Origin of the sequence: Cognatundibacterium squillarum, assembly GCF_014652435.1 — a bacterium.
Lineage (GTDB): Bacteria > Pseudomonadota > Gammaproteobacteria > Burkholderiales > Burkholderiaceae_D > Undibacterium > Undibacterium squillarum.
This window is the reverse complement of record NZ_BMYU01000002.1, coordinates 230,687-288,357: the sequence shown is the minus strand read 5'-3', so window position 1 is coordinate 288,357 and position 57,671 is coordinate 230,687. Positions and strand designations below refer to the sequence as shown.

Below are 57,671 nucleotides of genomic sequence, written 5' to 3'. Positions count from 1 at the left end.
GCCATTGATCTGCATCTGATTCTGATAAAACAAATGGCACAGATCGCGGGTAATCACCGATTCCGGTAAAGGTTTGCCGTTTTCATCTTTGAGTGTGAACGGCGCATTCGGCAAGCCTGTGATTTTGTCTTCGCCAATCGAGTATTGCTTGCCACCGATATTCTGACTGCGCGGCACCATGCCGCCCCAGATTTTCGGCAATTGCGGTAAAACGCTGCCGTCTCTGTCTTTTTGCAGATACGCGTCAGCACTCAATCCTGACAACGGTTTTTCCAGACCCGGGAAATTCGCGAACAGATTATTAAAGCTGCGGTTTTCCAGATAAATGATGACGACGTTCTGAATATGTTGCTTCAGTTTCGCATCCAGCGTGGTGGCTTTGGCAGGCTGATCGGCTGCTGTACTGGCGGCGGTACTTGCCAGTAATCCGCCGGAAAGGCTGGCGAGGGCTGCGCCTTTCAGTAACTGGCGGCGCTGCGGGGCTTCTAATTCAGAGCGGGTGTCGGCAGAACCTGCCGGAAGATTTTTTTGCATAACAGACCTTTTGGAAAGCGCCATATGACGGGTGCTGACGAGAAAGCAGTGTGGCGCATTGTACGGCGGGTTTGTCAGACCGTACAGGCGGCTATAAGTTCTGCGGATCTGTGTAACGAAATACACAAAGCCGGCATTCAGCCGGCTTTGTAATGTGGTGATATCGGGGAGAATTAAACGGTGCCGCGGCCGGACGGATACATTTCGTCCTGCAGAGAGCGGAATTCGGCTTGTGGCGCTGCGCTGATTTGCTGTTTTTGCTGTTGTAACTGACGCAGCTGATTTTCCTGGCGCTGAATCTGCAGACGTACGCGCAGAAATTCAGAGACATACAAACGGCTGGTGTCCGATAAATTCTGATGGGTACTTTCGCAAAATTCGCGATAGGTGGTTTGCCCTTGTGCTTTTGCTTCTTCGGAGAAGCTTTTCCATTGCTGGGTCAGCTGGCGGTTGCGGTCGATCAGAACGCTTTGAGAGCGAGCCTGTTCGTGCAGAGCATCGATCTCTTCCTTCAGCTGCGCGATCTGGTGATCAAGCCAGCGCAGATACAGCCATGACGACTGCAGCGGGCGAAGCACCTGTTTTCTGAGACTGGAAGGCATAGTAGGGATGCGGGATTTGTCAAAGTCTTATTAGATTTCCGGAATTATATATGAAGCATGACATTTCACGAGAGAAATGTTTAATAGAATGCAATTTTGTTCATTAATGTTAAAAACTGTGTCGAATACAGCACAAATTCTGTGCATCCGTTTGCCGAATTTTTGTGCAAACGTTTGCGTTCCGGTTACACCCTGATGCAACTCTGACGACCGGATACAAAGTGCATCATCAGCACAACGCTACTCTGAAAAATTTCCCGATTTGTAAGACAAATTGTCAGCTTTTATGCTGACCGAATGTATCCTGAGCGCGGGCGAAAACAAACATAAGGTTCACGGCAAGCATCGTGAGCACGCCCTTAACCAGTGCAGTCCCGTACGGCAGGTCGTCTTCACGAGAGCACGGCATGCCGCATTTTGAATGTTCAAATATGGAGAAGCGGTCTATGCATCAATTAAAAAAAGCAGCATTGATTGTCGCTGCCGGTCTGGCGTTCAGCCAGTCAGCATTTGCAGCAGAAAAAACCGTCTGGATTACCCTCGGAGACACAGCCTACCGCCAGTTACAGCAAGCAATGCCTGCTGTGCGCTCGGTACAAAACAGTCAGCAGTCCGTGGCAGGATTCAAAGCAGCCACCCATCACAATGAAGCGGTACACGTGGTGCAACTGAGCGAGACGCAGTTGCTGAAACTGTCCGGCATCGTGCATCAGAAGCTGAACCGTTGCGGTGGCTTCATTCAGCACAGCACGAAGGAAGAAGCCGTCACCGCGCTGTATGCGCAGCCAAAAACACTGGCAGCGCTGGCGCGTCCTTCGTACACCATTGATAATCAAACGATTGTAAGCCCTATGGTTGCGCAAATGCAGGCGACGAATATCGCGCAAACCATTATCGATTTGTCGAACTTCACAAACCGCTATTACAAAACCACGGCGGGTACCAATGCATCGAACTGGCTGCTGAACAAATGGAAAACCATGAGCAGCGCGCGCAGCGATATTCTGGTGGAACAGTTTACACACAGCGGCTATCCGCAAAAATCCGTGATTCTGACCATTAACGGCACCGATAACGCAGCCGAAACCGTGGTGCTGGGTGCGCATCTGGATTCGATTAACCTGAATGGCACCACCGAAACCACCCGTGCACCGGGTGCGGACGATGATGCATCCGGCATTGCGAGTCTGACCGAAATTCTGCGTACCATGCTGGCGAATAATTACAAGCCACGCCGTACGATTAAGCTGATTGGCTATGCGGCGGAAGAAGTCGGCTTGCTTGGCTCGAAAGATATCGCTGCCAGCTTTAAAGCGAAAAATGCGAACGTGGTCGGCGTGATGCAGCTGGATATGACGAATTACAAAGGTTCGCCGCTGGATATTTATCTGTACACCGATTACACCGACAGCGCACAGAATCAGTTTGTCGCAAACCTGATCACCACCTATCAGCCAACCCTGAAAATCGGTTACGACAAATGCGGTTACGGCTGTTCTGATCACGCTTCCTGGTACAACCAGGGTTATCCGGCATCGATGCCGTTTGAAACCGCGTTTAATCAGGATAATCCGAATATTCACACTGCCAACGATACTTTCCAGAATGCGGGCGGCAATGCGGATCACTCGCTGAAATTTGCGCGCCTCGGCTTGTCATTTGCGGTAGAGCTGGCCAGCGATGGTCCTGCTGCCGGTGACAAAGTCGAAAACTTCAGCGGCAGCCTGACCAAAGGCCAGAGCAAGAGTTTCGGCCCGTTCAAGCTGAAAGCCGGCGGTACGCTGACCGCCAGCACGACTGGTACCGGTGATATGGATTTGTACGTGCGTAAGGTGTCGGTGCCAACCACCACGACTTACGATTGCAAATCGGATGGCTCCAGTTCGACCGAAAACTGTACCGCTAACAGCACCACCAATACGGATGTCTACGTTCTGGTGAGTGGCTACGCCGCCGGTAACTATGCGCTGAAAGTCAGCTATCCGGCGCAATAAACTTTCGCCTGTAAAGGTGGAAGCAAAAGAAAAAGCCGCGCTCGTGCGGCTTTTTCTGTTTGTACGATCAGCATCGCCGCCGGGTGCTTCAGCGTGTCCGGGCGGACTCGCCCTGAAAAACATCTGTAAACTGCCTTTTTCGCGTCAAAAACACTTCAAATGCGGTGTTCAGCACAGCGATCCGGCGCTCGCCGGCAGAAAGTCAGGCTCTCCGAAAAATGAAAATGACGATATTTGCACAGACAGCGTCCGGTGACTGCGGGTTTTCCCTGCCTGTTCCGGCTTTTTGGTGGTGCGAAGACGGCGCTGTATCGGCAAATTTGTAAACACCGCGCTTCAGACTTTGTGCGGTGCAGGAGATGCTTTTTGAATACGGTTGCTGTATTGCGCAGTGAGAAATGCCCGGGGAAAACAGCCAGCGCGTTCGATTCAAATATATGTGCTGTGAAGATATTCTTAGCTTTACAGTATAAAAATTTGAAAAACAGCAATTAACCAAGTTTAGATATTGAATGAAATTAAAACACTGTATTTCTAACAGAAAGTAACAAGTAAACAATATTCATTAATATATCGTTGCGACTTTTGAAGCAGAATGGTGCGCTGCAGCGACGCTGACGGATAGTCATTGCGGAATGCGGGCGACCCTTTCTAAGAAAGGCGAACGATGAAATTAATGCAAGAAAAATCCTGCGTACGCGCAGTCCGTATCGCTTGTGCATTGCTGGCAGGGCTGAGCCTGCTGCCTGCACAGGCTGAAGAAGCTGAAAAAGTGCAGCGGGTGGTGATCACCGGATCGAATATTTCGCGGATTGATCTGGAAGGCCCGACACCGGTGGAAGTGATACGCCGCGACGCCATCGAGAAGAGCGGTGCGGCTACTGTCAGCGAATTACTGAGTAAATTGCCGTCGATGTACATTCCGCTGGATGGCAGCGATGCCGGCAGCTTTGCGGCGGGCGCATCTTCGGTGCAGCTGCGCGGTATGGACGCGAAATACGTGCTGATTCTGCTGAATGGCCGCCGGCTGGCGAATTATGGTTTTGCCGATGGCGCATCGAACTCGTTTGTGGATCTGAACAGTTTGCCGCTGGCAGCGATTGAATCGGTTGAAATTCTGCGCGACGGCGCTTCGGCAATTTACGGTTCGGATGCGGTTGCCGGTGTGATTAACTTCAAAACCCGTAAAAATTATCGCGGCACCGAGGCCAGCGTTAATGCCGGAAACAATCAGAAAGGCGACGGTGCCAACTATAACGTCAGCGTGACGACGGGTTTTGGCGATATCGATAATGACGGCCGTAATGTCTTGCTGACGGCTGAACTGGCAAAACGCACACCGCTGTGGAGCGATAAGCATGGGTATTATGCGAACTCTGACTACCGCCGGTTTGGCGGTACCGATAAACGTAGTGCAACGCGTTACCTGGGCAGCCTGCGGAATGTCGAAACTTTCGAGGGATATGCGATTCCCGGTTGCCGTGGCACGATCGAAACCAATGCATTGGGTGATCAGCTCTGCCTGACCAGTTCCCCCTATCAGCTGACACCGCACAGCAGCAAGATGGCATTCTCCGGGATTTTCACGCAGCAACTGGCCGGTGGTGAATTGTTTGCCGAAGCGGCATTTACGAACAATAAAACCACACAGCAATCCGGTATGCCTGTGTTTGACAGCAGCTTTGTTGCTGAAACGCAGGGCTCGCTGAATCCTGGTTTGCAACAGTTACCGGCAGGATTTTTGCCGGGAGACCGTCTGCAAGTGTTCCGTCAGCTGTACGAAGCCGGTATGGCAGAGCAAGCGGTGGATAGTGATACCCTGCGTCTGGTGGCTGGCTGGCGTGGTTCTGTCAGAAACTGGGACAGCGAAGCAGCCTTCAGCTTTAATCAGAACAAACTATGGTCTGCTAACAGCAAACAAGTGCTGAAAGACGCGGCGAATGCAGCGCTGCAAGCCGGTGTACTGGGCCAGGCGGGTGGCTATGACCCGTTTGTTTACTGGAATCCGGCATCGGTGACAGATCCCTTGCTGACCACAACACTGCGCCGTGCAACTTCGCGCCTGAGTACCGCAGAATGGAAGATGAGCAATCCTGAATTGTTCAGTCTTGGTGGTGCGCCAGTCGGTTTCGCATGGGGTGCGCAAATCAGCCATGAAAGTCTGCGCGATACACCGGATGCCCGTGCGGAAGCAGGCCAGATCGCCGAACTGGGAGCGACCCGTGCCAAGGCCAGCCGTACTGTGATCTCTGCCTATGGTGAATTGAATCTGCCTGTACATACTCAGGTGGAAGTACAGGCCGCGCTGCGTGCGGATCATTACAGCGATTTCGGTAATTCGCTGAATCCTAAACTGGCGGCAGCATGGCGTCCGGCCAGCGGTGTACTGGTGCGCGCCGCCGCGACCACATCTTTTAAAGCCCCGACCTTGCCACAGCTGGGTTCCAGCACCCGCGGGTATGTCACCGTGGCGGACTGGGCGCGCTGCAAACCGATGAATCTGCAAGGGGCAGACTGTGCTTACACGCCAACCGCTGATATGCGCGGCAATGCGGCGCTGAATCCGGAAAAAGCACTGAATTTGTCAGCGGGGATCGTACTGCAGCCGGTGAAAGACCTGTCGCTGGCGCTGGACTGGTTTGCATTGAATCAGCGTGACACCATTCAGTTGCTGGATGCGCAGTACCTGATCGATAACGAAGACCGTATTCCGGGCTTTGCTGCAATGGTGTTGCGCGATCCGCGTAATCCTGTGCTGGAAGCGAAATTTCCGGGGCTGAATAAAGGTCGCCTGAAAGGCATTATTCAGCCTTTCCAGAATGTCGGTAAGACCGAAATTCAGGGTGTGGATCTGGACCTCAGCTATACGCTGAATCTGGGCGAGCGCGGCAAACTGAAATTCCGTGACGCACATAGCCAGTTCCTCAGCTACAAACAAAGCGTGGCACCGGGGGCGGAGCCGGTTTCACGTCTGGGTGGTACCTTCCTCCCGAAATGGAATAACACCTTCCGTCTGGCATATGAATATAAAAAATATGAAGGCGCACTGACTGCCCGCACCGTCGCCAGCACACTGAATATTGTCGATCCGTCTTATGAACAGGATCCGGCGATTACCCGTCGCCGTATTCCTTCGTTCACAGCATGGGATGCGAATGTCAGCGTACGTGTGCGTGATGGCTGGATGCTGAATGCCGGCGTGAACAATCTGTTCGATAAAGCGCCGGTATATGCGAATTCGCCGACACTGGATAGCATCGTGCAATACCGTAACGATGTGGTTGGCCGCTATTTCTATCTGAATATGCGCTACAGCTTCAACTAAGCGCAGCGCGCCTGATGTACCGGCAATGGTGGCAGCAGGCGCAAAGGCTTCCTCAGCATTCTCAGAACAGCCTGCGCCGCCGCGTCAGGCTGTTTTTTTGCCAAAAACACCCGAAATGCGGTGTTCAGCACAGTGATCCGGCGCTCGCCGGCGGAAAGTCCGGGTGTGCATATCTGCTACATGACGAATATCGCATATGGTCTGAGCAGCGCCGTGCGTCAGCGGTGTCAGTGGCAGCTTTATGATGGATCAGCGCCGGTCGCCGGGTTCAGCGATACCCGAAAGCAGACAGCATCACGCTGATGTCGCCGGTTTTCTGCAGAATCAGAAGATCTTTTTCGAGCGCACTGACCATCTTTTGCAACATCTTTGCTTCTTTTTTCAACTGATTGACCTGCACGCTGATTTTGTCGTGATTGCCAATGCCGAACCGTTGCCGGAATGTATTGGTCTCAAACTGAATTTCAGCGCGCAAGTCTTTTTCCTGTTCTGCCAGCACTTGCAGGTAGTGCTGTAATTTTTCTTTGCTCAGACTGGCAAGATGCTGTGGGTCTATCTGCTCCAGTCTGCGCTGCATTTCCAGCAGACTGAGCAAGTCCCGTGCTTCATACGCGGCATTCACTTCCTGCATCAGGGTATTTTTTTCACTGCGTTTTTGTTCATCCTGTTCGCGGTCCGGATGCAGCATGCTGGCCAGCTTACGATAGACTTCGCGTATCGATAAGCTGACGGCTTTTTCCTGTTGCGCGATCCGCGCTTGCTTTGCCGCTTGCCGGCGGCGCGCATGTTCCTGTCTGGCGTATTCTGCGGCAGTGGCAGCGTCGTCTGCGCTTTCCTCAGTATTTCCTTCGGCGAAATGCGATTGTCCGCGCTGGCCGGTATCCGCAATGTCCGGTGAACCGTTGTCTGTTGCTGCTGTCGGGTTGTCCTGCAAACTTTGTTCTGCGCGGGCTTTTTCCTCCGCGTGTTCCTGATCCAGATCGATATCGCACCAGTACAAAAATATCGCTTTCAGCGCCGGTTCACTGTCCGCATCCAGCATTTCCCTGCCGAGGTCAAAAATCAGTCTGCCGATAACTTTCTCAAGGCGTTTATTCAGTTTTGTCTGTCCAGCTGCCTGATCAATCTGCTTAATCAGCTGCGCTTTTAACGCATCGATGGCTTGTACCTGCGGGTAGTATTCATGGGCGAACACGATTTCAAATGCCGTGATGTCGGTTTTCAGCGCTGCCAGTGTCTGCTTATATTGTTCAATTTTCCCGATCAGGCTGTTGAAGCGCCTTTGTTCCTTGCTCAGTGCGTTTTCCTGCGCAGCGGCGCTGATGTTCAGTTGGGTGGAAGAAGACATAGTCATGGCATTCGTGGCGGCTAAGCGGCAGCAACATGCGCCCGCAGGCATACAGATCGCGCACCGAAGCTTCGCCCCGATATGGCTGTTCAGTTCGGGCGCGTATTGTATCGTGAAGCCTTTCCGGCGCGGGCTTGTTACGCAATTTGCCATGAAGCTGCGGCCGCTGACGTTGCTGAAAAAGCCGCGAAAATGCTGGGAAAAAGCCGGGAAAGCCCGAAAAGCGCCCGAAATGCGGTGTTCAGCACAGCCATCCGGCGCTCGCCGGCAGAAAGTCTGGCCGTCCGCAAACCTCAGATGACGAGGTTTGCATAGTCCGGTGATTTCAGGGTGTGGCTTATTGTGCTTGTACGGCAGGCAGGATGAAGTCGCTGATCAGTTTATCGCTGATCTGATGCGGGTTGCGCGCGCCGAAGTTGGTGGTGGTGACAAGCAGTACCAGATCCAGTGCTGGAAACACCACGACCTTATTGCCGCCGCTGCCCGCCATCTGATAGGCAGGATGCTGCATCTCTTTGCTGCTGTACGGATACATCCACAACAAATATCCGTACTGACGCTGTTCATCCACCTGTGCCTGCGCCGAGACGGTGGTGCGTATCCACGGCGCAGAAATGATCTGCTGACCTTGCCAGCTGCCGCCATTCGCCAGTAACTGGCCGATTTTCAGCAGATCGCGGCTGCGCAGGCTGAGTCCGCCGCCGCCTTGTGCCAGCCCCAGCGGCGAATACTGCCACTGTGTTTGCCTGATCCCGAGCGGGCTGAACAGGGCTTTCTGCGCGAAGGCTGGTAAGGGCATCTTGCTGGCTTTTTGTACGACGGCACCCAGCGTGGTCGTGCCCGCTGTGCAATAGCTGAAGGCACGGCCGAACGGCGAATTTTCCGGTTTTGGCACCCATGCCGGATAGCCTTTTACCGGCAGATTCAGATAAAACCCGACCCAGTCTTCAATCAGATACATTCGTTCTTCGTTTCCGCGCGAGAAAGGGTTCTGATCGTCGCATTCCAGTTGCGAACTCATGGTCAGCAAATCTTCGACGGTGATTTTCTGTTTGCGCGGGTCCGGATTGTCGATTTTTCCTTTGTATTGCAGCAGGCCCAGTACCGGTGTTCTGACGGAGGCAATCATGCCCCTGTCGATGGCGGCACCGGCCAGCAGGCCGGTAATGGTTTTGGTGGCAGAGCGTGTATTGCGCAAACCTTCCGCACCGGCGCTGTCGAAATAGCTTTCATGAATCAGCTTGCCGTGGCGGGCGATTAAGACACTGGTTATTTGCTGATACGTGCCTTTGCGAATGGCTTCGTCCATTTCCTGTAATTTACCTGCATCCAGTTGCTGCTCTGCGGGCGTGCTCAGTGGCCACGCATGCTGGCTGCTTTCTGCTGTAAGGCTGTGTGCAGAGGCGGACAGTGCAGAGGAGGCGAAGAATGCGGATGCGCAAACGCTGAGCGTAAAAGCAAGCGGGGAAAGGGTTTTCATGCGGTAACTCCGGCGATCAGGTGGAAAAGTCCACCCAGCATACGCATCAGAAGGGGTGCGGTCTTGGATATTTGTAACCTGCAGCGTCGCTGCCGGCAGCGCGGAACGCGGCTGGTGTCATGCGTAAATGCTGCCATAAGGCGCGGTTCAGATGGCTCTGATCGCAATAGCCGCAGGCTGCAGCGATATCACTCAGTGCGGTGTCGGTGGTCATCAGAAAATGCATGGCGCGCTGCAAACGGCGCAAGCGCAGATCGCTGCCCGGCGAACGTCCCAGATGACGCTGATACTGCCGTGCCAGATACACGCGGTGTACGCCCACTGCAGCGGCGATATCGGCAATCGACAATTCCTGATCCGACATATCAGCAATCATTTCCTGCGCCTGCTTCAGCCACGCAGGCACGCTGGCGGATGCCGGTGCCGGAACAGAAAATTGCTGCAGCAAAGCGATACTGAGGACTTCCATATCCAGCTGCGTCGCATCGGACCAGCGGGCAGTATTCAGTAAATGAAAAGCAGTTTGCAGCGCCGCCGGCTGATGGCTGCGCAGGGCGATCTGCGGCAACAGCAAGGCGTTTTCCTGTCCGCAGAAATGGTCTGCATCGAAACTCATGGCAAAAAACCAGCCGTCATCACCCGCAAACCGGTCACGGTGTACAACGCCGGGCGGGTTGTAAATCAGGACTGGGCCTTCGCGCTGCTCACCGGCAGCAGAGCTGATGTAACGGCCACGTGTGCTCAGCACCACATGCGCATCCGCATGGCTGTGTTCTCTGACCTCATGCTCCGGCACGGTAGCGCGCAAATGACTGAGCCTGAGCCCACCGGCTTCGCGCTCCATCGTCTGGGTACCGTAAAAACTGCCGCGTGAAAACTGACTGGCCATCGATTTAACTCATTGGATAAAAGGCGGACGACAGCAGGTGCCGGCGCAGAAATCAGGTTGGTACATAAGGCAGTTCGCCGTCGCCGATTGTAGAGCATCACCGGCAGCCCGCCACAGCGAGGCGTAGTATTTCTGCAATTTCCGGCGTGCAAATGCCACACATGGCGTTTTGATGCCCGAAATCCGGTGAAATGCGGTGTTCAGCACAGCCATCCGGCGCTCGCCGGCAGAAAGTCCGGCTGTCCGTAATCATCCGATGCAGACTTCTGCACAGAGTGCGGGCGGCAGACTCAGTTCCGAAGCTGCCACCATGCACGGAAGCCTACCGTTTCTGTGAAGTGCGCCGGTACCGGTGCAGGTTGATTATGTGTGCGGAGGCGATGATCCGCCGGGTATAAAAGAAACGTCCGGCACAAATCATGCCGGACGCGGTGGACTGTTGCAGATTCAGCGACTGAACATCAGCGGCCGTACATCCGCTTTTCTTTTTCTTCGATCAGGTTTTGCACAATCACGCAAACCGCATGCGCCTGTTCCGGTGTCAGATCGATGTTTTCAATCACTGAACGTTTGAAGCGTATGCCGTTGATCAGGCCGCTGGTTTCCACGAAACCCAGTGTCAGCTGGCGGTTCAGAAAATAATAAATGGCGGCGATGATGAAACCGATGCCTGTGATCAGAAAGAAATCGGCGGCGCCGGAACTGCCTTCACGGACATGACTGTTCAGCACCGAGAATGCAAAGAACAGGAAAAACCCGAAAATACCGGCCGCGGATTTCCACGGCTTGTGATAACCGTAATAGCTGGAGCAAATGTTTTGCAGCGGAATAATGCGTGCATCGTTCCCTTCGATGGAGCCGGATGCAAATTCCAGCCGCTCTGCGCTGACGCGGATCGTAGTGGTCGGATCAATTTTGACCAGTGATAACAGCCACGCCACCAGGCCGCCTTTACGGCCGGTAATGCTGACGTAATTGTTGGCGCTGTCGACCGGTTTCTGATCAGCTTTCCATTCTTTAATAACGAGTGCGCTCATGTTCTTCCTGATGATTTTTATGGGAATCTGGCGGATTGGCCAGGAATCGGATCATAGAGGAATTGTTTTTAAACTTACATGTAAAAGATGAAATCTGCATAAAAATACAACATTGCTGTCAGCGCAACAGAAGAAAGCGTTTCTGCGCGGGATTTTTAAAAACTTGGACAATTGTCCAAAACAGTGCAGAATACCCGAATTACCACAGCAAAACAGGCAGAGGCAGACCGTGAACCAGCGCGCAGCAACCGCAGTACAACAGGCAGCGATGCAAGCCATACTGGCGACGCAGAAAATTGCGTTCGGAAAAGACATGTGCCCGCCGTGGGCAGTGCGGCGCGACCGTTTGCAGCGTTTGCGCAAGCTGGTGAAACAGCATCAGTTTGAGATTGCAGACGCGATCAGTGCGGATTTCAGCTATCGCCCGCAGGAAGAAACCCGCTTGCTGGAAGTGTTTCCATCGCTGGCAGGCATCAGCCATGCCTTATCGCATGGCCGTGGCTGGATGCAGCCGCGCCGCCGCTGTACCGGCTTCTGGTTTTTACCGGCGCGCTCCCGCTTGCTGCCGCAACCTCTGGGTGTGGCGGGCATCATGGTGCCGTGGAACTATCCCTTATTTCTGGCGATCGGTCCGCTGACTGCCGCGCTGGCAGCAGGCAACCGCGCCCTGATCAAAATGCCGGAACTGACACCGGCATTTTCTGCGCTGTTTGAAAGACTGATTGCGCAGTATTTTGCGCCGGATGAAGTGGCGGTGATCAATGGCGATGCGCAAGTCGCGCAGGCATTCAGCCTGCTGCCGTTTGATCATTTGCTGTTCACCGGTTCCACCAAAGTCGGGCACGACGTGATGCGCGCCGCCAGTACCCATCTGACGCCGGTGACGCTGGAACTGGGGGGTAAATCACCGGCCCTGATTTGTCCCGGCGATGGCAGCGAAGCCGCCTTGCGCAAAGCCGCCGAAGCAATACTGCGCGGTAAATGTGTGAATGCCGGTCAGACCTGCATCGCACCCGATTACGTCTTGTTGCCGGAAGCACAGCGCGAGGCTTTTATCCGCATCGCTGCAGAAGTCTTCAATCGTTTGTATCCGGCAGAACGTGCCGGAAAAGATTACGCCGCCGTGGTATCCGAGCGCCATTTCCAGCGCCTGCAGCATCTGATGCAGGATGCGGTCGAGCAGGGTGCGCAGGCTCATCAGCTGGGGCAGGGGGCAATGCAATACAGCCCGCGTCAGATGCCGCCGGTATTGCTGACCGGCGTGCAGGATCAGATGACGGTCATGCAGGAAGAAATTTTCGGGCCGGTGCTGCCGGTGGAAACCTACTGCACACTGCCGGAAGCAATCGCCCGCATCAACCAGCGTCCGCGCCCACTGGCGCTGTATGCATTTGGACGTGATGCATCGGAAATCAACACCGTGCTGAACAACACCATTTCCGGCGGTGTGACAGTGAATGACACGCTGTTGCATATCGCGCAGGATGATTTGCCATTCGGCGGCGTCGGCCCCAGCGGCATGGGCGCTTATCATGCGCGTGAGGGTTTCGATACTTTCTCAAAACTGAAACCGGTGCTGTACCAGTCGCGCCTGAACCTGACATGGCTGGCGCAGGCACCGTATACTGCGCGTTTTGAATGGCTGTTGAAATGGATGTTGCGATGAAGAGCGCAGAAAAAGCAGCAGAAAAACCTGCAGAAAAACCAGCGACACAGCGCGCCAGAGCACCGAAAAAAAGCGTGCTGAAAAAACAGGAACTGCTGCAACATGCGCTGTTGCTGCTGGCAGAAAAAGGTTTCGCCGCGCTGAATCTGCGCGATCTGGCCAGCCGCGCCGGTATGTCGCTGGGATTAATCCATTACTATTTCAGCGATAAGCAAGCGCTTCTGACCGAAGCGCTGCAACTGTATAAATCCGGCTTCATCGCCCAACTGCATACCGCCTTACTGCAAGCCGACGATGCAGATCAGCTGATCACCACCGCCGTACAGATGTTTACCGCCATCGCCACCGAACCGCAATCCCTGCATCGCCTGTGGTACGACCTCAAAGCCCAGGCCATGTTCGATAACGCTTTCCGCGAGGTGCTGCATCAGACCGAACAACAACTGATCGACCTGTGCGCCGCATTCCTGAGCAAACTCAATCACCTGCGCGGCAGCACCAGCCCCTTATCCGCACTGGATTTATACCTTTTGCTGGACAGCCATTTGCAATACGCGATGCTGCATCAGGGCGAAGAAAAAGCCAGCGGGGAATGGCTGGCCGGTGCGCTGCGAGAGAGAATCAGTTCGGGCTAAACACTTAAGATGAGGTTTGCTTTTGCTGAAAAGCACTCTTGACCCATGCCGCCAGTACTTCTGTATTGATATCCGCCAGCGATTTGATATACACGCACCCGACACCCGCCTTGTGTTTTCCCAGCTGCTGCTTCAACGCTTCATGCTCAGGTGCGGCATTTAATCCGTAAATCGCAATTTCGTTCTTGCGTGCAGCAAATCCAACCACGCACATATCACCCTCACGCCCGCTGTCGTAGCGGTAGTGGTAATTGCCGAAGCCAACGATAGCTGTTCCCCACATCACCGGCGGCTGGCCGGTGGCTTCGCCCATCAGTTCCGCCAGCGCTTCACAATCTTTGCGGCGGACTTCATTGCTGATATTCGCCAGATACGCGCTGACGCTGGTATCGGTTGGCACGGTTTTATTACTGCTCATGGTCTGCCTCCTGTGTTTTCGGATGGTAGGGCTGAAGCGTCAGCATAGTCCGCGTGCGGGTGTTTGTGGTGTGTTGATGATCACGATCGTTCAGATTTGTAAAAAAATGCATGAAACCACTCCAAATACGGTGTTCTGTACTGTGCTCCTACGGGGGGATTTTCCTGACCAAACTCAGTCACCTGAGCGGCACCTCCAGCCCAATATTGCGATTGGATTTATGTCTTTTGCTGAGCAGTAATTTTCAATATGCAATGCGTAATCAGGGGGGGAAGAAAAAAGTCATTTGACAGTGGATAAAAAATTCTTGAATTTGTTTAAATTGTTTTAGAAGAAAATCTAAATAATTAATGGGTTTTTAGGGATGTTTTTGTTAAAGCTAGAGTCTACTTCCAATGGAGCGCAGTAGGTGCGCGCAAGTTTATCAGATAAATCAATATCTTTTGGAATAAGGTGTCCATATATTAGCTGCAATGAAGATTCCATGTGGCATTGTATATTTGTATATTTATACTCAAAAGATTCAATATCTTCAGTGATTTGAGGTGGATTTTCTAGGTATTTTTGAAATATTTCTATCAGTTCTTCTTGGGATGAGTATAACTTAATCCATGCTAAATCTATTCTATGGTTTTTTTTAAACTTTGAAATAATTGGGTATGTGTTTTTTCTGATGAGTGCCGTCAAAATTCTTTCGTCGCAAATTGGCGTGCCATTTATAGGAAATCCTGCATGCATTCCATTGCTGTTTAATACAAGTGAAATTACCTTGTAATTAAATTTAGGATTGTAATCCCATCCTAAATTTTTAAATATTTCAATGATGTTTTCCTGAAAAAATTGTTTTTTTCTGTTTATTTGGGATGCAGCTTTCCTCAGAATTTGTTGGGCACGATAAAAACTTTGCGGTGAGTTGGTTGATATGATGCACTTTGCTTCGCCAATAATTATTAGGCTGCCTATTCTAAATATCAAGTCAATCTCTTCCTCTAATTTATTTTTTATTTTTATCCTCTTTGATATGGCATGATCGTAGTCTGATAAAAATTCATTTTCATTAAGAAAGTAATTTATTGAATTTATTATGTTCCCCTCATATATGTATCCTTTTTCAGCTAAATTTGTATCTAGTTTAACTAACCAATGTTCAATTACTCGATTGGGATTTGGAGCCTGAAAGGCGCTTGTTAGTATGCAAAATTTTTCCTTTTCTAAAAATATGATCGGATGGCACCATATGTCTTGATTGGAGTTTTTGTAAGTCAAGAAATCTATTATCTTTTTTACCTTGTTTAATTTGATTTTGGATGCTTTTTCTATTGCTTTGCTAATTTTGACTAGGCTAATGACGATCGCGAATTCGCTAAGTTTTTTTGATGTATGAATTTCATCATTCTCAGGGAATTTATTTTGTATTTCGACTGAAAAAATAACAAAGTAGCAAAAAATGTCAATTATTTCTCTCAATCGAATTTTTTCATCAAAAAATTCCTTTTCCATGAAAGATGCGGGGAAGTTTTCTAATGCTTTGCGAAATGCATTCCTTGTTGAAAAATCATGTGAAGATATGTTTTCTGAAGAAATTTGGAAATCTTTTATTATATATTCTCTGTTTTTGCCTGAAGAAGTTGTTGTAATGTATTTTCTTGGGTAATTTTTTGCAAATGGAAATTCTATTTTTGCAACGGAAGATTCAAATCGAGCACGGCGAATTTGACTAGCCTCGAATGCAATTTCAGAAGAAGACTTTGACTGAATAATTTTCGCAATTTTTTTTGATTTGTCTATCCAGCTAAATTTATATTCTCCCCAAACCAATGCCTTCCAAATTTGCTCATAACAAGAATATATTTGAGATAGATGTGATTCTATGAGTATAAATTCAATTATTTCTAATGGTTCATTTCCCGGTTTTGGTGATGGATCAATCTCTAAATTATTTATTGTTGATAGTATTGCTTTTTGAAATGCGTCGACTGATGCATTTGATGCTTCCATTAGTGTCAATTTATTTTCAAGTGGATTGTTTGAGATTGTTTGGCTAAATATGTTGTTTGTATCTAAATTTTGACTATGGAATTCTTTATTTACTACTGCCCTTTCTCTGTTGGATATTGCGCAATAAAGCTGCAGTAACTTTTTGCGTGATATGTTTGGGAAATTATTTTTGTATAAATTAGATAGGGTTTTTCTTATTTGAGATAGTTCATCGTATATTGCAGTTCCTGCTTCATGCAACATTTCACAGTCAGATGTTCTTAATGAGTATGAAAAATTCTCATTCCATTTTTCTTTTGAGAAATTAGATTGAATTGGTGATTTAAAATCTCCATTAATTAAGGATGATCTTAGTGTTTTCATTTTAATATTTGCATAATTTTTTTGTTGGCGGGGTACATATAGGGTGATCTCTTATACAGTAAATAGAAAACGCTAATATGGGCTGGCACGGATTTGTTGCTGCTCATGGATGATCTTTTGCAGTGCAGATGGTGTGACTGATTCAGAAGCATATTCTGCATGCTCGTGGTTGTGGTGTTTTTGTTATGAATAATCGTTGAGATTTCTCCAAAATCGCCCAAAAACACCCCAAATGCGGCATTCAGCACAGCACCACGGCGGTCGTCGGCAGAAAGTCCGGGCTTTCGGAAATGGCAGATGACGATAGTTGCATCATCTGATGACCGGCGTGCTGATCTTCAGCGGGTATCCGGTCAGTCAGATCAGCGTGATACAGCGTGGTAGGTCCACTTGCGGGTTTTGCTGGCGCGGATGGTGGCGGCGTCGGGGTGCAGCGGGTTGATCAGGATGTTGAGTTCTTCCGGCACGATGACGGACGGTACCAGCAGCAGGGCGGAGCGCATGCTGGCGGCCCACTGACTGCCGTAATCGAGACTGACTTTGCCTGCGGGTATCGCGTCCCAGCCGATATGATGGTTTGCGTCAAAGTGTTCTGCCGCTTGCCACACGGCGGGCGGAATTTGTATGGATACCAGATAGCGGTTCAGCGGCAACAGGCCTGCGTTCAGGTGCACAAGCGTTTCCAGACAAGCCAGCGAGATATTGCTGGCGCAATACACCAGCGGCGTGCCTTCGCGGTTCCAGCGTCCGCCGGTGAGTTTGGCGCCGGTGCCCTGCATATCGTCGGCGGTGTAGCCGGGGGTGTCAGTGGCGATGCGCCACGCGGTGATCACAGATAAGCTCCGCTTTGCATGGTGCGCAACACATTGGCCACCATCTGAAAGCCGCTGCTGGTGCCTAAAAATTCCACCGGACGGCGTCCGCCCAGCGCAGGCAGCGGCTGTTCTATCCAGCTGGCAACCCATTGCGCGGCATTGAAGTGCGTGTCTGCGCCCGCCACCATGACACTGACCTGACCAATCAGCGATGCCATGTTCAGTACGCGTTCGCTTTCATCAATCGACAAAATTTCATCGCGTTTGACTTTGCGGTTAATCGTGCTGACCGAGATACGCAGCGCGCGCGACAATTCTTCCTGTGCCAGTCCCATGTCTTCAACCAGTTTTTTGAAGTCGCTGGCTTTCACACCGTGTTCCACCAGTTCGATTTTTTCCATGGCAGGCATGGTGAATGCTTTGTCGAAGCTGTCAAACGAATAGCTGCGGGCAGCATGTGGCTGAGGCAGGGCAGAACTGAGAATGGCGTGCATGTTTGCTCCTTTGCGCAATAAAAACTGTGCAGATGAGCAGATTATAGCAGATTTCGCCGGTTTGCTTAAAATTTCAGCAGAAGCGTGGATTGATTCGGGCAGAACGGAAGACGCGGCATCCGGCATACAGCAGCATGGGGTAAAAAGCGGATTTTTGTGATAAAAAATTAATATATGTGCGAATCATCGTACAATCATCCGGTCTTGTGTATAAGGAGCGAAAACGATGTGTGATAAGGATACAGCGTCCGGTCAGAACAGTCCGGCATTTGACCCGAAGGCCGTTGCAGCGCAATGGCAGACAGCGGGCTTGCCAGCATTACGTCGTGAAGAAGTATTGATTGATACGCCGGATGGCAAGGCCGATGCGTATCTGGTCAGTCCGGCAGAAGGGCGCTGGCCTGCCGTGCTGATGTGGCCGGATATCGCCGGTTTGCGTACTGCAAAACGTATGATGGCGGATCGTCTGGCAGCACAGGGTTATACGGTGTTGCTGGTGAATATCTATTACCGCGAAGGCGTTGCACCGCTGTATCAGCAATTCACCGACTGGATGAATAATAAAGATTCAGCATGGCCGATGGTGGCAAGGCTCAAACCGGAAGGTGTTGCTTCAGATACGGTGGCGTATGTGGATTTTCTGGATCAGCATGCAGCAACCGACACCACAAAACCGGTGTCCACATTCGGATACTGCCTCGGTGCATCGTATGCGGTACGCGCAGCGGCAGCCCGCGCAGACCGTATTGCAGCGGCGGTCAGCTATCACGGCGCATTTCTGGTTACGCCGCAATCCACCAGCCCGGATAAGCTGATGGCGCAAAGCAAGGCCGCCTTCCAGTTCGCCATCGGTGAAGATGACGACCAGCAAAATCCGGAAGAAAAAAATACTCTGAAACAGCGTGCGCAGGAAGCCGGTGTCGAAGCCGATGTACAGGTTTATCCGGCAAAGCATGGCTGGTGCGTGATCGACATGCCATTTTATGACGATGCGCAGTCTGAACTGGCGTGGAACAAGATGCTGACGCTGTTTCAGCGCGTATCGGTTTCCGGATAAGTATGTTCAGGCCCCCGGACTGCCTCCCGGCACCTCGCGTTCGCACTCGTGGCTATTGATGAAATGAGTTCTAGGCACGGGCTGGCTCAGGCAGTACGGTCATTATCTATGCTGGGCACCTTGCCTTCTGTATGACTCACTCAGGACATGCGGCAGCTCGCGTTTGCAAGCGTCTGAGTATACCGAGCAGCAGAATTTCAGACTGGCGAATCTGTCTGTGCTTGTCATTGACGGATTTCGGTCTTATGAATTTTTTGCAGGGCAGCTGGTTTGTATGGCTCTCCAGAGCGCAAAACCGGCGATCCGGCGTATTCCGTGAATCGGGGCTGGCGCGACCACTGACTATTACTGAACATATCAGGCGGACAAAATAAAACGGCAGGCCGGACAATCCGGGCTGCCGTTTGTTTTGCTGCGTTAGCGCGATTCAGAAGCGGCGACGACGCTGTGTGTGCTGCACCTTGGCGGTCTTTTGCTGAGACATCAGCGTCAACGCGAGTAATTCCAGACCTGTCAGCGCACCAATCCAGACACCCTGTACCAGATCCGATGGCATCAGCGAAGGAAACAGCTGGCGTGCAATGATCCAGAGTGCAATGCCGAATAAACCAGTGGCCATCAACAGATGTGCTTTACGTTGTTGTTGCATGATGGTCTCCCTGAAGTGACTGAAATCATATAAACCGTAAAGTCAGCTTAAGGGCTGTGTTGCGGAAAAGCAAGCGCATCTGCAGGGGGCAAAGATAAATTCTGTTAAATCCGCCATTCCCGCCAGCCCTGCCTGACATAAGGTTGCTACTCAGCTTCACTGATCATGCTGCTGGCACACGCACAACACAACGCTGCACGGCGTGCGCTGTATTTTGCGCGGGCTACTTACAAACCTGAGGGAAATGCCGGAATCGTCGGTATCAGTGCTGCTGGCAGAACTGATAACACCGGTTTAACCAGCGGCATCTTCGGCGCGTTGAGATCGCGACACCAGCATCATGCCAAGAATTTCGAAGCCGATACTGACGCCAAAAATCAGGCCGGACAGAAAATTATTTTTGGGGAGGAGACCCGGAAAAAGACCGGGCAAAAGCGTTTGCAAAGCGATACCAACAATACCAGCCAGTATCAGTAACACACCTGTTGTTTTTAACGGCATCTGTCTGTCCTCCGCTTGGTTGAAAAAAAACGATTTACTGAGAATAGTGCACAGTAATTTAATTTACAAACAAGATTCATGTGCGAGTGCGGAAATGTGGTATTTCATGTAGACAAAGTTTTCTACTTTAGATAAGATGAATGTAGAAATAATTTTCTATTTCATCCGGATCTCGTTCTTACTGAATGAATTTATTATCTTTTTAAAGGATTTGAGCGTGCCAGTATTCAAAAAACTATTTGCCAGTATCTGTCTTTCCTTCTCAGTATGTACGCTGGCACAAGCAGACTGTACCTTACTGGTTGCCGCAGAAACCGGAAAAACCTTACTGGAAGAGGGCGATTGTCATCATGCGATGGCGCCGAATTCCAGCTTTAAAATCCCGATTGCCCTGATGGGATATGACGCAGGCATTCTGCGCGACACGCAAACGCCTGCCATGCCGTACAAGCCTTCATATTCGGCCATGATCGAAAGCTGGGCGCAGACAACCACACCGGCGATGTGGATGAAAAATTCCGTGGTCTGGTATTCGCAGGAAATCACCCGGCAACTGGGGATGGCGGCATTTCAGCGCTATGTGCAGGCTTTTAATTACGGAAATCAGGATATCAGTGGTAATCCGGGCAAGAATGACGGACTGACACGCAGCTGGCTGACGTCTTCGCTGAAAATCACACCACATCAGCAAGCCGGATTTTTGCGTCGCCTGGTGCTGAAGCAATTGCCTGTCTCTGCACATGCGATGGAGATGACCGCAAAAATCACGCGCATTCAGCCGGATATCGCAGACTGGGAAATTCACGGCAAAACCGGCAGCGGCATACCGGACGGGCTTGATGGGAAAGAAGACTGGTCGCGCGGATTTGGCTGGTTTGTCGGCTGGGCTGATAACGGCAACAGGAAGGTGATTTTTGTGCGATTGCTGCTGGATCAGCAGAAGCAGGACACATTCGCCGGACCGCGTGCGCGGGAAGCCACGCTGCAACGCTTACCGGTATTACTTTCTGCATTGCCGGCCAAGCCATAAAAATTCAGCAGACAAGAAAAAACCGCCCGGTTTGCGGGCGGTATCGAAAGCAAATAAATCGCAGTGAAACCGGTTGTATATCGCTGCATTCGTATGCGGTACAACGATATCAACGGCAATTTATTGCGGCAGCGAGAATTCGCTGAGTTTTTTGTTGAAACGGAACAGCCACAGACGGTTGAGGCGTTCATTCTCTGCACCGCGGGTAACCCGTGCGGTATTGCCGACAGTGCAGCCGCTTGCAGCAGCACCTGCCTGCATCTGACCATTAGCGTCGTAAGTGCATTTGGTGATGTCTGCACCGCTGATTTGCTGGCCGTTGGCATTGAAAACGCCGGTTTTTAAGCCGAAATCATCATCATTTACCAGCGCCAGTGTAAATTCGTCGACCAGTGCCAGACCTTCCGCTTTTTCCGCGCTCCAGCCAGTCTGATTCAGATCCAGCAACAGGGTTTTACGCAGCGGAATCACATCCGCAAAGCTGACACCATTGACCGCGGCACCGGTCATGCTGCTTTTTTCCAGATCGGTAGAAACAGCAGCGATGTCGGTCGCATTCGCAGGAATTTGTACCAGCATCAGACGGTTAAACACTTTGCCATCCGGTCCGGCACCTTGTTCGATAACGATAAAGCGGTTATTGCCGAGCGCCACCAGATCACCCAGTTTGGCGTTGCCGGTTTTGCTTCCCTGATACATTGCAGGATCAAGAGGGTAAGCATACAGGCGGGTTTTTTCTGAGACTGGATCAAATTCCACCCAGCGCACCAGTTTGGCGTAATCACGGATATTTTCATTGCTGGCTTTATCAGCACCCGGTAGCACGATGCTGGCCTTGCCATCATCCAGCGGGCTTTGAATAAAGCCTTGCAGTTTGCCGCTGGTACTATCCAGTGTCAGACCTTCCATCCCGCGGTTGGCGCGGCGTTTTGCCAGCACTGCCGGTAAATCGCCGGCGTTGCTGCCCGGTTGATATTTTTTCTGGATGATGCCGGTCGCAGCATCAATTTTGACGATGAACGGACCATATTCATCAGAAACCCACAGTACGCCTTTGGCAGCATCATAAGCAATTGATTCGGTATCCAGACCAAAATCGCTGAAAGTTGCCTTACCTTTGGCGTCATAACGTGCAGCATCATTCAGAGGTGCTTCCAGTGTCGCGCCGGTTTTACCCGGTGGCAGCGGCAGGCCGGTGGCTTTGGTGTTTGCATCAAAGCGAATTGGCATACTGGATTTCAGCACCGCGCCGTCTTTACCGACGCTGATAATGCCGACTGACGGGGCAAACGAAGGTGATGGAAAGAATTTTGCATCAACCGTCCCTGTTGCGCCGGTGCTGATCAGTGATGCCGGTACTTTCGGGCCATCGCCGTTCGGGCCACGGTCGGTAATCGCAAAAAATTCCAGATTGCCATCTGCAGTTTTGCCTTTAAACGCCAGACCGGAACCGTAAGCCGGTAAAAATCCTTTCGGGAAATCTGCTTTGATTCCAGCGTCTGTACCTTCATAGGGCACATAAAATTTCGCGTCTGCTTTGACCTGATAACGCGTGACACTCACAGTCACAGCACCTGCGCCATTGGTCTGCGTGAAACTGTCGGTGAACGGACGGCCTGCTTTACCTGCCAGCGTGTCTTCAAAATGTTCCCGCGCCATATTGCGGCGTTCTGTGTCCACGCTGCGTCCCTGATAGCCGGCAGGCAAACCACTTAAGACTTTATTCAGCACCGCATGAAAGTCATCCGGTTTGGCATTGAAGTCCAGTGCTTGTGCATTCAGTGCGGTTTTCACGGCAGACGTGATGCGAATACCGTTGGACGGATCCTGATCTTCATCCAGCGTTTGCAATGCCAGCAAGCGATTGATGACGGTTTCATCTTTTGGTGTCGCAGACTTCGCCAGTTCCAGCGGAGTAATGACTTGTCCGCAGGCGGCGCTGCCGAGTTTGATACCGCCAGCGCCGAAGCTGACGGTTTCACCGGACTTGCAGCTGAAGCCGCCGTCGGCCTTCGTACTGTCTTTGACGCTTGCCGTTTCGTAATCCAGACCTTCGACTTCCGCATCAAGAAAGACGCCGGAGACACTGGCTGGTACAGCATTGCTGCCGGATTGCGCAGAATCACTACCGCCGCAAGCAGATAAAACCATAGCCGCAACGGCGGTTGCCAGCATAGTGGCAGGGAAGGGGATGCGTTTCATCATGATATTCAGATCAGTAAAGACAGAAAATCACGACTTTAATCAGCCGCAATGACAAGCTGATGACAGCTTACCAGCGCCGCCGCACACGGCGCCTGCCGGATAAGTTTTACAAAGTGCCTGCGTCGTCTGGGCGCGTTTCAGTTTGCCGGATATTTTTGCGATGACGCTCTTTGTATTTGAGGACAGAACGGTTTTCGGCGAGCCCCAGTTTTTCGCGGACGGCACCGATACTGGTATTCTGATCCAGCTCTTGCAACGCAAAAGTATTACGCAAAGTACGGCCGCCCATGCGCGGCAGATTCAGTCCTGCACGCAGGAAGGTCTTCTTTACTTGCAGATATACAGTCGCCTTGTTGAGCAATTCGCCGTGCGTACCGGGAAACAGTAAATCACCACCGACCGGCAACATATCGCGCTCACGTATCCAGTTCAGGACATCTGCCACCAGCTCCGGCCGTACCGCAGTCTGATGTGCATATGATGTATCGTGTTTATCGACCGGTTCAATATGAATCAGCAGGCTGCCATCGGGATTCAGTTCACCGGCGACTTCGTCTCTGTGCAAACCAATCACCTCAGCCACACGCAAACCGGCACCGAGCATCATGCACTGAATGGCCCGGTCACGCCGTTTTTTCCAGCCTGCATGTGGACGGGAAACGCTGGGCATGGCGCTTGATAATGGTAACGCAGCGATAAATGCCTGAATTTGCGCGCTGCTTAACACCACGCTGTTCGCATCTTTGCCTTTCAGACGCAAACCGGCGGTCAGCGTTTGCGACAAAACACCTTTCGCCGGATTAGGGCTGCGCGCGAGGTATTCGAACACATTTTCAACCATGCGCAAGTAACGGTACTGAATCGCACTCTTCAGAACCGGTTGCCCTTTTTCCGTAGTTTGCGTCAGAAACCGATGCAGGTCTTCATCGCTCATCTGCAACAGAGGAATGCCGTGTTCCCGCAGCCAGCGGCACAAGCGGGAAAACATGGTCTGATAAATATGCGCAGAACGCACCGAGATTTTGCGCTGCCCCTCGTTCACGCTTTCCAGCACAGAACTGGTTTGCCTGCGCGAAAAATCCAGATAGCGCGAAGAACTGATAAACGCCGCAAAGGCTTTTTCAGGGTCTTGTTGCCATAAGCTGAGATCCGGCGTCACTGACATACTGCTTTCCATCGAACAAACGAAAACGCATGATACCGCATCGTGCGGCCATGTTCATCTTGTGAAAAAGCAGCAGGGGATGAGTCGTTGCAGAAGATCGACTGAAGCTGTGAGACTGGTTTGCTGTTGCTGAAACCGTGGCACAAGCGATGGTTAAACACCCCGTGGCCGGCGGCGCGGATCGGTTGGGAATTCGATATGGTCCATATCGCCGGGGCGGATGACGGTGCCGTCCAGCGCGGTGATGCCGCGCAGTCCGACGCCGTGGGCGTGAAAGCCGAGGCGTTTGGTTTCACGGCTGTAATCGCGCCGGTCGTGGTGGTGGCCGTGGAATGTGGTTTTCACTTTCAGCTGGCGTGCCAGATGATCGATAGGTACAAAACCATGCGGATGGCAGGACGGCGCTTCATGTGTCACGAGTATGTCTGCCTTCTGTCCCTGCAAGCCTGCAATATCTGACGGAAAAATACTGCTGCGGTGTTTGCGGGAAATACCGGTACGCCACTGATTGCCACGTCCGCCGGCAGCCATAAATGCAGCAGGATCAAAGAAATTCTGCGCCTGACCCGGCATCCAGATTTGTCCGCGGAAAATACCGCCGAGTCCGGCAATCCGGTAGCCCGCTACTTCGCAGACGCGGCCATGCAGATTGTTCGCGGCCAGTGTTGAATTGTATAAGTGATCATATTGCGCAACGCTGTCGGTATCGTGGTTGCCGTGGATAAACCAGATTTCCGTATGTTCCATTACCGGCGCAAAAATCTCATGCAGCGGCGCGGTGGCTTGTATATCTCCGAGCAAAATCAGCGCCGCAGGCTTGTGCAGGCGCGCAGCGTCGATCAGATGATCGAACTGTCCGTGGGTATCGCCGCAAAAGAAGAGTGTGCTCATGGTGTATTTCGGAGTTTGTCCGACATTGTAACGGTGGAAACGCGGTTTTGCGCTGTTTTACAAAATGATGTTGATGAAAAAACGAAGTAAGCCAGACATCTTTTCTGGTTTGATTGATGTGCATAAATCGCGTTAGAATACGCCGCTTCGTTTCAATTGTCTTTTCGCTTTATCTCCGAGGTCTTTTCAGACATGAACATCGCCGCCTGATTGCCCGCTGCGGGCAAAAAAATCTCTTCCTTTTTGCCACTCGTTCAGGTGCCGTATGTCTGCTTGCTTACTCCGTCTGGAAGGCGTCAGCCTTTCTTTTTACTCTCAAACGATTTTTTCTGATTTGTCCGTGCGTATTCACGCTGGCGACCGCATTGCGATTGTCGGTGATAACGGCAGCGGCAAATCGAGCTTACTCAGATTGCTGGCGCGGCAATTGACGCCGGACAGCGGGCAGGTGTTGCTGGCGGCGGAAACTGTGTCTGCGTATTTGCCGCAGCACTTGCCGGATGCACCGCTATCCGGTGGCGAACGGGTCAGCGCAGCCCTGCGTGCTTTGTGGCAGCAAATGCCGGATCTTTTGTTGCTGGATGAACCCGCTAACCATCTGGATCTGCAGCAGCGCCTTTACTGGCTGCAGCAGTTGCGCTACTACCCCGGAACGCTGGTGATGATCAGCCATGATCCTGATTGGATGGTGGCATTGTGTGATCAGCTATGGATCGTCCATGATCAGCAAGTGACTGTGTTTAAAGGCCGTTACGCTGACTGGTTGACAGCACAGGAGCAAGCGCTGGAAAGCCTGCAGCATCAGCGTCATCAGCTAAAGAAAGCAATGAAGCAGACACATCAGCGCCGTATGCAGGAGCAGGAGCGCGCAGCACACGCCCGTCAGCGCGGCGAAAAGGCGATACAAGAACGGCGCTGGGCGACGATACGTTCGGCAACCAAACTCGGACGCGGCAACACGACCAGCGACCAGCTCTGTGCAGATATCCGCACCGAGCAAAACCGGACAGCCAGACTTCTCGCCGACGTCAGCCCGGGTGCTGTGCCGGAACCCGCATTTCACCTGTTTTCAGGCCAGAAACACGGCAATTCCTCTGTTTTGCAACTGAATCAGGTGCAGTTCGGGTATGGCGCACCACTGCAGGCAGCGCTGGATTGTCAGCTCTTGCCCGGCCAGCGTCTGGCTGTTACGGGGCCGAATGGCAGTGGCAAATCCACGCTGATACAGGCCATCACCATTGCGCCGCATTTACGGCTGGCAGGTAACTGGTATGTTCCGCCACTGTCACGCATCAGCATCATTGATCAGCACGGGAAGATGCTTCAGGCAAGCACCGACAGCATCGGGCATCTGCAGCAGCGCAGACCGGACTGGCACATGACGCAAATCCGCGAACATCTGGCGCGCTTCCTGCTGCGCGAAGACCGGCTCGTTCACACGCCAGCCGGGCAATTGTCCGGTGGCGAAAGGGTCAGGCTGATGCTGGCGCTGATCGCAGCGGATACACCGGCGTTGCTGATACTGGATGAAATTACCAACCATCTGGATCTGTCCACCCGTCGTCATCTGAGTCAGGTTCTGCGGGCTTATCCGGGCGCGATGCTGGTAATTTCGCATGACACTGACTGGCTGCAGCAAATCAACTGTAGCGATACTTTGTTATTGGAATGAGCACTGTAAAGTCAATATTCCTGTTAAGATCGGCGCTGTTAAATGGGAGATGACAATGACAGCAATCCGTGTAAAAGCCTTAAATGATGAAGTCTGGACTGAAATGGTAAGGAAGGATGGCAAAGTGTTCATGAACGTCTACGACGGTGCTGGCAATTTGCTGGATGTGATGGAAGAGGTCGCGAGTTCTCTGACGCCGGAGCAGGAAGCAGAACTTCAAAAGAAACTGCGCGACGATACGGCATCTGCGGAGTAGTTGCTGCACGGGGGGGCTGGTGCATCGGGCAAGTGATTCATCTGTCACACGGCGCAGTGTCTCCCCACGTTTTCATCCGAACGCTCCGCTGGTAGTGAATACCTTCTACGTAAACACCGCACTGTGCGGATTTACAGACGGTGTTATGATGAACAGGCATCTTCGCCAGTCTGATGGCAGCATCCTTTTATCTGACCTCATTCATCATCCCCTATGAACGCACTGATCCACGCCACCTTTGGCATTACCGACTTCTGGACTTTTGTTATCGGCACAATCGTCATCGTTTTGCTGCCGGGGCCGAATTCTTTGTATGTGCTCAGCGTCGCGGCGCAGCGCGGTGTGCGTCAGGGCTATCGCGGTGCTTGCGGGATTTTTCTGGGGGATCTGATTCTGATGGTGTTATCTGCTGGCGGGATGGCATCGCTGCTGAAAGCCAATCCATCGCTGTTTTATATCGTTAAATACGCAGGTGCGGCTTATCTGGCATGGATAGGTTTGCAGATGCTGCGCGGCTGCTGGCTGGGCTGGAAAAACCGGAATCAGGCAGTGGCAGAAGTGCAGCGGGCGATTGAACCCGGCGATCCGTTCACCAAAGCGCTGGTGATCAGCCTGATGAATCCGAAAGCCATCCTGTTTTTTATTTCTTTCTTCATCCAGTTCGTTGATCCGGCTTTTGAGCATCCCTTACTGTCGTATGGTTTGCTGGCGCTGATCTGTCAGATTTGCAGTTTCACGTATCTGACGGTGATTATCTTTATCGGCGTACGTCTGGCTGAAACCTTCCGTCAGCGCCGCCGTTTATCTGCAGGCGTTACAGGCGGAGTCGGTGCGATGTTTATCGGTTTTGGTGCAAAACTCGCCAGCGCTACGCTGTAACACGCAGTCCTGAATACATTACAGCCGCCTTGTACGATCCGAAACGTGAATCGCACGAAGCGGCTGTATGTTCAAAAAATTACTGCGCAGTAAAACGCTTACTGCCGAAGGCCAGACGCTGCAGGCTGTCCGAAGTCAGCGCAACACCCACCAGATAATCAGAACCCGCTTTCAGATTCACCGTTTGCGGAATCGTCACGCTGCCGCTGGCTGGCACGATGGTTTGCCAGACCACCGGATTCCCCGATGTTTGTACGATTTGCGGATTCATCACGTAAACCAGCGCAACCGAGCTGCCATTTACATTGCTCCATGACAAAGTACGTCCGGTAACGCTGATCTGGAAGGTATCCGGTATCAGTTTTTCTGCCGCAAACATTTCAAAGCTGCCATTCGGCGCAATGTAATACTGGATGCACGGACGCAGATCGCGGAATTGTTTGCCACCGGCATTGGTAAATGTACCGCTGTAGGACTGGCTTGCCGCCTGCCAGCTGCCGGTATAGCTGCCGGTATTCATCACGCCATCCAGACTGCCGCTCCAGTTACCCGCGATACCCGCATCGGTTTTATTACCTGTAACAACACCCACGTTTTCGCTCTGACAGCCGACATAAGTAAAAAACATTGCGCCGGAAAAACTGCTATTGCCGGATGGCAGATTCAGCACAAACGCGCCCAGCGTGGGATCTTCAGGATTGGTTTTCGGATCTTCAGCGTAATAGCCAAGATAAATACCGCCCGGTGCCGTTTGTGACGGCGTACCCGTACCGCCGGAAGACGAACCGCTTCCACTTCCACTACCACCCGAACCGCCACCGCAAGCGCTCAGTACAGCGCAACTCAGTAATACAGAATACAAAACGCTTTTCTTCATCAGGATAACTCCATTTAGACGATTAGACAGATGCACATTTCGCAGATTTATGCGGTGCAGATTGTCGAAAATGTAACGCTTATCGCATAACTATGCTGTATGCATTTGTAAGTAATCGTTGCTGAATCGGGCAGAGAGATTGGCAGGAAGGAAATGAATTTTTGACGGCATATGCCGAATTCATTTAGACTGCGCGCTGTTCTGGTGCTTTGCGGCTGTTCCGGTCGTGAAGTTAAACGGGAAGCAGGGAGTTCTGTGCTGTTCAGCGCAGGCCCAACCTGCGCTGCCCCCGCAACGGTAAGCGTTTGAGCCGCTCAGGCTCCGTATCGTCACCCAAGTCACTGCCTTTACCGGTGGGAAGACGACGATACTGATGCGCCAGCCCGGATACCGGCCAGAACAGCGGGCCTGCATGGCCCTCCGGGTTCCGGATCACGGGGATGATCAGGGAATCGCTGCTCGTTTATATTCATCATGAAATCTTATCGTCGTCTCGCATGGGCGGGGCTGGGCTTTGCCTTGCCTGCGTATGCGCAAGCCGGTGCCACTGAAGCACCGGAATCTGTTACGCCTGTGGTACAGCAGGTGATCGTGCAACAGCAAAAAAATTCCCTGCAAAAACAGACTGGCTCCGCCAGTGCGGGAACCATCAGTGCCGCGGAGTTTGAAGCCTTGCCGGTACAGCGTCCGGCAGAAATTCTGGAACGTGTGCCGGGGCTGATTGTGTCGCAGCACAGCGGCAGCGGTAAAGCGAATCAGTACTTTATGCGCGGATTCAATCTGGATCACGGCACAGATTTATCCGCCAGCGTCGCAGGCTTACCTATCAATATGCCTTCGCACGCGCATGGTCAGGGTTATCTGGATCTGAATTTGTTGATACCGGAACTGGTCAGTGAAGTGCAGTTCCGTAAAGGGCCTTACTATGCTGGCGACGGGGATTTTTCTCTCGTCGGTGCAAACCGTATTCAGTATGTTTCCGCGCTGGAAGCGCCTTTGCTGGTGGCGGAAGCCGGTAGCGGGCGCGAACGGCGGCTGATGCATGCAAACAGTGGCGAGATTGCAGGCGGACACTGGATAGCCGCGCTGGAACTGGCCAGTGCGGATGGCCCGTGGCAAGTACCGGAAGATGCGCGCAAGCTGAACAGCTTTCTGCGCTGGCGTTCATCAGCAGCCGGCGGCGATGTATGGCAATGGTCTGTACTGGCGTACCGCAATCGCTGGAATGCGACCAGTCAGGTGCCTGAGCGTGCGGTGCAGTCCGGTCTGATTGACCGCTTCGGCAGCCTTGATCCGTCCGAAGGCGGTGATACACAGCGAGTAGGCCTGCATGTGCAGCGCGAACTGGTTGACGGCGAGCGGCGCGATCTCTGGCAGGCGTATCGTATGCAATACCGGCTGAATCTGTATTCGAATCCGACCTGGTTTCTGAATGACACTGACCGCGGCGATCAGATTACGCAAAGCGAACAAAGGCATATCAGCGGAGCCAGCTGGCTGCGCAGTCAGCCACTGAGCAATGCACTGTTGCCGCTGAGACTGGAAACCGGCTTCAGTACCCGCTATGACCAGATCAGTCCGCTGGCACTGTATGGCAGTGTTCAGCGCACAGCGTATGAGACAGGCTCGCTGCACCGTGTTAACTGGTGGCAGGGCGCGGTGTTTGCGCAATTGCAGGCGGAGCTGCATCCGCAATGGCGGCTGAGCGGCGGATTGCGCGCGGAAAAGGTCAGGGCGGATGTGCGTGATTTGCTGAATCCGCTGAATAGCGGCGTTAAAAGCGAATCGGCGCTCAGTCCGAATCTGAATCTCAGTTATCAGCTTGCGCCTGAACTGGCGTTTTATCTGAATGCAGGACGCGGTTTTCATAGCAACGATGCACGTGGCGCAACCATACAGACACAGGGCGATGCAGCAGAGTCACGACGCGCAACACCGTTAATGTCTGCAGGCAAAGGCTGGGAACTGGGGATGCGCAGCGCGCAATGGCTGAACGGACTGGAATCCAGTCTGGTGTTCTGGCAGTTAACAACAGATTCCGAACTGACCTATGTACCGGATGATGCGAGTACCGAAGCGGGCCGCCCCGCACGACGTTATGGCTGGGAAATGAGCCATCAGTACAGGATGAACCGGCACTGGTGGCTGGAACTGGATATGGCGTGGTCACATTCGCGCTATACCGATATTTCTGAAGCGGGTAACCGTGTGACGGATGCACCGGAACGTACTGCCAGTCTGGCGATTCGTTATGAAAAAGGGCCGTGGGAATGGGGTTTGCGCGGACGTTATATGGGCAGCCGTGCACTGACCGAAGACAACAGCGTGCGTTCGCATGCCGCTGTGCTCTGGCATGGCAGAGTCGCATACAGATTCAGTCGGCAGCTGACGCTGAGTCTGGACGGGCTGAATCTGCTGAATCGCTCAGGTAATGATATGGAATACTGGTACAGCTCACGCATGAAACATGAGACCGCTGCGGTGGATGACAGACACTGGCATCCTGCAACGCCGCGTAGCTGGCGGCTGGCTGTGCGCTGGCAGTGGTAGGTGCAGTTTTTATCCTTTAAGAATCCATATTCTGCTTCAGGGAAGCGCAGTACAAACGGCCCATCGTAAGGGCCGTTTGTGCAATGCCCGGAAAAAAGGCAATAGCTGCAGGTGAGTCAGTTCGCTTTGCCACATGCGATACTGCGAGTGCATCGTTCTGTCATCATTTTGTCAATTCACTGATATACAGTCAGTGCGTGCTGTATCAGCGACTGCAGATCATCAAAAATGCTTTGTTCGCTGATGTTCCGGCGCGATGGCAATGCTGTTTGTTGTGCTGAACTGACACTGAAGTTAGACATTTATCGGAGGGAACAGAGATGATTTACGCTGAAAAAGTCGCACTGATACAGCGCTATCTGGATGCTTATAAGGCCTTCAGTCTCGATCAGATGCTGGCATGTCTGCATGAGCAGGTGCGTTTTCAGTACATCGCAAATGGCAGTGTGCAGGTCAGTACTGAGGGAAAAGACGCATTCAGACAACTGGCGGAAGGATCTGCCAGCATGTTTTCAGCGCGGCAGCAAACGGTGCTGCAAGTGCGTGACGAGAACGGGGTCATCCATGCAGACATTGCATTTCGCGGCACGCTGGCGCAGGCAACACCGGACGGGATGCCGGCTGGCACGGAGATTCAGATACAAGGAAGATCTGAGTTTCGTTTTCAGGATGGGTGTATTCTGTCGGTTTCAGAAATCATAGGATGAATCGTGTATCAGGACATTTTGCAATTCTGGTTTGAAGCGATTTCTCCTGCGCAGTGGTGGAAAGTCGATGCAGCATTTGATCAGCAGATACGCGATCGTTTCGGCGACGTGCTGAAACAGGCGGCTGAGGGCGGTTTATCGGAATGGCGTAAAGGCATTGCAGGCCGGCTGGCGGAAATTATTGTGCTGGATCAGTTTTCACGGAATTGCTATCGTGGTACACCACAGGCATTTGCGCAGGATGGCATGGCACTGGTGCTGGCACAGGAGGCAATCCGTGCCGGTGCACTGACAGCGCTGAATCCGGTGCAGCGTTCTTTCTTACTGCTGCCTTTCATGCACAGTGAATCGGCGCGGATTCATGTTGAAGCGGAACGTTTATACCGCGAACATGCACCGCTGGAAAACTATCAGTTTGAACTGAAACACAAAGCCATCATTGACCGTTTCGGACGTTATCCGCACCGTAACGCGATACTCGGACGGGAATCCAGTGCCGATGAACTGGCTTTCCTGCAATTACCGGGTTCTTCTTTCTGAAACACGGACGACCACGCGTTAATTGGTAATCTTGCAGGGCAGATTCAGTGTGAAGACTGTACATCCGGGCTCGCTTTGTACCCGGATTTTTCCTTGCAAAATTTGCGTGACGTTGTTGTACACGATATGCAATCCCAATCCTGAGCCGCCGTGTCCGAGTCTGGTGGTGAAGAAGGGTTCAAAAATACGCTGCATGTTTTCCGGTGGAATACCGCGACCGTTATCGGTCACGGTAATCTGTACTTCCTGATCGCTGATCTGTGTGGCAGCAACGGTAACTTGCCCTTGCGGCAGTTCACTCAAACCGTGAATCACGGCATTGTTCACCAGATTGGTGATGACCTGTGTCAGCGGGCCGGGGTAGCTGTGCATACAGATGTGTTCGGGTACTTGCTGCACAAATTCCACAGGCAATTTCTTAAATGCCGGACGTAATGTCAGTAAGGTTTCCCGCACCAGTTCGCCCAGCCTGAATTCGCGCAGCTGGGAACTGGAGCAATCGACCGCAACTTGCTTGAAACTGGCGACCAGATCGGCGGCGCGGCTCAGGTTGCGCTGCAGAATATCGGTACCGGTACTGACTTCTTCCAGATACTGTTGTAATTGCGCGCGTTTGATCTGCCCGTCCCTGAGTTGTGTTGTGATTTGCTGGGTCAGGTCGGTCAGTGTGCTGGCTGCGATCACACTGTTACCAATCGGTGTATTCAGTTCATGTGATACGCCGGCAACCAGCGACCCCAGCGCCGCCATTTTTTCGCTTTCTACCAGTTCGTGCTGGGTTTGCTGTAAAGTTTGTATGACTTCTGCCAGTCCGGAATTTGCTTTTTCCAGATCCAGACTGCGCTGATTCAGGCGGTTGCGCATCTGGTTAATGACTGCCAGTAAACTACTCTGATCATGTTGTTGTAATTGGATGTCGTAACTAAATTCTCCCTGCGCGATGCGTCTGGCAACTTCCTGTGCATAGGAAGGCTCGCCGCCTAGCTGGCGCAGTAATGAGCGCGTCATGATCGCGGTCAGTACCAGTCCGGCCAGCATGGCGATCAGGGTCAGTGTTAGCGTCCAGCCTTTTACTTGCTGATAGATCGTGCTGACAGCAGCGCCATCCGCCAGTACGCGCTGGCGCTGATGTTGTTGCAGATTATTGAGTAATTCAAAGTACTGTAGCTGATACGGATGCAGATCGACCAGCAACAGATTTCTGGCTTCACCCATACGGTTTTGCCTGACCAGCGCAACAAAATCATCCTGATTAACGCGATACGCAGAATCAATGATATCCAGTTTTTTCAGCAACCCGGTATCTGTGCTGGCACTGAACTGCTGGTGCAACTTTTTCAGATTGTCGAGCAGGCGAACATTGCTAATGGTGATATTGTCGAGTTCCTTACGGATTTCGCTTTCGCCACGCAGGAACAGTGTGTTGCGCATACTCAGTGCAATGCTGTTTAAATCCTGGCGGGTATCGTCGAGCACGACGTTTTTCGGATATTCCTGAAATATCAAGCGATCCGAACTGGCCCGGAATTCCATAAAACCCAGGGCGCTGACGAGGACAACTGCCGCCAGCAGGCTGACCAGCGTACCGAAACACAAACCCAGCCGAACACGCAGGCTTAAGCCGGAATAGTTAAACGGCATAATTCGCTTTAACTCTGTGAGCCATGGCTTCCCGTTCAGCGCTCTTTCGCAGGTAAAGATTTCTCGGCCCCGAAGACAGTTTTTTCTGCGACCGGCAACCACTCTGCAATGTTTTTACTGGTGGCATTCAGTACCGGCACCATCACCTGCTTGGCTTGCTTTCTGCCGTGAATTGCTCCGATCAGAATCTCGGCAGACTGGGTGCCCATCAGGAAAGGTTGCTGCATGCCGACGGCGACCAGATTACCGCTTTTCAGATGATCGACAAATTCGGGTATGCCGTCATAGGAACCGACGATGACTTCTTTTAGCTTGCGTAAGTCCTTCAGTGCAGCCAATGCGCCCAGCGTTGGTTTATCGACTTCAATAAACAGCGCTGCTACTTTAGGATGATCGCGCAGAATTTCTTTGACGAACTGGTAAGTCTCTTCCCTCGTGTAGCTTTGCATCTGACGCAATGCCACCATGTTGGTGTAGCCCGCCTCTTTCATCGCATCCAGAAAGCCATTGGTGCGGTCTTGCCCGTTTTTTCGACTCAGTGCAATCGTACACAGTGCAAACTGTGGATTGCTCAAACGTTTTTCTTTGAGAGCGGCAGCAACAATCTCACCAACTGTGAACGCACCGCGGTAATTATCAGATTTGACGTAAGAAACAAATTCACCGCCATTACTGCCAATGTCGGCGATCACGACAGGAATTCGCGCACGGCTGGTCAGCTCAAGGACAGCCTGAGCTGACTTACTGTCCGTCGGCGATAAAACGATACCGGCTGCCTGCTCACGGATTGCCTGTTCGATATTGGCGGATTGCTTCGCATCGCTGTTGGTGCTGTCCAGTACTTTGTACTGATATCCGTTATTTGCGGCAATACTGGCGACACCCATGCCCAGGGTGCGCCAGAAGGGCAGATCGAGTCCCGGGGTGATATAGAAAATGGTTTTGCTGTTTCCGGCGAATACCGGAAAGGCAATGCTGCTGAGGGCGAGTGTCGCAAGCAGGCTGCGACGCAGGCTGAAATGTGCGGACATACCGTACTCCTTGTCAAAAGGCCTTGTATAGCAGCATGACCGGTGCATATGAATGACGGCGGGCCTCTGCTTTGGCGTCAGCACTTAATCCGTGCATCGGGAATCCGGCTCAAATTGCTAATTTCATTATAGCAGCAGGTCAAATGTGCACAGCAAGCGTGCCCGTGAAAAAACCTGGTCTGACCGTACAGTCATCTCCGGATAAAGTGCAGATGCAAAGCTGGCTTGCTGTATATGCTGTCTGGCTGGTAACAAGTCGCGAAAGTGTGTTTTTGTACTCTGACTATTCCACTAAATGGAATAGTTAATTCAAATTTGTGGTTATTCCCTCTGTTTGGTGACGTAGATATAGTGTCTTCACTCGCTGAGCACTTGCGAATCTGAAGAGTCTGTTACCAGCTAACCCGAAGGAGAAATCATGTCCCGTCTTAACATTCCTGCCGTTGAACACGCTGTCGAAGCATCGAAACCTTTACTCGCGGCTGTACAAAAACAATTAGGCATCGTTCCTAACCTGATGAAACTGATGGGTAGCAGCCCGGCAGCGTTGGAAGCTTATCTGTCGTTCAGCGGTGCACTGGCAAAAGGCGGTCTGAGTGTGGCTTTGCGTGAACGTATTGCTTTAGTCATCGCGGAATACAACGCTTGTGACTACTGCCTGTCGGCGCATGATTATTTATCCCGGCATGTTGCCAAGATCAGTGCGAGTGAAATCGACGCTGCCCGTACCGCAGATTCAGCAGATGCCGCTACCGCAGCCGCCTTACGCTTTGCGCTGAACGTCGCGCAGAACCGTGGCCGTGTCAGTGACGAAGACTTGCAGGCGGTACGTGCTGCCGGATTTAACGATGCCGCCATTGTGGAAATTGTGTCAAATGTGGCAGTGAATGTGCTGACCAACTACCTGAACAATGTTGGCCAGACTGAGATTGATTTTCCGGTTGTACGCGCAACAGTGCGTTGATCCCTGGTTTGTATTGCTGAATTTTTTCCGGTTCCGGTCTGTGCGCAGGCACAGCCTGCCGGCACCCGTCACCGCTGACATTAGTCTGAAGGAGCTATGATGAATCTCGATAATGCTGTTGAAACCCATGCCCAGTGGAAAGCCAAATTGCGCACGGCCATTGTGAGACATGAACAACTGGATCTGGCGACACTCTCGCGTGACGATTGCTGTGAGCTGGGGCAATGGTTGCACGGACCCGGGAAGCGTAACTACGGGCAGTTTCCTGCACATCAGGATTGTGTTCAGAAGCACTTAGCGTTTCACCGCGAAGTCAGCAAAATTGCAAAAGCGGTGAATGCGCAGCAGTTTGAACTGGCGGAACGTTTGCTGAGCGCCGGTACGGAATATACCAAGGCATCCAGCGCGCTGAGTGTATCGTTTCTCCGCTTGCGTAAAGAAGCGGGCATCTGAAGCTGATAAAGCCAGTGCGGCTTTTTTTGGGGGGGGCACCGCTTCTGGCCTTTGACAGCGGTGCTCATTATGCAAATCTCGTCATTGCTATTTCCGGAATCGCCAGGCTTTCTGCCGGCGAGCCGGCTTTTGTTATGCAGATATCTGCTTTCTGGCATGCATCAGCGTCTTTTTCCGCAAAAATCAGGATTTTCCAGCCGCGCCGGGTTCGCTGAAGTACAGGGCATCCAGTCCCTTGAATTGCCAGCCTCTGGCTTGTGCCTGCAGGTCTTCCCGGTTTTCTGCGTTACACCAGAGCTGAGCGCATAACCGGCCATGCTGCAGTGTGACCAGCGGATGCGCATGTTGCTGAATCAGTGGCGCGCGTTCAGAGCAGAAATGCAGGCGGTAGCGTTGCAGGCTCAGGTTAGGACTGAACACAGCACCCCAGCCGGCTTTATACCAGGTAATACCGTTATCCAGTATTGGCGGCGTCTGCCCCAGATGTACGCCATGGTGACCGGCTTCACGTGCCAGTTGCACCATGCGCTGATAGATCAGACAGTTCAGCTCCCGCATCAAGTGTTTGTCTGCTGAAGCTTCGGCACTCAGTCCTATTTTGTTGAAATACGCAAGCGGATGACGTGCGGAAAGTTTCAGATGAAAACCAGCTACCGGCCGCCCGTCCAGTTCCACAAATTCCAGTACGGCACCATGCGTATCTGCGCAGAAAGCGTCGCAGCTTTCGACATAAGCATGGTAACCATGACGTTGCTGCACATAGGGTTGCAACATACGGTGATAGAACAGTTCGTAATCCTGCACCGTGCTACCTGCCCGAAACTGATATTGACGTTTCGCAGCCTGTTTTAATCCGCGTTTGTTCAGCTCTCTGAGATTCTTGCGCCATTGCTCTTCACTTTCATCGAACAGTATGGTCGCATCCAGATAGTCAGGGAGCAGCAGGCTGGTCTCATCTGCGGGTGGGGAGAAAGGCGTGCAGGGCAGCAGTATCAAATCGGCGTTTTGCCTGTATTCTTTAAACACTTTGGCTGCATGCAGCGGTTTCACCTGGCCGATGACGCGCGAGCGTGTCGACGCCGCTTCAAAAAATGCCTGTAGCAGCAGATTACTGGAGCCCAGTGTCAGCATACGGATACTGGTATCGCTGCCTGTCAGCTTGCCGGACGTCAGGGTGAGGTTCTGCAGTTTCAGCCAGCTCTGAACCTGGTTAGCCTGCTGTTGCAAAGGGCGCAGGGTTTGCAGCAAGCGATTTTTCCAGTGATGCTGATACATAGCAGGCGTATGAAGGTGGAAGAAAGCGGCATTATAGTGGGATTAGCTGTTTCCGATGAGCTGCAAGCAACAGATCTTAGCCTTATGTGAAAATAGACCGTTTTGGTGGCCACAGTGGCCGGCCATCGATTGATTTCGGGAAAGTGTTGAATGAAAAAATATCTGCTAATCAGTCTGTTGACAGGTGCAACGCATGCTGCGCATGCTGAAATGCCTGTTCCGGTAAAAGAAGAAATCCGTACGCTGCTAAGCAGGCTGGAAAATTCCGGCTGCGAATTCAACCGCAATGGCAGCTGGTACAGCGGCGCAGAAGCGAAATCGCATTTGCTGCGTAAGCTTGATTATGTGGATGGCAAATTCACCGTAAAAAACACCGAGCAGTTTATCGACATGGCTGCCAGTCAGAGCAGTTCTTCCGGCAAGGCGTATCAGGTGCGTTGTCAGGGTGCTGCACCGGTGAATAGTGCGGTCTGGCTGAAATCTCAGTTGCAGCACATCCGATCCGCTACCCGTTGATTACTGCAGCGAAGCCAGATCGCCGGTAGCTGCGCTGCCGCTACTGGCTGAAACCGTCCGGGGCAGACCGCTAATCCGTACGCTGTTCCGGCTGCCTGATGCATCCCGCCAACAATTCATTTCCTGTCGCAATTTGCAGGATGTGCTGACGACCAGCACGTCCCGCGTATGTCCTGAGTACGCGCTGATCGCAGACAGATCTGATGGATCAGATTGTGCAGTTATCCGCATTCATCAAAAAAGCGATGCCCTGAAAGCCCGGACTTTCTCTGGTCATCCGGCCGGCAGCCTGTTTTTTCTATGCAGAACACCGCATTTTGCACAAAATTGGTGCATTTTGGCGATTGTTTGGCATCGGTTTGTCTAAATTTCCTCATGTGGAAGGATCTTCGTAAAAGATCGCTGATTTCACGTCTTGTCCGGCATCAAGTAATTCTTCTTGCTTAACGTAATGCGAATCATTATCATTTCAATTCCGATAAATGGTTATTTTTTCTTTTCATGATGAAAACATCCCGAAATTCCGTCCGGCCGGTGGCGCTGGCTGTGGCAATGCTTTGTCAGTCTGCGGCAATGGCGCAGGAGCAGGTTTCAACGCCCGCGCAGGTTAATGGCGACAATACAGCGCAGACCGTGGTGGTGACTGCCAGTTTGCGAGCACAATCGCAGGCGGCTGCGCCTGCCTTTATCACCGTACTGAAAGCGGAAGATCTGGCGCGTGGCAGTTACCACAGTCTGGCCGATGCACTGCGCGAGACAGCGGGGGTAGTGAATCTGACCGATGGCAGCGGACGTGAAGAAATTCAGATTCGCGGCTTGTCCGGCAAATACACTTTGTTGCTGGTGAATGGCCGTCGCGTTTCTTCGTCCGGCGCATTGTGGCGTGGCGGCGATTTTGATCTGAGCGCATTTCCGCTGAACAGTATTCAGCGCGTTGAGGTGGTGCGCGGGCCGATGGCGGCGCTGTACGGTTCGGATGCAATGGGCGGTGTGGTGAATATCATTACCAAAACACCGGGGCCGGTATGGCAGAACACCGTCAGCGCGGAAGTGCGTCAGGTGACAAAAGGTGAGCAGGGCGATGCATGGCGTCTGGGCTTCAGTGGCAGCGGTGCGCTGAATGACAAGCTCGGTTTAACCGTGATCGCAGAAATGCAGGATCGTCAGCCATGGTATGTGACATCCGCTGCCGACAACAACCGCGCACCGGGTCTGGAAGAAAAGCAGGCGCTGAATATACACAGCCTGCTGCGCTGGACGCTCAGCGATACGCAGAGTCTGGAATTCAGCGTGGCGCATAACCGCGATAAACGGCCTTATGGTTTATATGATGTGAGTTTTTATCCGGCCTACAATTTCACTTCGCGTGATTACCGCGAACAAAAAATTTCCCGCAATATGGTTGGCATTACCCATCTGGCGGACTGGGGCTGGCTGAATACCAGTGCGAGTATCAGCCGTGAAGAAGCCAGTGTCGATGATTTCAACAGCCGCTATAACAAACCGCAGCAAAGGCTGGAAAAAGAAAGCAACACGCTGATCAATCTGCTTGCCAGCAAGCGTTTGCAAAACCATGACCTCAGTGCCGGTGCGGACTGGCGTGAACAAGTGGTGAAAGATCCGGCAACCTATCTGCAGACCGGCAAGGTTTCAACCCGTAACAGTGCACTGTTTTTGCAGGATGAAGTGCAAATTGCACCGGGCTGGCAACTCAGTCTGGCCGGACGTTATGACCATGCAAGCACATTCGGTAATCATTTCTCACCGAAACTGTATCTGGTGGCGCAGCCGGTTAGCGGCCTGACGATCAAGGGCGGTATCAGTGAAGCGTTTAAAGCGCCGGACCCGTATCAGTTAAGTCCGGAATACAGCGTGGTCAGCTGCGGCGGACGTTGTATGCTGACCGGAAATCCGCTGCTGAAACCAGAAACCAGTCGCAACAGTGAACTGGGTTTCGTACTGAACGGGAAGCAGTGGGAATTATCGGCGGTAGCATTCCAGAATCGCATTCAGGACATGATTATTGCGTATTACGATGCTGCAGCTGCCAAACGTCGCTGGGTGAATATTGAACAGGCGAAAACCCGTGGTCTGGAACTGGAAGGCAAATGGCAATTACATCCTGCGCTGGAATTGCGCGGCAATTACACGCGTCTGATTGCACAGGGAACCGACTTTGCCGGAAAGACCAGCACACTGGAAGGACGGCCTGAGCACATGCTGCATCTGAATCTGCTGTGGCAAATCAATGGCGAACTGAGTGCCAGCATCGCTGCGCACTACAACGGGCGCCAGATCTACGAGACACAACAGCTTGGCGGCTACACCCGTTATGACACCGGCCTTCAGTACCGTTACAGCAAAGCCTTGCAATTCCGTGGCGGCATCCGGAATATCGGCAATATCCGTCCGGATGAAAAGAATCCGGCTTATCCGGGAACGGAACTTGCCCGCAGCGTCTATGCAGGGATGAACTGGCAGTTCTGATCAGTGCATCCGTACACACCGTTCTCCACGGTGTGTGTTCCTCTTCAGCGTACGGCATTCTCTGCGCAGAATGCCGTTTTTCTTATGAATTCCATGCAGATACTTTTTCTGATTCTGACGATAGCGGCCTGCAGTGCCCTGTATTTATCCCACCGTCATCAATGCCTGCTACCTCAGCCTTTGCCTCCGGCAGCAGGCTGGCTTACGTATTTTGTCCTGCAATTTTCAGCATTCCGGTTCGCTGCAAGCGACTGGGACTGGCTGACCGTGATCTTCGCCTGGTTGCTGATCAGCATGTTCAGCTTTTCCCTGATGCCATTTGTACGCTTGCTGCGTCCGGAAACTAAAAAATGAATGACAAATCTCTCAATAATCAAAAACCGCCGCGACAAGCACACTGGTTTCTGAAAACCAGTGCCGGGCTGATTGCGGGTTTCTGGCTGGCGCTGGCGCTGACCGGTTGTTTCGCCTGGGCCGGACCGGGTCATATTGATACACCGGACAGAGTGCAATTCTTAATGTGGATGATCACACCGATATGGCTGCTGATCTTAGCCGCGGTCTACTTTTTCCGTTCCGGCTGGCACGCATGGGGCGTTTTGCTGGCATTGAATCTGGTCAGCTGGAGCGGGTTACATTTATTACGCGGAGTCGCATCATGAAAATTCGCAGTGATATTCTGAAAACTTATCTCAGTATTCATACGTGGACCGGCATTCTGGCCGGTCTGTTATTGTTTATCGGCTTTTTTGCCGGCGCACTGACAGTGTTTAAGGCGCCGTTGCAACAATGGAGTACACCGCCAGCAGACCGGATGCCATTTGTCACACCGGCGCAGGCAGATACGTTGCTGGAGAAGGTGTTAAAACAATATCCCGATGCCGCACCGAACCTGCTGCTGACGCTGGATGCCCGCTCTGCAGCACCCGCACCACTGAGCTGGTCCGGTCATCCGCCTGCTCACGAAATTGATGTCAGCGCGCGCCATCACTACGCAACGCTGGATGATAACGGCGACATTGTCGTGCGTGAGCAGCCACCCGGTCTGCTGGCAGAGCTGATTGATTTGCTGCACCGTACCGGTGGTATTCCCGGTGAAATGGCAGATGAATATGCTGGCGGCTACATCATGGGCATTGCCGGTGGCATGTATTTTCTGGCACTGGTTTCGGGTCTGATTCTGTTTTTGCCGGTCATTGCGAAAGACTTATTTGCCTTACGTCCCGGAAAAAATCTGAAGCGCTTCTGGCAGGATGCACATAACCTGCTGGGCGTATTCAGTTTGCCATTTCATTTGATTATCAGTTTTACAGTGGTGGTGTTCGCCTTTCATGATATTTTTTATGGCAGTCTTGGTAAGTTTATTTACGGCGAACACCGCATGTTCACACCGCCGCCGAAAGTGCAGCATCAGACGACAAACTTACAGCCGATGAGCGTGTTAATCGCAAAGGCAAAGGAGCTTGCGCCGGAATTTGATGTGACGGAATTGCGCTACATGCGCCTCGGAAAACCGGGCGCGATGGTGCGGCTGGCAATGGAAAATCCGGCCTATGTGGTGCGCGGAACTCATGCAGGTTATCTGGTGCTGAATCCCTATACCGGTACAGTCGTGAATGCACGTATGCTGCCGGGACATGGCAATGTCTGGAACAGTATGGTCGACCCGTTGTTTTCTCTGCATTTCGCCAGTTATGGCGGGACGCTGATGCGCTGGGTGTATCTGCTTGCCGGTATCAGCGGTGCCATTCTGTTTTACACCGGTAATCTGTTATGGATAGAAAAACGACGTAAACAGCCTCCGCCGCGCGATGCAGAGCAGGGCGCTGTACGGCAGCGCCTTTCTGTCAGGGTGATGGGCGGGCTGACGGTTGGTGTTGCGCTTGGCAGTGTTGCCGGTGTCGGTGCTTGTATGCTGGCATCGAAGTGGCTGGTAGCCCTGAATACGGAACCTAACACCTGGTATTTTTCAGTTTATTACCTTTGTTTTCTGATTTGCGTACTGACTGCATTACGGCTCGGCGCAGCGCGTGCTGCATTCTGGCTTTGCCTGCTCTGTGCCTTCATTTCCGCAGCGATTCCGCTGACCAGTCTGCTCGGGTATTTGTTTCCGCAAACCGGCTTATGGGGCTATGCCAGTCTCAGTGCGGTGTCGGTTGATTTGGTTTCCGTATTAACAGCATTGTGTTTCAGCTGGATTGCGATAAAAGCGAGGAAACGTGCTTTGCAAGGGCAGGCTGCAAGTGTCTGGTCTGTTGATTGCACAGCATAATCTGAACTGCATTCTGACCGGGAGCGGCCGATCTGCCGCTCCTTTTTATTTATCGCTTGCAATCAACCGCACTTCATCTTCTCTGTGCATGTTTACATCTCGTATGTCATTTCAGATGATGCCGGAATATCGCATAATTGGCAGAAATTGCATCGTCCGGCGGATTTCTGTTGCATTTACCCGGTGACGTAAGTCTAAAACCGAAATGCTGAGTCGCTTCCGGTTGTTGTAATGGTATTTATAAAAATACGTATTCAGGTAATCGGATGCTGTCGGCAACAGCGCGATGCAGAAATGTATCTTTCTTGAAAACTGAATCAATTTTCTTATAAAATGCGGCGCGATCTGCCGTAAATGCTTTTATCTAAAGCGTTCAGTAATATTTCAGCAAATCAACAAAATTCTGTTTTAAGTATATTTAGTATTCAACTGGCAATGAGTTACCAGTTGTAAATACGCGATTACGTACTAAGATAAAATTGATTTACAAACGTTTTATTGTTTTTGTGATCATTAATTTGCGTAATTAACAGGGGTTTTCGCTGAAATGTTACATGATTTCACAATCTGATTCAGGTTTTGTGCCAGAATAAGCATGTGTAACTGGACATCAAAGAATAAATAAGATTTTTTATTTTTTGATGTATTACAGATAATTTTTTGAGAATCCGCACCGATGGTGCAGGAATTCAGGAGAAGCGAGGTCATCATGGCTGTTAAATTTACTGAAGAAGAAATCAATCAATATGTTGGCGAACAATTGCGCCAGTTCCGTAAAGAAAAAAATCTGAGTCAGATTGAGATTGCTGAAATGCTGGGCATTCGTCAGGCATACTGCAGCAGCTATGAAATCGGTAACCGTGCTATCGGTATCGGTACACTGGTGCGTCTGGCAGATTTCTACGGTAAAGAACTGACCGATTTCCTGCCGAAAACCCGCCGTGACGTTGCAAAGATGCAAGCACAGCGTCCGCAACAACCGGAACGTGAAATTCTGACCGATCTGGAAAAAGTCGGTAAGTTCTTCGATGCACTGGCGAAGAAGCTGGATTGCCACCGCGATGCTGAACTGGCAGAAGCGATTGGTATCCACGCATCTGAACTGTCTATCCTGCGCCGTGGTTACCGCGTGCCTGGCCAGAAACTGCTGGAGCGTCTGAGCTCGGTTTCCGGCAAGTCGATGAAAGTAACAACATCGACATTTGAACGCGTATCTGAGTAATTCAGTCGCGACGTTCAGTACAGTTTGCAAAAAAGCCCGGTTTTGCCGGGCTTTTCGTTTAACTGGACAGCACTCAGGCTGTTTTCAGCGGCTTTTTTCCGCTATCCATTCCCATCCGGTTTTGCCACGTTGCAGAATTTTGTAGTTTGAGGCGTCTTCCATCTGCGGACATTCCAGATATATCTCATCGGTACCGTCATCCGTCAGATCAACCGTGCTGTCAACTTCGCAATATAAATTACCGCTGCCGCGTGCCAGTTTAAAGCTGCCATCCGTCTGTTGCTCTGCAATCATTACCAGCGACATATAAAACGGATCATTGTTGTAATGAACATCCGACGGGCTGCTGAAGACCCACTGCCCGATCAGGAAAATCTGCCCGTTTTTATTCAGATTGCCGGCAAACCACTTAATCCTGACATCTTCATGCTGAGATATTGCTTCGTTTCTCAGTACCTTCAGCATATTGCTGCGTTCTGTTTTAGGCTGTTGCTGTATCCATTGCAATGTTAATGTTTTTAACACTGCTTTATCCTGTGCAGTAATGGCGCGCACAGGCCGTTCTTTGGCCAATGGATAATTTGTGACCAGAGTATGAATTTCTGCAGGCTTGACGCCCTCAGGGAACTGCAAGCCGGGATCCGGAAAATAGCGCGCCAGAACGGGTTGTGCGAATGTCAATAAAGACTGATTAATGCGCATTTCGGTACGTACCAGACCTGTAGGGCGATTACCTGAGTAACTGCGGTAATACCGGTTTTCACGGAAATATTCCGGCGCTACCGGCGACTTTCCGGTAATCATCGTGATTTTCTGATCCTGCACTTCAGCAAATAATGTTAATACGCCGCTGTAGTATTCATAAATTCGTTTCACAGGCTCGTCACTGACAGGCTGACGTTTTGCAAAGTCACTCAGTATCGTTTGTAAACGTTTTGTACCAGCCGGATCAGCATCGATCAGCGACTGGATATACGCTGAGATTTCATCCGATTGCGGATCAAGTGCCAGCGCGCGCTCCGCGAGTAAGCGTTGCAGCTGTGGATTGCCTGCATTTTTTGCTGCAGCTAACAGGTTTTTAGTATTCGGTTTTTCGGTATCGAGCAGACTGATATCAATCCAGCCTTCGGAAACCGGAACGGTTGCATCCACCGGATGCCGCACAAATATCATGGCCCAGCGCCGGTTTTCGTGCGAAATCACTTCACCGATTTCAACATCTGCACCTATCGGTAACTGCGCAACAATCGCGCCTTTGTTTCCGGCCTCGCTGCGTATGTTAACCTGATGGGCGATGGTGTAAGCGACACCACTTGTTTGTGGTGTGGCTGCATAAGCACCGGAGACAGTGATGGATGAGAGCAGGGCAGCCAGTGCTGTCGTTTTCAGTTTTATCATATTAAATTAACACGAAAATTATTCCGGAAAATGTGGTTCGGCGATCCAATGACTGCTGACCCAGTTTTCTTCTCCGGCCAGCTGAAACAACGATTCCATCAGTAACTGCCGCACACAGGCAACAGCCGGTGGTGTTCTTCTGACCGCAGATTGCCCTATGCCCAGTGTGCGCTGCAAGCCAGCATCGCTGAGCGGTGCACCACGCAGCGTTTGCAGTCGCATTTCTTCGTAAAACGCAATGGGTGGCAATATCGTCCAGCCATGTCCTGCGCGCACCAGTGCTTTCTGAATATCCAGCGCATTGGTTTCCGCGATAATGTTTAAAGATAACTGGCTGGCCGCTGCCAGATGGTCTACAAGATTGCGGATACCGTGGGTTGCTGCCGGCAGTATCAGGGGTTTGTCGGCCAGTGCGCGTAGAGGCAGCGGCTGATCAGCATTCAGGCAACTGTCCGGCGGCGCCGCGACCCATAACTGTTCCTCCAGCACCGGTGTCAGATGCAGTAAAGCAGACGGGTGCGGATAGTACAGCAGCGCCAGATCAGTTTCTCCCTGTTCCAGCCATGTCTGCATATGGCCGGCATAGCCAACCAGAAACTGCAGACGTATCCCCGGAAATTCTTGTGCGCAACGGCTGACCAGTGTGCAGGCCAGTCGTTCGGCAGTACTTGGTAACAAGCCAACGGACACCTTGCCTTGCAAGGCATGCTGGCCGGGCCGGATCTCGCTGCGGGCGCGTTCCAGTTCCTGTAAAACCCGGCGGGCATAGGCAGCGAGAATTTCGCCGTCCGGGGTTAATTGCATCCCCAGTCTGTGGCGTTCAAACAAAACAGAGCCGACATCTTCTTCCAGTAGTTTCAGCTGGCGCGAAACCGCTGGCTGGACGATATTCAGCATTTCGGCTGCCTTGGTCATGCTGCCGGTATCGGCGATCGCAAGCAGGGCTTTTAACTGGCGGAAGTCCATATAGTTCTATCAAAAAATCTGATTGATGACATCAATTTATACTATTTGATTATCGCTGATATCGCATTTTATGATGGCGGGCATGAAATTTGGGTTAGCTGATCATGAAATCTGAACATCCTGTTGTGACAACAGTTGCCGGTATAACGGCAAATACCACCAGTCGTAATATGTCATTCATCGCTGGTTGGATTGCCAGATTGCCAGGTTTTATGCGCGGCAATCCGGGGGCAGGGCGCAGTGAATACAAACTGGGCATCACGCTGGCATTGCTGGCGGCGCTGGGTTTCTCGATGAAAGCGGTTTTCGTCAAACTTGCATACGAAACCGCGAAGGTGGATGCGATTACCTTGCTGACGTTGCGCATGGGACTGGCACTGCCGATTTTTCTGTTGATGAGCCGCGGCGCGTTTTCCTCTTTACGTCAGTTAAGCAGGGCCGATCAGTTACGCATTTTGTTTCTGGGGATGATTGGCTATTACGGCTCCAGCCTGCTGGATTTTATGGGGCTGGCGTATATCTCTGCCGGTCTGGAACGCCTGATCTTGTTTACCTACCCGTCGATCACGGTATTGCTCGGCATTCTGTTCATGGGAAAGAAACTGGAAAAGCGGATTTTGCTGGCCTTACTGTTGTCGTATGCCGGTATTGCGCTGGGCTTTCTGCATGACGCATCCGTGACTGCCGACAAAATTGCATTGCTGACAGGCAGCGGGCTGGTGTTTGGCTGTGCGGTGTTTTATGCAATTTACAGCGCTGGCTCTGAAAGTGTGATCCGCAAACTCGGTGCTGCCCGCTTTACCGCACTGGCGCTGACCGTGACCAGTTTCACCACGTTTTTGCACTTTCTGATTGCCCGCCCGCTCAGCGCTTTGCAATTGCCGTGGCAGGTGTATGGTTACAGCGGCGCGATGGCAGTGTTTTCAACGGTGCTGCCGATATTCTGGCAGGCATCGGCTGTGCGTTACATCGGTGCGGAACGCGCGGTGCTGTTCGCAACGCTTGGCCCTATGCTGACCATTCTGCTGAGCTGGGCTTTTCTGGGCGAACCGGTGTCACTGGCACAACTGGCAGGTACTGTGCTGGTGGTGGGCGGTGTGATGCTGGTGGGTAAAGCAAAGCGCTGAATGCTTTCCAGTTAAGAAACAAGTTGTTTTATATGTCACGCTACGGCGCGGATGCCGATCACATCTCCTTGTGCAGACTGCAGGGTTTCCAGCGCAAACTGATGTTGCTCTAATTGTTCAGCTTGCTGATTTTTAGCGGCCTGTTGTACCTGCGATATGGCCATTGCGATGAAATTAACCCGGTAATCTGCACTGGTATCAGAAAAAAAACCGTCTCTGAGCTGATCATCCGGCGATGCCTGCGTCAGTGACTGAAAATTGCCCGCCTGCTCTTCACTGAGTCGTCCGCTGCGGACTTGTAATTGCACCCAGTCCGCCAGTTCGCGACGGCTCATTCGTGTGAAATCTGCCTGCTTTAAAACGATGCCGTTTTCTTTCGGTATGCTCTGCGGCTGCAGCGCCTTTTCCGTACGTGCACCCAGCTGCGTATAGGCGGCCAGCAGCGCGGGTTGATTTCCCTGTTTTAAGCCGGAAAGACTGGACTCAATGTGCATGACAACAAACGCAATACCATCAGTGTGAATGGCTGTATTGTGTCTGTTGTGCGTACATAGGCATGCCGGAAAAAGAGGGCTGTTTTTATCCTAATTCCTGATTCTGATAAAAATGGATTTTCTCTGAAGCAATCTTTGACATTGTCCAAATACATTAGTGCAAAGTCTTTGCTAATATGAATGCATCATTTATTTGTCTGCGCTGGCATTGCAACAGAGGTACCGGCTGATTTGCCGCGATCTGGCTTCCAAGTCTGCTGCCCTACGGCATCATTTTGTTGTTAATCAGTTATTTCAGATTGTGTCCGTTACTCTGTTGGATCGTAATTCCGGACAAACAGAATTCGTATTGATATCAAAGGAACCTCCATGAGTCTGCATGACGCTGATCAACATCATCTCGCCGAAAGTTTTCCCGCTTCGTTTCATCATTTGCTGAATGCCCCGGTACCACTGGCATTGGTTGATGGGGACGCGCATATACTTGCTGTTAACGCAGCGCTGGCCGCTTTGCTGGATACCGATATGTCTGCGCTGTCCGGCCAAACGCTTGCCGCACTGAATAGTCAAACCGATAACGGTTCATGGGACTCCGCGCAATTTACCGAATTTGTGCGTCAGGGTAAGACATACACAACGTCGATTGAAGTAGGGACGGAGCCTGCGCGCTGGCTGCAGTTGCAATGTACGCCGCTGGCAAAAGAAGATGCCGGCGGTATTCAGGTAATGGTGACAGCGACGGATGTAACGGCGATGCATGCGCAATTATCTGAGTTGCAATCGGTTCGTCAGGCAATCGACAAATCCCGCGCCGTGATTGAATTTGATCTGAAAGGCTATGTTGTTAATGCGAATGAGCAATTCCTGCAGATCTTCGGTTATCAGCTCGACGAAATTAAAGGCCGCCATCACCGTATGTTTTGTGATCCGGCAGAGGCCGCCGGTGCGGAATATCTGGCGTTCTGGGAACGCTTACGCATGGGTGACTTTCAGAGCGGACAATATTGCCGTGTCAGTAAAGAAGGTAAAGAGGTCTGGATACAGGCCACTTATAATCCGATCAAGGGTCCGGATGGCAAACCATACAAAATTATAAAGTTTGCGTCAGACATTTCGCAGGAGCGATTACTGCAGACAGAAACGCGCGGCAAGATGGATGCGCTGAACCGCTCTCAGGCCATCATCGAATTTGATTTGCAGGGAAACATTCTGCATGCGAACAGCAATTTCCTGCGTTCACTCGGCTATACCGAGACTGAAGTGATCGGCAAACATCACAGTATGTTCTGCGAACAACAGTATGTGCACAGCGCGGATTACCGGAATTTCTGGGCAGATCTCGGTGAAGGGAAATTCAAATCTGACCGCTACAAGCGACTCGCCAAGCATGGCGCAGAAGTCTGGATTCAGGCAACGTATAACCCGATTTTAGACCGCCACGGACGCGCTTATAAAATTGTGAAGTTTGCAGTGGATGTGACCGAGCAGGTAAAACTGGAACAGGCGATACACGAAAAGATCCGCGAAATGATCGGTGTTTTGCAAAATCTGACCCGATCAATTGAAAGCATTGCGTCCAGTTCACAGTCATCAAGTTCACTTGCGCAAAAAACCCAGAGCGGTGCTGCGGAGGGGAGTGTGCTGCTGGCAAAAACCCGTGAAGCCATTGTTGCAATCGAGAACTCTTCCGTTTCCATTCAGAACATTACGCGCACCATCAGCGATATTTCAAATCAGACGCATTTGCTGGCGTTCAATGCAGCAATTGAGGCTGCGCGCGCCGGCGAACACGGCCTGGGATTTTCTGTCGTGGCCGATGAAGTCCGTAAGCTGGCAGAAAAATCCGCTGTCGCGGCGCAGGAAATCAGTGCACTGATCAGTGAAGCAGTTGACCGCGTGAAAGACGGCAGCCGTTTATCAGAAGACGTGCAGTCGCAGTTCTCGACGATTGTTGATCTGGTGCAGACAACATCCTCTTCGATTTCGGCAATTTCTGAAGCAACCACGGATCAGGTGACAGCGACCGAACAGGTTTCAGGATTGTTGCAAGATCTGAAAACACTGGTTTCACACTGAGCGGGGGGACTGCGATGCAAGCGGCTGTGCTTCAGCAAGAACAGGTTTCTCATATCGGATGGGTCAGCATCGGCGGGTTTCAGTTCGCGATTGCGGTGGAACATTTGTTTCGTGCGATTAAACCGCAAGCACCACTGATGCCACTGCCACGCAAACAAGGACCGGTTGCGGGGCTGCTTAACACCGGTGATGCATCTTTGCCGGTCGTGGATTTGCGTTTGTGGCTGGACTTGCCAGTCGATACTGATTTACAGGAAACAACAATCGCAGAAGCCGGCACTATTGTTTTGCATTTGCGTGACGGTGGTCGTCAGATCGGCGTGCTGGTGTCGCGCGTCAACGGCATTCAGGCTGTGCCTGACGGTGCTTTGCAGCGCATTCATCATCATGACTATCCGGAAGAAGTGTTTGATCAGGTAGTGCAGTGGGATGGCTTGCCGCAAGCGCTGCCCTTGCTGGAGACCGGCAAACTGATGGCCTTGCTGCAGGTATGGCTGGATGGCGCAGATGATCAGGGGCAGACTGTAGATGTGGGGCAACAGCAGCAAAGCCGGCGCAAAGGTGTGGTGCTTGCTACTGGCCAGCGTCAGGTATGGCTGGATGCACATTACGTCCGCGAGCTGATTCCGGCACAGCAAATTCTTGGTGCACAGGCACAGAGCCTGCATCACTGGTCTGTGATGCGCTGGCGTGACTTGCCGGTTCCGCTGGTTTCCGGCTTTGCCAGTACGAATGCCCGCCGTGATGGCTATGTGGCGATTGTCGGACTGGAAAGCGGTGAAACACTGGGCATTCTGGCAGATCAGTTATTGCGCCTGAGCGACTGGCACAGTTCCGGCGCACAATCCGACGCTGCTGAGGCCGAAGACACAGACGCACAGTTATTCCCTGAAGTCATGCTGAATGGCGAAGACCCGCCGGTATTTTTGCTGGATTTGCCTGAGCTGTTCCGCCGCCATCCCGAAGCAATACTGGCAAAAGGCGCCGCCGGAACGGCTTCTGCCAATACGCAGCAGGCCGGACGAAGGAACCGCGTGCCGTACATTATTTTTGATGCAGACGGCGTTTTTGCAATTGGCGCTGACCGCATACAGGAAATTATCGCGGTTGCACAGGAACCGACCGAGCAGGGAATAGAGTGGCGCGGACGCTGGATTCCGTATGTGCCGCTGGCCGACTGGTATCCTTTACCGCAAAACAACAGCGGTCGCATCGAGAAACTGGCGATTTTGTCCGGTAGCGGCGATCAGCTCGCAGCCTACGGTATCCATGCATTGCGAATGATGGTACCGGCGGGGCGCGGTAAATTCCATGCATGGCCCGGAAAGACAGAACAGGAACAGATTCTGGAAATTCCCGCCAACGGCAGCTATACCATGGCAACGGTCGTCAGCTGGTCCTGAATTTTCAGCCGTTTCCGTAACTGTTTTACGGCAGCTAAGCTCTCTTGGCATCCTGATAACCGGTAGCCGGAAGACACTGGAACCCGTTTATGATTGTGATCTTTCTGATCACACCCGGTACATCATGTCTGCCCGTAATCGCTTTCTTCTGAAACTCGTCCTCCTGTTACCTTGCCTCAGTCTGCACCAGGGTGCTTTTGCTGCGAAAGCGATGTTGCAAACCAAGGGTTTCTATGTGTCGCGCCCCGTGCTCAGCGAAGGTTCTTACTCTTGCGAATACCTGCGTTTTTATCCGGATGGTGGCGTAATTAACGTCAGCTCTGAGTGCGGTGCGCAAGCGCGGCGTGCAATCAACCGCTGGTTTCATCGCGATCAGTTCGGGAAACCACCGCAATATGTCAGCAGTGGTCAGACGGATATCAGTGGAAATCACCTGAACTTCAACAGCCGGCTCGATGATGGTGAAGTTGTTTTCTGGGGCAAGATACACCCGCGCAGCCTGCGCTTACACAGCCTGTCACGCATTACCGGCTACCGCGACTTTCAGGTTTACCGCTTCTACCCGTTCGCCGAACCGGCAGTACCTGCGGAGTAAATCCGCTGACCCCGGACTCAGCCTGTCAGTACCGCTCTGAGAACCCTGATTATGCAGCTATCCGCATCAGGCAATTCTGAAGGCCCGGACTTTCTGCCGACGACCGCCGGATCGCTGTGCTGAACTCCGCATTTGGGGCAAAAAATGTCAGTTTCGGGATGTGCTCGTCGTTCCCGTGCCTGCTGACACAGGTATCACTCTTTCGTCAGCGCGATCACGGCCGGCAGTCTGGCAGCTCTGGCTGCCGGAATGATGGCAGACAGCAGTGCGATCAGTACCGAAGTACCGACGGCACCGACCACTGCCCACAGTGGAATGGTCGTTTGCATCGCATTCGGCAGAAAGACGATGATCAGATTGCCGAGCAGCCAGCCAAGCAGGCTGCCCGCGCAGGCACCGGCAATCGCCAGCAAGGCTGCTTCCAGAAAAAACTGCATCCGTATCAGCCGCTGGCTGGCGCCCAGTGCCTTGAACAAACCGATTTCGCGCGTGCGTTCGTTCACGGACACCAGCATCATATTCATAATGCTGATCCCGCTGACAAACAGGGAAATGGAAATAATCGCGTAAAACACCCGTGAAATCATGGTCTGGATTTCTACGGCCGATTCGCGGATCTGCTCAGCACCTTCAATCCGGAAATCTTCCGCTTCACCATCGGGTGTGTGCAAGGCCTGGTGCAGCTTCAGGCGTATGCGTTGCATCGCCTTTTGCATTGCCTGTGGCTCTCTCACCCGCACACCGAAACTGTAAGCCGGTGTGCGCTGACTGAATTGCTGTGCGACGGAGAAGGGAATATAGGCGTCCGCAATTTGCAAACCCCGTGGTGTATCGTCAATTTTTGCCGGTGTGATGCCCACCACGGTAAATGCGGTACTACCGAGCAAAATCACAGTGCCGCAAGCCTGATCCGGCAGACCCAGTTTGCTTTTCAGTGCTTCGCTGATGACTACAACACGTGCACGGCTTGCTTCATCAGAAGCACGCAGAAACCGTCCTTGCAACGGAAACAGACGATATAAGGCTGGCTGGGACTCCGAAGCTGCCATAACCGTAACATTCGCCTTGATATCCTGATAACTGATTTGCGAAAAATGGCCGTCACTGCTGGCAGTCACATCGCGCAGCAAATCGCTTTGCATTTCCAGAATCTGCCATTCCTTTGCAGTCAGCGGATGCTTGCCAGCCGTGCCTTTCGTGTAATTAGTACTGATCAGCAGAATGTCCGGCCCCATGTTCGATAACAGGCGGTTGATACTCTGTGTCATGCCCTGCAATACCGTGGCTACACAAATAATGCCGGTGACAGAAATAATAATCCCGAAAATCGTCAGAAAGCTGCGCACAGGAAAGGCGCGGATTTGCTGAATGGCCTGCAGTAACAAGTCTTTGAATGTCATGTCAGTAAATCTCAATCACTTGCTAATGCCTGAATCGGATCCAGTCTGGCAGCTCTGGTGGCTGGCCACAATCCGGTCAGAATGCCGGTCAGCATGGAGATGCCGATGGCGATGGCAACAGGTACCAGCGGTACGCTCAGCGGAGTCGGATTTTTTGAAATCAGGTCAACGATGAGCGCGGAGATACCGATGCCGGCCAGTACGCCGGTCACTGCGCCGACACAGGCAATGGCGCATGCTTCGATCAGAAACATCCAGCGGACTTGCGCAGCAGTAGCACCCACCGCCCGTAACAAACCGATTTCACTGGTGCGCTGCGTGACCGCGACCAGCATCACATTCATGATGCCGACCGCGCTGATCAGGAACGAAATCGACACCAGCAGAACGGCGCCCAGTGCGACCGAATTCAGAATTTCGTCGCGTGTTTTGCGCATTTCGGATTCTCTCAGTATTCGGAAGTTATCGTTTTCTTCCGGCGACAATCGCGGCACACTGCGCAGCAAATTGCGGATTTTCACGATGACGGCATTCGTACGCGATTCATCGGCCAGCACAAACCGGAAATGCCACGGGCCGTTTGACAACCCGCTGTCTTCTGCCGTGTTGAGCGGTACATAGATATCACTCAGGTTGACACCGCTTCTGGATTGAAAAACACCGATGATGCTGCATTCATAGCGGGCAATGCGGATGCGGGTGCCGACAGGATGCTGCGGCAGCTTCAGTTCTTTGATCACATTGCTACTGACGACACATACTCTTAAATGCTGTTGCTCGTCGCTGGCGCTCAGAAAGCGCCCCTGCAACATGGTGAGCTTCATCAGTTCCGCCAGGGCAGGCGTTGCCGCGTAAATTTCCAGCTGTGCCTGCTGGCTACCGAACCGGGCTTGCATATCTGGACCAGTGTTGAGCCGGAAGCTGATCCATTGCGTGGCAGTCAGATGCCGGATCTCCGGTACCTGAGTCAGCAAAGCATCGTTTTCGCGCCGCCCTAATTGCGGTTCTCCGTAAGAGCCACTGACCTGTATCATTTCTTTACCAAGCGCGTTCAATTGCGCATCAACCATCGCATTCATGGATTCGATCACGGAATACAGGGTCACGACGCAGGCGATGGTGACGGTGATGCCCGATGCAGTCAGAAAGCTGCGCCCCAGATGTGCCCGCACTTGCGCCAGTGCATACGCGAATAAATCAATCGTTCGCATCAGCATCCTTCCTTACCAAGGCAGAAAAGGTAGCTCAGTGACATGGCATTATTTTTTACTGACAGTGTTAATCCGCATTCCGTCTTTCAGTGTTTCCAGATAGGCGGCCGGGCCGGTAATGATTTCATCACCGGCTTTTAAGCCCTTACGGACTTCCTGTCTGAATTCATCCGCATATCCCAGCTCCAGCGGCACTTTGACTGCCTGACGGTTTTTTACCTGCCAGACATAGTAGCTGCGCTTTTGCTGGTCAAACTGCACGACGCTGGCATCGCTTTCCACACGCAGGGCTGTCAGTGGTATCACGACAGCGTTTTTTTGTACTGCTTCGGTCAGCGCCACATCACAGCTCATACCGGAGATAAATTCCGGGTGCGAGCGGTCCAACATAATTTGCACTGCAACGGTTTTGAGTGACTTTGCATCGGCGCCGGTTTTGCCATCGCCGCTGGTAACACGCGCTATGCTGCTGATTTTTCCGGTGAAAACTTCATTCGGAATCGCGCGGGTCGTGATATTGGCTGTCTGGTTCAGGCGTATCCGTCCGATATCAAATTCTGCAATCTGGGTTTCAACCATGATGCTGTTCGGATCAGCAACTGTCATCAGCGAGGAACCCGCCAGATTGACCGAGCTGGCAATCGCTGTTTCACCGACTTTGATTGGTGAAGCGATCACAATGCCATCGATAGGCGAGCGGATTTCTGTCTTTTCCAGTGTTTTCAGTCTTTGTGCGACAACTGCTTTTGCCAGCAGAATCGCTTTCTGGGCGTAATCGGCACGCAGGGCGGCTGCTTCTGCAGTTTGTCTGTAAGGTTCATAAGCATCCGCTCTGACCATGCCGGCTTCCAGTAATTCTTTCTGACGGCGTGCTTCACGCTGGCGCATGTCGGATTCTGTCTTTGTGCGTTCCCACTCGATCACCGCTTGCATTACCTGAACTTGTGCTTGCTCCAGTTCCGCTTTGACCGGAGCATCATCCAGTTTGATCAGTAATTGTCCGGCTTTGACCGCCTGACCTTCACTGACATAAATCTGACTGACTTTCGCAATTAATTCCGGCGACAACTTGGCCTGCGTCTTGTAGGTCATCATCCCGGAAGTAAAAAAAGCACTCTTAATGGCACCGGTTTCTGCCTTCGAAACTTCAGCAATTACTTCGGAATCGGCACGTTTGTAATACACAAAGGCTGCTGTTGCAGCGATAAGGCCGACAGCAATCAGGGAAAGGAGTTTTTTCTTGTTCATAGACGGGCAAAAAGTTCTGCAGCAGTCAGGAGAAGGGTTTTTATAGGTGAATACGGCAGCAGATCAGCGTGCTTACACCACAGCGGGTGCATCCGTCCGCTTGCTGTCGCTGGTGATTTTTCCGTCGGATAAGCGTATCTGGCGCTGGCAATGCGCTGCGATCTGTGCATCATGTGTGACGATGATGATGGTCTGGCCTTCAGCATGCAAAGCATCAAACAGGCTCATGACTTCGGCACTGGTATTCGAATCCAGATTACCGGTCGGTTCATCGGCTAACAAAATCGCCGGTTCACCGCACAAGGCTCTGGCAATTGCCACCCTTTGCCGTTGTCCGCCGGACAGCTGATTCGGCAAATGTGTCAGCCGGTTCCCCAGACCCACACGCTCTAAAGCAAGCGCCGCACGGCGCTGACGTTCTGCCGGCGGTATGCCGCGAAAAATCAGGGGCTGCATCACATTTTGCAATGCCGTGGCACGGGGCAGTAAATGGAAATTCTGAAAAATAAAGCCGATTTCCCGGTTACGGGTGGCAGACATCACTGTATCCGGTAAGTGCGCAACGTCCTGCCCCTTCAGAAAATACTGCCCACTGCTGGGGGTATCGAGGCAGCCCAGAATATTCATCATGGTCGATTTGCCCGAACCGGAAGCACCGACAAAGGCCAGATATTCGTTCTTCTGGATGCACAGATCCACCTGGTCAAGCGCATGGATCATCTCACCGCCCATACTGTAGGTTTTAGAAATCCGGTGAAGTTGTATGACGGGCTGGCTATCGGTTGACATGCGGTATTGTGCGGACTGTGTACCGGAAAAGACAATTTTTAATTAAAAACGGCACAACAAAATAGCATAGAGGAAATTAAATTCCAATTTTGCAATGTCAGTGCGCCGCTCTTGGGTTGCTTAAGCGCAACGAAATAACCCTGATTCAGGAAAACAGGTCTTGCCTGATTGATGTGAATCCCGGGCAAGTCAGGATCAGGACATATCCGTGGCGAGGTTCATAGCGTCAGGATGCGGCCGTATTCAGACGCGAAGTCTCTGCATACGGAATACGGCGGAGAAATCTAATAGCGCCAGTGCAGGCTGAGTCCCACGGTGCGCGGACGCAGCACCGCAATTCGACGTGTGTCCGGCAGATCAGCAGAAATTGCAACCGGTAATCCTGTCGCGCCGCGGCTATTGAAAAGATTGTCAATAAACATTTGTGCGCTCCAGCCAGTGGTTTTATCCGGCTCCTGTAAGCCCAGCATCAGGCGGGATAAATGATAGCTGCCGCGCTGATAAAACGGGCTGTTGCGGTCGTACA

53 protein-coding genes and 1 riboswitch (2 of these 54 running past the window's edge) are annotated in these 57,671 nt (G+C 52.0%); of the genes, 27 read left to right on the top strand and 26 right to left on the bottom strand.

The window, feature by feature from the left end; genetic code table 11:
* Together IE092_RS05535 and IE092_RS05530 are read right to left on the bottom strand one after the other, a co-directional pair.
* Positions 1-534, bottom strand: partial view of an acid phosphatase gene (locus IE092_RS05535; RefSeq protein ID WP_189356036.1) — the 5' portion only. The gene continues 1,131 nt to the left of window position 1, outside the view; only the first 534 of its 1,665 coding nucleotides appear in the window; the start codon lies at positions 532-534; the stop codon falls past the left edge of the window.
* Between the two features lie 173 nt (positions 535-707).
* Positions 708-1,112, bottom strand: coding sequence for a hypothetical protein (locus tag IE092_RS05530; protein ID WP_229793053.1), 405 nt, complete (start codon positions 1,110-1,112; stop codon positions 708-710).
* 470 nt (positions 1,113-1,582) lie between these two features.
* On the opposite strand from IE092_RS05530, the gene IE092_RS05525 reads away from it, so the two are divergent.
* From IE092_RS05525 to IE092_RS05520, 3 genes are all read left to right on the top strand, one after another.
* Positions 1,583-3,130: a M20/M25/M40 family metallo-hydrolase gene (locus IE092_RS05525; RefSeq protein ID WP_189356034.1), complete on the top strand. Its 1,548-nt coding sequence runs from the start codon at positions 1,583-1,585 to the stop codon at positions 3,128-3,130.
* 16 nt (positions 3,131-3,146) lie between these two features.
* Positions 3,147-3,386, top strand: a complete 240-nt coding sequence (locus IE092_RS18755) for a hypothetical protein (RefSeq protein WP_229793052.1) — start codon at positions 3,147-3,149, stop codon at positions 3,384-3,386.
* 411 nt (positions 3,387-3,797) lie between these two features.
* Positions 3,798-6,455, top strand: coding sequence for a TonB-dependent receptor (locus tag IE092_RS05520; RefSeq protein WP_189356033.1), 2,658 nt, complete (start codon positions 3,798-3,800; stop codon positions 6,453-6,455).
* A gap of 268 nt (positions 6,456-6,723) precedes the next feature.
* On the opposite strand, the gene IE092_RS05515 is transcribed toward IE092_RS05520, so the two are convergent.
* The 4 genes from IE092_RS05515 to IE092_RS05500 form a co-directional block, all read right to left on the bottom strand.
* Positions 6,724-7,803: a J domain-containing protein gene (locus tag IE092_RS05515; protein WP_189356032.1), complete on the bottom strand. Its 1,080-nt coding sequence runs from the start codon at positions 7,801-7,803 to the stop codon at positions 6,724-6,726.
* A 337-nt stretch (positions 7,804-8,140) separates the two neighbouring features.
* Entirely contained in the window at positions 8,141-9,283 is a 1,143-nt protein-coding gene (locus tag IE092_RS05510; protein WP_229793051.1) for a serine hydrolase domain-containing protein, read from the bottom strand.
* 46 nt (positions 9,284-9,329) lie between these two features.
* Complete coding sequence (locus IE092_RS05505) at positions 9,330-10,172, bottom strand: helix-turn-helix transcriptional regulator (protein ID WP_189356031.1); 843 nt, start codon at positions 10,170-10,172, stop codon at positions 9,330-9,332.
* 461 nt (positions 10,173-10,633) lie between these two features.
* Complete coding sequence (locus IE092_RS05500; RefSeq protein ID WP_189356030.1) at positions 10,634-11,209, bottom strand: hypothetical protein; 576 nt, start codon at positions 11,207-11,209, stop codon at positions 10,634-10,636.
* A gap of 190 nt (positions 11,210-11,399) precedes the next feature.
* On the opposite strand from IE092_RS05500, the gene IE092_RS05495 reads away from it, so the two are divergent.
* Positions 11,400-12,875: a coniferyl aldehyde dehydrogenase gene (locus IE092_RS05495; RefSeq protein ID WP_189356334.1), complete on the top strand. Its 1,476-nt coding sequence runs from the start codon at positions 11,400-11,402 to the stop codon at positions 12,873-12,875.
* On the top strand, positions 12,872-13,510 hold the full coding sequence (locus IE092_RS05490) for a TetR/AcrR family transcriptional regulator (RefSeq protein ID WP_189356029.1): 639 nt from the start codon (positions 12,872-12,874) through the stop codon (positions 13,508-13,510). Before IE092_RS05495 ends, IE092_RS05490 begins: the two co-directional genes overlap by 4 nt.
* Before the next feature lie 4 nt (positions 13,511-13,514).
* On the opposite strand, the gene IE092_RS05485 is transcribed toward IE092_RS05490, so the two are convergent.
* From IE092_RS05485 to parS, 4 genes are all read right to left on the bottom strand, one after another.
* Positions 13,515-13,928, bottom strand: a complete 414-nt coding sequence (locus IE092_RS05485) for a DUF1801 domain-containing protein (protein ID WP_189356028.1) — start codon at positions 13,926-13,928, stop codon at positions 13,515-13,517.
* 339 nt (positions 13,929-14,267) lie between these two features.
* Positions 14,268-16,289 carry a hypothetical protein gene (locus tag IE092_RS05480; RefSeq protein ID WP_189356027.1) on the bottom strand — a complete coding sequence of 674 codons (2,022 nt, stop codon included), beginning with the start codon at positions 16,287-16,289 and terminating at the stop codon, positions 14,268-14,270.
* A gap of 362 nt (positions 16,290-16,651) precedes the next feature.
* Positions 16,652-17,122 (bottom strand): RES family NAD+ phosphorylase, encoded by a 471-nt coding sequence (locus tag IE092_RS05475; RefSeq protein WP_189356026.1) that lies wholly within the window; start codon positions 17,120-17,122, stop codon positions 16,652-16,654.
* Positions 17,119-17,598 (bottom strand): type II RES/Xre toxin-antitoxin system antitoxin, encoded by a 480-nt coding sequence (gene parS / locus IE092_RS05470; protein WP_189356025.1) that lies wholly within the window; start codon positions 17,596-17,598, stop codon positions 17,119-17,121. The genes IE092_RS05475 and parS overlap by 4 nt, the downstream gene beginning before the upstream one ends.
* On the opposite strand from parS, the gene IE092_RS05465 reads away from it, so the two are divergent.
* Both IE092_RS05465 and IE092_RS05460 read left to right on the top strand, forming a co-directional pair.
* Positions 17,597-17,758 carry a hypothetical protein gene (locus IE092_RS05465; RefSeq protein ID WP_189356024.1) on the top strand — a complete coding sequence of 54 codons (162 nt, stop codon included), beginning with the start codon at positions 17,597-17,599 and terminating at the stop codon, positions 17,756-17,758. The genes parS and IE092_RS05465 overlap by 2 nt on opposite strands.
* Positions 17,759-17,824: 66 nt before the next feature.
* The gene (locus tag IE092_RS05460) at positions 17,825-18,655 is read left to right on the top strand and encodes a dienelactone hydrolase family protein (protein WP_189356023.1); all 831 of its coding nucleotides are present in this window, start codon (positions 17,825-17,827) and stop codon (positions 18,653-18,655) included.
* Positions 18,656-19,082: 427 nt separating this feature from the next.
* On the opposite strand, the gene IE092_RS05455 is transcribed toward IE092_RS05460, so the two are convergent.
* Positions 19,083-19,304 (bottom strand): hypothetical protein, encoded by a 222-nt coding sequence (locus tag IE092_RS05455; protein ID WP_189356022.1) that lies wholly within the window; start codon positions 19,302-19,304, stop codon positions 19,083-19,085.
* Positions 19,305-19,469: 165 nt separating this feature from the next.
* Between IE092_RS05455 and IE092_RS05450 the strand changes: the two genes are divergently transcribed.
* Both IE092_RS05450 and blaOXA read left to right on the top strand, forming a co-directional pair.
* Positions 19,470-19,781, top strand: a complete 312-nt coding sequence (locus tag IE092_RS05450; protein WP_189356021.1) for a hypothetical protein — start codon at positions 19,470-19,472, stop codon at positions 19,779-19,781.
* A gap of 241 nt (positions 19,782-20,022) precedes the next feature.
* Entirely contained in the window at positions 20,023-20,835 is an 813-nt protein-coding gene (gene blaOXA, locus IE092_RS05445; protein WP_229793050.1) for a class D beta-lactamase, read from the top strand.
* Between the two features lie 120 nt (positions 20,836-20,955).
* Here the strand turns inward: blaOXA and IE092_RS05440 are convergent, their stop codons facing one another.
* The 3 genes from IE092_RS05440 to IE092_RS05430 form a co-directional block, all read right to left on the bottom strand.
* On the bottom strand, positions 20,956-23,040 hold the full coding sequence (locus IE092_RS05440; protein WP_308427112.1) for an esterase-like activity of phytase family protein: 2,085 nt from the start codon (positions 23,038-23,040) through the stop codon (positions 20,956-20,958).
* Between the two features lie 106 nt (positions 23,041-23,146).
* Complete coding sequence (locus IE092_RS05435) at positions 23,147-24,205, bottom strand: tyrosine-type recombinase/integrase (RefSeq protein WP_189356019.1); 1,059 nt, start codon at positions 24,203-24,205, stop codon at positions 23,147-23,149.
* A 153-nt stretch (positions 24,206-24,358) separates the two neighbouring features.
* Positions 24,359-25,096 carry a metallophosphoesterase family protein gene (locus IE092_RS05430; RefSeq protein WP_189356018.1) on the bottom strand — a complete coding sequence of 246 codons (738 nt, stop codon included), beginning with the start codon at positions 25,094-25,096 and terminating at the stop codon, positions 24,359-24,361.
* Positions 25,097-25,361: 265 nt separating this feature from the next.
* Here IE092_RS05430 and IE092_RS05425 point away from each other — a divergent pair, with 265 nt between their 5' ends.
* From IE092_RS05425 to leuE, 3 genes are all read left to right on the top strand, one after another.
* On the top strand, positions 25,362-26,768 hold the full coding sequence (locus tag IE092_RS05425) for an ATP-binding cassette domain-containing protein (RefSeq protein ID WP_189356017.1): 1,407 nt from the start codon (positions 25,362-25,364) through the stop codon (positions 26,766-26,768).
* Positions 26,769-26,823: 55 nt separating this feature from the next.
* Positions 26,824-27,024: a hypothetical protein gene (locus IE092_RS05420; RefSeq protein WP_189356016.1), complete on the top strand. Its 201-nt coding sequence runs from the start codon at positions 26,824-26,826 to the stop codon at positions 27,022-27,024.
* 213 nt (positions 27,025-27,237) lie between these two features.
* A complete protein-coding gene (gene leuE / locus IE092_RS05415) occupies positions 27,238-27,903 on the top strand; it encodes a leucine efflux protein LeuE (RefSeq protein ID WP_189356015.1) in 666 nt (221 codons plus the stop codon).
* 79 nt (positions 27,904-27,982) lie between these two features.
* Here the strand turns inward: leuE and IE092_RS05410 are convergent, their stop codons facing one another.
* Positions 27,983-28,780 (bottom strand): hypothetical protein, encoded by a 798-nt coding sequence (locus IE092_RS05410; RefSeq protein ID WP_189356014.1) that lies wholly within the window; start codon positions 28,778-28,780, stop codon positions 27,983-27,985.
* A 185-nt stretch (positions 28,781-28,965) separates the two neighbouring features.
* A riboswitch (cobalamin riboswitch) is annotated at positions 28,966-29,193 on the top strand.
* 61 nt (positions 29,194-29,254) lie between these two features.
* Here IE092_RS05410 and IE092_RS05405 point away from each other — a divergent pair.
* From IE092_RS05405 to IE092_RS05395, 3 genes are all read left to right on the top strand, one after another.
* Positions 29,255-31,330 (top strand): TonB-dependent receptor, encoded by a 2,076-nt coding sequence (locus tag IE092_RS05405; RefSeq protein ID WP_189356013.1) that lies wholly within the window; start codon positions 29,255-29,257, stop codon positions 31,328-31,330.
* A gap of 320 nt (positions 31,331-31,650) precedes the next feature.
* Entirely contained in the window at positions 31,651-32,037 is a 387-nt protein-coding gene (locus tag IE092_RS05400) for a nuclear transport factor 2 family protein (protein ID WP_189356012.1), read from the top strand.
* Complete coding sequence (locus IE092_RS05395) at positions 32,038-32,577, top strand: DUF924 family protein (protein WP_229793079.1); 540 nt, start codon at positions 32,038-32,040, stop codon at positions 32,575-32,577. It begins immediately after the preceding gene.
* A gap of 18 nt (positions 32,578-32,595) precedes the next feature.
* Here the strand turns inward: IE092_RS05395 and IE092_RS05390 are convergent, their stop codons facing one another.
* Together IE092_RS05390 and IE092_RS05385 are read right to left on the bottom strand one after the other, a co-directional pair.
* On the bottom strand, positions 32,596-34,218 hold the full coding sequence (locus IE092_RS05390) for an ATP-binding protein (RefSeq protein WP_189356010.1): 1,623 nt from the start codon (positions 34,216-34,218) through the stop codon (positions 32,596-32,598).
* A 35-nt stretch (positions 34,219-34,253) separates the two neighbouring features.
* Positions 34,254-35,249, bottom strand: a complete 996-nt coding sequence (locus tag IE092_RS05385; protein ID WP_189356009.1) for a substrate-binding domain-containing protein — start codon at positions 35,247-35,249, stop codon at positions 34,254-34,256.
* Between the two features lie 418 nt (positions 35,250-35,667).
* Between IE092_RS05385 and IE092_RS05380 the strand changes: the two genes are divergently transcribed.
* Together IE092_RS05380 and IE092_RS05375 are read left to right on the top strand one after the other, a co-directional pair.
* Entirely contained in the window at positions 35,668-36,213 is a 546-nt protein-coding gene (locus tag IE092_RS05380) for a carboxymuconolactone decarboxylase family protein (protein WP_189356008.1), read from the top strand.
* Positions 36,214-36,309: 96 nt separating this feature from the next.
* Positions 36,310-36,666 carry a CZB domain-containing protein gene (locus IE092_RS05375; RefSeq protein ID WP_189356007.1) on the top strand — a complete coding sequence of 119 codons (357 nt, stop codon included), beginning with the start codon at positions 36,310-36,312 and terminating at the stop codon, positions 36,664-36,666.
* Between the two features lie 183 nt (positions 36,667-36,849).
* On the opposite strand, the gene IE092_RS05370 is transcribed toward IE092_RS05375, so the two are convergent.
* A complete protein-coding gene (locus IE092_RS05370) occupies positions 36,850-37,941 on the bottom strand; it encodes a GNAT family protein (protein ID WP_189356006.1) in 1,092 nt (363 codons plus the stop codon).
* A 150-nt stretch (positions 37,942-38,091) separates the two neighbouring features.
* Here IE092_RS05370 and IE092_RS05365 point away from each other — a divergent pair, with 150 nt between their 5' ends.
* The 6 genes from IE092_RS05365 to IE092_RS05340 all read left to right on the top strand — a co-directional run bounded on the left by IE092_RS05365 (position 38,092) and on the right by IE092_RS05340 (position 44,438).
* Positions 38,092-38,457, top strand: coding sequence for a YfeK family protein (locus tag IE092_RS05365; RefSeq protein WP_189356005.1), 366 nt, complete (start codon positions 38,092-38,094; stop codon positions 38,455-38,457).
* A 501-nt stretch (positions 38,458-38,958) separates the two neighbouring features.
* Complete coding sequence (locus IE092_RS05360) at positions 38,959-40,944, top strand: TonB-dependent receptor plug domain-containing protein (protein WP_189356004.1); 1,986 nt, start codon at positions 38,959-38,961, stop codon at positions 40,942-40,944.
* 93 nt (positions 40,945-41,037) lie between these two features.
* On the top strand, positions 41,038-41,298 hold the full coding sequence (locus tag IE092_RS05355; RefSeq protein ID WP_189356003.1) for a hypothetical protein: 261 nt from the start codon (positions 41,038-41,040) through the stop codon (positions 41,296-41,298).
* On the top strand, positions 41,295-41,606 hold the full coding sequence (locus tag IE092_RS05350; protein WP_189356002.1) for a hypothetical protein: 312 nt from the start codon (positions 41,295-41,297) through the stop codon (positions 41,604-41,606). The genes IE092_RS05355 and IE092_RS05350 overlap by 4 nt, the downstream gene beginning before the upstream one ends.
* Positions 41,603-43,216, top strand: coding sequence for a PepSY-associated TM helix domain-containing protein (locus tag IE092_RS05345; RefSeq protein ID WP_189356001.1), 1,614 nt, complete (start codon positions 41,603-41,605; stop codon positions 43,214-43,216). Before IE092_RS05350 ends, IE092_RS05345 begins: the two co-directional genes overlap by 4 nt.
* 709 nt (positions 43,217-43,925) lie before the next feature.
* Positions 43,926-44,438, top strand: a complete 513-nt coding sequence (locus tag IE092_RS05340) for a helix-turn-helix domain-containing protein (RefSeq protein WP_189356000.1) — start codon at positions 43,926-43,928, stop codon at positions 44,436-44,438.
* An 84-nt stretch (positions 44,439-44,522) separates the two neighbouring features.
* Here IE092_RS05340 and IE092_RS05335 read toward each other — a convergent pair whose 3' ends face one another.
* Positions 44,523-45,836 (bottom strand): hypothetical protein, encoded by a 1,314-nt coding sequence (locus tag IE092_RS05335; RefSeq protein ID WP_189355999.1) that lies wholly within the window; start codon positions 45,834-45,836, stop codon positions 44,523-44,525.
* Positions 45,837-45,854: 18 nt separating this feature from the next.
* Complete coding sequence (locus tag IE092_RS05330) at positions 45,855-46,802, bottom strand: LysR substrate-binding domain-containing protein (protein WP_189355998.1); 948 nt, start codon at positions 46,800-46,802, stop codon at positions 45,855-45,857.
* A gap of 104 nt (positions 46,803-46,906) precedes the next feature.
* Here IE092_RS05330 and IE092_RS05325 point away from each other — a divergent pair, with 104 nt between their 5' ends.
* A complete protein-coding gene (locus IE092_RS05325) occupies positions 46,907-47,929 on the top strand; it encodes a DMT family transporter (protein WP_229793049.1) in 1,023 nt (340 codons plus the stop codon).
* A 35-nt stretch (positions 47,930-47,964) separates the two neighbouring features.
* On the opposite strand, the gene IE092_RS05320 is transcribed toward IE092_RS05325, so the two are convergent.
* The gene (locus tag IE092_RS05320; RefSeq protein ID WP_189355997.1) at positions 47,965-48,423 is read right to left on the bottom strand and encodes a hypothetical protein; all 459 of its coding nucleotides are present in this window, start codon (positions 48,421-48,423) and stop codon (positions 47,965-47,967) included.
* Between the two features lie 369 nt (positions 48,424-48,792).
* Between IE092_RS05320 and IE092_RS05315 the strand changes: the two genes are divergently transcribed.
* From IE092_RS05315 to IE092_RS05305, 3 genes are all read left to right on the top strand, one after another.
* The gene (locus IE092_RS05315; protein ID WP_189355996.1) at positions 48,793-50,499 is read left to right on the top strand and encodes a methyl-accepting chemotaxis protein; all 1,707 of its coding nucleotides are present in this window, start codon (positions 48,793-48,795) and stop codon (positions 50,497-50,499) included.
* Positions 50,500-50,525: 26 nt separating this feature from the next.
* Positions 50,526-51,902 carry a chemotaxis protein CheW gene (locus tag IE092_RS05310; RefSeq protein ID WP_189355995.1) on the top strand — a complete coding sequence of 459 codons (1,377 nt, stop codon included), beginning with the start codon at positions 50,526-50,528 and terminating at the stop codon, positions 51,900-51,902.
* A gap of 124 nt (positions 51,903-52,026) precedes the next feature.
* Positions 52,027-52,497, top strand: coding sequence for a hypothetical protein (locus IE092_RS05305; RefSeq protein WP_189355994.1), 471 nt, complete (start codon positions 52,027-52,029; stop codon positions 52,495-52,497).
* 194 nt (positions 52,498-52,691) lie between these two features.
* Here IE092_RS05305 and IE092_RS05300 read toward each other — a convergent pair whose 3' ends face one another.
* From IE092_RS05300 to IE092_RS05280, 5 genes are all read right to left on the bottom strand, one after another.
* The gene (locus IE092_RS05300) at positions 52,692-53,897 is read right to left on the bottom strand and encodes an ABC transporter permease (RefSeq protein ID WP_189355993.1); all 1,206 of its coding nucleotides are present in this window, start codon (positions 53,895-53,897) and stop codon (positions 52,692-52,694) included.
* 11 nt (positions 53,898-53,908) lie between these two features.
* Positions 53,909-55,108 carry an ABC transporter permease gene (locus tag IE092_RS05295; protein ID WP_189355992.1) on the bottom strand — a complete coding sequence of 400 codons (1,200 nt, stop codon included), beginning with the start codon at positions 55,106-55,108 and terminating at the stop codon, positions 53,909-53,911.
* A 48-nt stretch (positions 55,109-55,156) separates the two neighbouring features.
* Positions 55,157-56,356: an efflux RND transporter periplasmic adaptor subunit gene (locus tag IE092_RS05290; protein ID WP_189355991.1), complete on the bottom strand. Its 1,200-nt coding sequence runs from the start codon at positions 56,354-56,356 to the stop codon at positions 55,157-55,159.
* A 72-nt stretch (positions 56,357-56,428) separates the two neighbouring features.
* Positions 56,429-57,145 carry an ABC transporter ATP-binding protein gene (locus IE092_RS05285; protein ID WP_189355990.1) on the bottom strand — a complete coding sequence of 239 codons (717 nt, stop codon included), beginning with the start codon at positions 57,143-57,145 and terminating at the stop codon, positions 56,429-56,431.
* Between the two features lie 284 nt (positions 57,146-57,429).
* Positions 57,430-57,671, bottom strand: the 3' portion of a protein-coding gene (locus tag IE092_RS05280) for a TonB-dependent receptor (RefSeq protein ID WP_189355989.1). Its footprint extends 2,038 nt past the window's final position; the window shows 242 of its 2,280 coding nt (coding positions 2,039-2,280); the start codon falls outside the window, past its right edge; the stop codon is at positions 57,430-57,432.

Excerpts from the sequence above, each read along its gene's own strand:
- IE092_RS05525 (WP_189356034.1), top strand. The coding sequence starts at position 1,583 with ATGCATCAATTAAAAAAAGCAGCATTGATTGTCGCTGCCGGTCTGGCG.
- IE092_RS05520 (WP_189356033.1), top strand. The coding sequence starts at position 3,798 with ATGAAATTAATGCAAGAAAAATCCTGCGTACGCGCAGTCCGTATCGCT.
- IE092_RS05515 (WP_189356032.1), bottom strand. The coding sequence starts at position 7,803 with ATGTCTTCTTCCACCCAACTGAACATCAGCGCCGCTGCGCAGGAAAAC.
- IE092_RS05510 (WP_229793051.1), bottom strand. The coding sequence starts at position 9,283 with ATGAAAACCCTTTCCCCGCTTGCTTTTACGCTCAGCGTTTGCGCATCC.
- IE092_RS05505 (WP_189356031.1), bottom strand. The coding sequence starts at position 10,172 with ATGGCCAGTCAGTTTTCACGCGGCAGTTTTTACGGTACCCAGACGATG.
- IE092_RS05500 (WP_189356030.1), bottom strand. The coding sequence starts at position 11,209 with ATGAGCGCACTCGTTATTAAAGAATGGAAAGCTGATCAGAAACCGGTC.
- IE092_RS05490 (WP_189356029.1), top strand. The coding sequence starts at position 12,872 with ATGAAGAGCGCAGAAAAAGCAGCAGAAAAACCTGCAGAAAAACCAGCG.
- IE092_RS05485 (WP_189356028.1), bottom strand. The coding sequence starts at position 13,928 with ATGAGCAGTAATAAAACCGTGCCAACCGATACCAGCGTCAGCGCGTAT.
- IE092_RS05480 (WP_189356027.1), bottom strand. The coding sequence starts at position 16,289 with ATGAAAACACTAAGATCATCCTTAATTAATGGAGATTTTAAATCACCA.
- IE092_RS05465 (WP_189356024.1), top strand. The coding sequence starts at position 17,597 with ATGTTTGCTCCTTTGCGCAATAAAAACTGTGCAGATGAGCAGATTATA.
- parS (WP_189356025.1), bottom strand. The coding sequence starts at position 17,598 with ATGCACGCCATTCTCAGTTCTGCCCTGCCTCAGCCACATGCTGCCCGC.
- IE092_RS05460 (WP_189356023.1), top strand. The coding sequence starts at position 17,825 with ATGTGTGATAAGGATACAGCGTCCGGTCAGAACAGTCCGGCATTTGAC.
- IE092_RS05455 (WP_189356022.1), bottom strand. The coding sequence starts at position 19,304 with ATGCAACAACAACGTAAAGCACATCTGTTGATGGCCACTGGTTTATTC.
- IE092_RS05450 (WP_189356021.1), top strand. The coding sequence starts at position 19,470 with ATGCTGCTGGCACACGCACAACACAACGCTGCACGGCGTGCGCTGTAT.
- IE092_RS05440 (WP_308427112.1), bottom strand. The coding sequence starts at position 23,040 with ATGATGAAACGCATCCCCTTCCCTGCCACTATGCTGGCAACCGCCGTT.
- IE092_RS05435 (WP_189356019.1), bottom strand. The coding sequence starts at position 24,205 with ATGTCAGTGACGCCGGATCTCAGCTTATGGCAACAAGACCCTGAAAAA.
- IE092_RS05430 (WP_189356018.1), bottom strand. The coding sequence starts at position 25,096 with ATGAGCACACTCTTCTTTTGCGGCGATACCCACGGACAGTTCGATCAT.
- IE092_RS05425 (WP_189356017.1), top strand. The coding sequence starts at position 25,362 with ATGTCTGCTTGCTTACTCCGTCTGGAAGGCGTCAGCCTTTCTTTTTAC.
- IE092_RS05420 (WP_189356016.1), top strand. The coding sequence starts at position 26,824 with ATGACAGCAATCCGTGTAAAAGCCTTAAATGATGAAGTCTGGACTGAA.
- leuE (WP_189356015.1), top strand. The coding sequence starts at position 27,238 with ATGAACGCACTGATCCACGCCACCTTTGGCATTACCGACTTCTGGACT.
- IE092_RS05410 (WP_189356014.1), bottom strand. The coding sequence starts at position 28,780 with ATGAAGAAAAGCGTTTTGTATTCTGTATTACTGAGTTGCGCTGTACTG.
- IE092_RS05405 (WP_189356013.1), top strand. The coding sequence starts at position 29,255 with ATGAAATCTTATCGTCGTCTCGCATGGGCGGGGCTGGGCTTTGCCTTG.
- IE092_RS05400 (WP_189356012.1), top strand. The coding sequence starts at position 31,651 with ATGATTTACGCTGAAAAAGTCGCACTGATACAGCGCTATCTGGATGCT.
- IE092_RS05390 (WP_189356010.1), bottom strand. The coding sequence starts at position 34,218 with ATGCCGTTTAACTATTCCGGCTTAAGCCTGCGTGTTCGGCTGGGTTTG.
- IE092_RS05385 (WP_189356009.1), bottom strand. The coding sequence starts at position 35,249 with ATGTCCGCACATTTCAGCCTGCGTCGCAGCCTGCTTGCGACACTCGCC.
- IE092_RS05380 (WP_189356008.1), top strand. The coding sequence starts at position 35,668 with ATGTCCCGTCTTAACATTCCTGCCGTTGAACACGCTGTCGAAGCATCG.
- IE092_RS05375 (WP_189356007.1), top strand. The coding sequence starts at position 36,310 with ATGATGAATCTCGATAATGCTGTTGAAACCCATGCCCAGTGGAAAGCC.
- IE092_RS05370 (WP_189356006.1), bottom strand. The coding sequence starts at position 37,941 with ATGTATCAGCATCACTGGAAAAATCGCTTGCTGCAAACCCTGCGCCCT.
- IE092_RS05365 (WP_189356005.1), top strand. The coding sequence starts at position 38,092 with ATGAAAAAATATCTGCTAATCAGTCTGTTGACAGGTGCAACGCATGCT.
- IE092_RS05360 (WP_189356004.1), top strand. The coding sequence starts at position 38,959 with ATGATGAAAACATCCCGAAATTCCGTCCGGCCGGTGGCGCTGGCTGTG.
- IE092_RS05355 (WP_189356003.1), top strand. The coding sequence starts at position 41,038 with ATGCAGATACTTTTTCTGATTCTGACGATAGCGGCCTGCAGTGCCCTG.
- IE092_RS05350 (WP_189356002.1), top strand. The coding sequence starts at position 41,295 with ATGAATGACAAATCTCTCAATAATCAAAAACCGCCGCGACAAGCACAC.
- IE092_RS05345 (WP_189356001.1), top strand. The coding sequence starts at position 41,603 with ATGAAAATTCGCAGTGATATTCTGAAAACTTATCTCAGTATTCATACG.
- IE092_RS05340 (WP_189356000.1), top strand. The coding sequence starts at position 43,926 with ATGGCTGTTAAATTTACTGAAGAAGAAATCAATCAATATGTTGGCGAA.
- IE092_RS05335 (WP_189355999.1), bottom strand. The coding sequence starts at position 45,836 with ATGATAAAACTGAAAACGACAGCACTGGCTGCCCTGCTCTCATCCATC.
- IE092_RS05330 (WP_189355998.1), bottom strand. The coding sequence starts at position 46,802 with ATGGACTTCCGCCAGTTAAAAGCCCTGCTTGCGATCGCCGATACCGGC.
- IE092_RS05325 (WP_229793049.1), top strand. The coding sequence starts at position 46,907 with ATGAAATCTGAACATCCTGTTGTGACAACAGTTGCCGGTATAACGGCA.
- IE092_RS05320 (WP_189355997.1), bottom strand. The coding sequence starts at position 48,423 with ATGCACATTGAGTCCAGTCTTTCCGGCTTAAAACAGGGAAATCAACCC.
- IE092_RS05315 (WP_189355996.1), top strand. The coding sequence starts at position 48,793 with ATGAGTCTGCATGACGCTGATCAACATCATCTCGCCGAAAGTTTTCCC.
- IE092_RS05305 (WP_189355994.1), top strand. The coding sequence starts at position 52,027 with ATGTCTGCCCGTAATCGCTTTCTTCTGAAACTCGTCCTCCTGTTACCT.
- IE092_RS05300 (WP_189355993.1), bottom strand. The coding sequence starts at position 53,897 with ATGACATTCAAAGACTTGTTACTGCAGGCCATTCAGCAAATCCGCGCC.
- IE092_RS05295 (WP_189355992.1), bottom strand. The coding sequence starts at position 55,108 with ATGCGAACGATTGATTTATTCGCGTATGCACTGGCGCAAGTGCGGGCA.
- IE092_RS05290 (WP_189355991.1), bottom strand. The coding sequence starts at position 56,356 with ATGAACAAGAAAAAACTCCTTTCCCTGATTGCTGTCGGCCTTATCGCT.
- IE092_RS05285 (WP_189355990.1), bottom strand. The coding sequence starts at position 57,145 with ATGTCAACCGATAGCCAGCCCGTCATACAACTTCACCGGATTTCTAAA.